This window comes from Leclercia adecarboxylata (assembly GCF_006874705.1).
GTDB lineage: Bacteria > Pseudomonadota > Gammaproteobacteria > Enterobacterales > Enterobacteriaceae > Enterobacter > Enterobacter adecarboxylatus_C.
Window position 1 is genome coordinate 1 of sequence record NZ_CP035381.1, and the last position, 56752, is coordinate 56752.

55 protein-coding genes and 11 pseudogenes (1 of these 66 cut by a window edge) are annotated in these 56752 nt (G+C 52.4%); 43 read left to right on the top strand and 23 right to left on the bottom strand.

Translation table 11 applies throughout. The features are described 5' to 3' along the window. Window positions 1-7: 7 nt before the first annotated feature. A pseudogene (locus ES815_RS24085) lies at window positions 8-430 on the bottom strand (IS6 family transposase); the annotation flags it as partial. Window positions 431-2336: 1906 nt separating this feature from the next. Between ES815_RS24085 and ES815_RS00580 the strand changes: the two are divergent. After that, complete coding sequence (locus tag ES815_RS00580; RefSeq protein WP_004201232.1) at window positions 2337-3023, top strand: NYN domain-containing protein; 687 nt, start codon at window positions 2337-2339, stop codon at window positions 3021-3023. Between the two features lie 137 nt (window positions 3024-3160). Continuing rightward, window positions 3161-3898: a hypothetical protein gene (locus tag ES815_RS00585; protein WP_004201234.1), complete on the top strand. Its 738-nt coding sequence runs from the start codon at window positions 3161-3163 to the stop codon at window positions 3896-3898. Between the two features lie 519 nt (window positions 3899-4417). Here ES815_RS00585 and ES815_RS23910 read toward each other — a convergent pair. The 4 genes from ES815_RS23910 to intI1 form a co-directional block, all read right to left on the bottom strand. Beyond that, the gene (locus tag ES815_RS23910) at window positions 4418-5143 is read right to left on the bottom strand and encodes an HNH endonuclease signature motif containing protein (protein ID WP_260609618.1); all 726 of its coding nucleotides are present in this window, start codon (window positions 5141-5143) and stop codon (window positions 4418-4420) included. Between the two features lie 255 nt (window positions 5144-5398). Next, window positions 5399-5887: a hypothetical protein gene (locus ES815_RS23915; RefSeq protein ID WP_260609619.1), complete on the bottom strand. Its 489-nt coding sequence runs from the start codon at window positions 5885-5887 to the stop codon at window positions 5399-5401. Between the two features lie 756 nt (window positions 5888-6643). Continuing rightward, window positions 6644-7213, bottom strand: coding sequence for a recombinase family protein (locus ES815_RS00600; RefSeq protein ID WP_001749988.1), 570 nt, complete (start codon window positions 7211-7213; stop codon window positions 6644-6646). Window positions 7214-7605: 392 nt separating this feature from the next. Continuing rightward, window positions 7606-8619, bottom strand: coding sequence for a class 1 integron integrase IntI1 (gene intI1 / locus ES815_RS00610; protein ID WP_000845048.1), 1014 nt, complete (start codon window positions 8617-8619; stop codon window positions 7606-7608). 291 nt (window positions 8620-8910) lie between these two features. Here intI1 and ES815_RS00615 point away from each other — a divergent pair, with 291 nt between their 5' ends. The 8 genes from ES815_RS00615 to ES815_RS00650 all read left to right on the top strand — a co-directional run bounded on the left by ES815_RS00615 (window position 8911) and on the right by ES815_RS00650 (window position 16262). After that, window positions 8911-9465: a fluoroquinolone-acetylating aminoglycoside 6'-N-acetyltransferase AAC(6')-Ib-cr5 gene (locus ES815_RS00615; protein WP_063840321.1), complete on the top strand. Its 555-nt coding sequence runs from the start codon at window positions 8911-8913 to the stop codon at window positions 9463-9465. A gap of 96 nt (window positions 9466-9561) precedes the next feature. Continuing rightward, window positions 9562-10014 (top strand): NAD(+)--rifampin ADP-ribosyltransferase Arr-3, encoded by a 453-nt coding sequence (locus tag ES815_RS00620; RefSeq protein ID WP_001749986.1) that lies wholly within the window; start codon window positions 9562-9564, stop codon window positions 10012-10014. A gap of 132 nt (window positions 10015-10146) precedes the next feature. Then, window positions 10147-10620 (top strand): trimethoprim-resistant dihydrofolate reductase DfrA27, encoded by a 474-nt coding sequence (gene dfrA27 / locus ES815_RS00625; RefSeq protein ID WP_001749985.1) that lies wholly within the window; start codon window positions 10147-10149, stop codon window positions 10618-10620. A gap of 180 nt (window positions 10621-10800) precedes the next feature. Continuing rightward, window positions 10801-11646, top strand: coding sequence for an ANT(3'')-Ia family aminoglycoside nucleotidyltransferase AadA16 (locus ES815_RS00630; protein ID WP_001749984.1), 846 nt, complete (start codon window positions 10801-10803; stop codon window positions 11644-11646). A gap of 116 nt (window positions 11647-11762) precedes the next feature. Then, window positions 11763-12110: a quaternary ammonium compound efflux SMR transporter QacE delta 1 gene (locus ES815_RS00635; protein WP_000679427.1), complete on the top strand. Its 348-nt coding sequence runs from the start codon at window positions 11763-11765 to the stop codon at window positions 12108-12110. Continuing rightward, window positions 12104-12943: a sulfonamide-resistant dihydropteroate synthase Sul1 gene (gene sul1 / locus ES815_RS00640; RefSeq protein ID WP_000259031.1), complete on the top strand. Its 840-nt coding sequence runs from the start codon at window positions 12104-12106 to the stop codon at window positions 12941-12943. Before ES815_RS00635 ends, sul1 (ES815_RS00640) begins: the two co-directional genes overlap by 7 nt. Window positions 12944-13347: 404 nt before the next feature. Continuing rightward, window positions 13348-14889: an IS91-like element ISCR1 family transposase gene (locus ES815_RS00645; protein WP_000050481.1), complete on the top strand. Its 1542-nt coding sequence runs from the start codon at window positions 13348-13350 to the stop codon at window positions 14887-14889. A 464-nt stretch (window positions 14890-15353) separates the two neighbouring features. Then, window positions 15354-16262: an SDR family oxidoreductase gene (locus tag ES815_RS00650; RefSeq protein WP_001749993.1), complete on the top strand. Its 909-nt coding sequence runs from the start codon at window positions 15354-15356 to the stop codon at window positions 16260-16262. A gap of 91 nt (window positions 16263-16353) precedes the next feature. Here the strand turns inward: ES815_RS00650 and ES815_RS00655 are convergent, their stop codons facing one another. Both ES815_RS00655 and ES815_RS24045 read right to left on the bottom strand, forming a co-directional pair. Further along, window positions 16354-16998, bottom strand: coding sequence for a quinolone resistance pentapeptide repeat protein QnrB6 (locus ES815_RS00655; RefSeq protein WP_001749994.1), 645 nt, complete (start codon window positions 16996-16998; stop codon window positions 16354-16356). A gap of 94 nt (window positions 16999-17092) precedes the next feature. Continuing rightward, window positions 17093-17188, bottom strand: a pseudogene (locus tag ES815_RS24045) (helix-turn-helix domain-containing protein); the annotation flags it as partial. Window positions 17189-17228: 40 nt separating this feature from the next. Here ES815_RS24045 and ES815_RS00665 point away from each other — a divergent pair. From ES815_RS00665 to ES815_RS00690, 5 genes and pseudogenes are all read left to right on the top strand, one after another. After that, a complete protein-coding gene (locus tag ES815_RS00665; protein ID WP_000679427.1) occupies window positions 17229-17576 on the top strand; it encodes a quaternary ammonium compound efflux SMR transporter QacE delta 1 in 348 nt (115 codons plus the stop codon). Next, a complete protein-coding gene (gene sul1 / locus ES815_RS00670; protein ID WP_000259031.1) occupies window positions 17570-18409 on the top strand; it encodes a sulfonamide-resistant dihydropteroate synthase Sul1 in 840 nt (279 codons plus the stop codon). Before ES815_RS00665 ends, sul1 (ES815_RS00670) begins: the two co-directional genes overlap by 7 nt. Window positions 18410-18536: 127 nt before the next feature. Continuing rightward, on the top strand, window positions 18537-19037 hold the full coding sequence (locus tag ES815_RS00680; RefSeq protein ID WP_000376623.1) for a GNAT family N-acetyltransferase: 501 nt from the start codon (window positions 18537-18539) through the stop codon (window positions 19035-19037). A gap of 320 nt (window positions 19038-19357) precedes the next feature. Continuing rightward, window positions 19358-19426 (top strand): annotated as a pseudogene (locus ES815_RS23700) (EAL domain-containing protein); the annotation flags it as partial. Window positions 19427-19543: 117 nt separating this feature from the next. Then, on the top strand, window positions 19544-20308 hold the full coding sequence (locus ES815_RS00690) for an IS6-like element IS6100 family transposase (RefSeq protein WP_001389365.1): 765 nt from the start codon (window positions 19544-19546) through the stop codon (window positions 20306-20308). Window positions 20309-20447: 139 nt separating this feature from the next. Here the strand turns inward: ES815_RS00690 and ES815_RS23705 are convergent. Then, window positions 20448-20513, bottom strand: a pseudogene (locus ES815_RS23705) (EAL domain-containing protein); the annotation flags it as partial. Window positions 20514-20574: 61 nt separating this feature from the next. On the opposite strand from ES815_RS23705, the gene ES815_RS00705 reads away from it, so the two are divergent. Next, the gene (locus ES815_RS00705) at window positions 20575-21783 is read left to right on the top strand and encodes a type II site-specific deoxyribonuclease (protein ID WP_001749969.1); all 1209 of its coding nucleotides are present in this window, start codon (window positions 20575-20577) and stop codon (window positions 21781-21783) included. A 33-nt stretch (window positions 21784-21816) separates the two neighbouring features. Here ES815_RS00705 and ES815_RS00710 read toward each other — a convergent pair whose 3' ends face one another. Beyond that, on the bottom strand, window positions 21817-23250 hold the full coding sequence (locus ES815_RS00710; RefSeq protein ID WP_001288432.1) for a DNA cytosine methyltransferase: 1434 nt from the start codon (window positions 23248-23250) through the stop codon (window positions 21817-21819). 98 nt (window positions 23251-23348) lie between these two features. Here ES815_RS00710 and ES815_RS00715 point away from each other — a divergent pair. After that, window positions 23349-23621: pseudogene (locus tag ES815_RS00715) on the top strand (IS1 family transposase); the annotation flags it as partial. A 10-nt stretch (window positions 23622-23631) separates the two neighbouring features. On the opposite strand, the gene ES815_RS00720 reads toward ES815_RS00715, so the two are convergent. Next, on the bottom strand, window positions 23632-23838 hold the full coding sequence (locus ES815_RS00720; protein WP_001749967.1) for a hypothetical protein: 207 nt from the start codon (window positions 23836-23838) through the stop codon (window positions 23632-23634). 4 nt (window positions 23839-23842) lie between these two features. Further along, window positions 23843-24403, bottom strand: coding sequence for a restriction endonuclease (locus tag ES815_RS00725; RefSeq protein WP_223275401.1), 561 nt, complete (start codon window positions 24401-24403; stop codon window positions 23843-23845). Here ES815_RS00725 and ES815_RS00730 point away from each other — a divergent pair. The 3 genes from ES815_RS00730 to ES815_RS00745 all read left to right on the top strand — a co-directional run bounded on the left by ES815_RS00730 (window position 24380) and on the right by ES815_RS00745 (window position 26433). After that, window positions 24380-25084 (top strand): IS6-like element IS26 family transposase, encoded by a 705-nt coding sequence (locus ES815_RS00730; RefSeq protein ID WP_001067855.1) that lies wholly within the window; start codon window positions 24380-24382, stop codon window positions 25082-25084. The genes ES815_RS00725 and ES815_RS00730 overlap by 24 nt on opposite strands. Window positions 25085-25846: 762 nt before the next feature. Further along, window positions 25847-26233 carry a plasmid stabilization protein StbA gene (stbA, locus tag ES815_RS00740; protein WP_001039463.1) on the top strand — a complete coding sequence of 129 codons (387 nt, stop codon included), beginning with the start codon at window positions 25847-25849 and terminating at the stop codon, window positions 26231-26233. Between the two features lie 8 nt (window positions 26234-26241). Further along, window positions 26242-26433 carry a hypothetical protein gene (locus ES815_RS00745; RefSeq protein WP_000861580.1) on the top strand — a complete coding sequence of 64 codons (192 nt, stop codon included), beginning with the start codon at window positions 26242-26244 and terminating at the stop codon, window positions 26431-26433. 10 nt (window positions 26434-26443) lie between these two features. Here the strand turns inward: ES815_RS00745 and ES815_RS00750 are convergent. After that, window positions 26444-26911, bottom strand: a pseudogene (locus tag ES815_RS00750) (IS1 family transposase). A gap of 519 nt (window positions 26912-27430) precedes the next feature. Between ES815_RS00750 and repE the strand changes: the two are divergent. Together repE and ES815_RS00765 are read left to right on the top strand one after the other, a co-directional pair. Beyond that, a complete protein-coding gene (repE, locus tag ES815_RS00755; protein ID WP_000807690.1) occupies window positions 27431-28186 on the top strand; it encodes a replication initiation protein RepE in 756 nt (251 codons plus the stop codon). 268 nt (window positions 28187-28454) lie between these two features. Next, window positions 28455-28927: pseudogene (locus ES815_RS00765) on the top strand (IS1 family transposase); the annotation flags it as partial. Window positions 28928-29852: 925 nt separating this feature from the next. On the opposite strand, the gene ES815_RS00780 reads toward ES815_RS00765, so the two are convergent. The 3 genes and pseudogenes from ES815_RS00780 to ES815_RS00790 form a co-directional block, all read right to left on the bottom strand. After that, on the bottom strand, window positions 29853-31034 hold the full coding sequence (locus ES815_RS00780) for a DUF4268 domain-containing protein (protein ID WP_094686392.1): 1182 nt from the start codon (window positions 31032-31034) through the stop codon (window positions 29853-29855). Between the two features lie 281 nt (window positions 31035-31315). After that, window positions 31316-31459: pseudogene (locus tag ES815_RS00785) on the bottom strand (IS110 family transposase); the annotation flags it as partial. A 15-nt stretch (window positions 31460-31474) separates the two neighbouring features. Continuing rightward, window positions 31475-32167 (bottom strand): annotated as a pseudogene (locus tag ES815_RS00790) (IS1 family transposase). Window positions 32168-32350: 183 nt separating this feature from the next. On the opposite strand from ES815_RS00790, the gene ES815_RS00795 reads away from it, so the two are divergent. From ES815_RS00795 to ES815_RS00820, 6 genes and pseudogenes are all read left to right on the top strand, one after another. After that, window positions 32351-33397, top strand: coding sequence for an SIR2 family protein (locus tag ES815_RS00795; RefSeq protein WP_032621004.1), 1047 nt, complete (start codon window positions 32351-32353; stop codon window positions 33395-33397). After that, window positions 33394-35202 carry an ATP-binding protein gene (locus ES815_RS00800; RefSeq protein WP_032413492.1) on the top strand — a complete coding sequence of 603 codons (1809 nt, stop codon included), beginning with the start codon at window positions 33394-33396 and terminating at the stop codon, window positions 35200-35202. The genes ES815_RS00795 and ES815_RS00800 overlap by 4 nt, the downstream gene beginning before the upstream one ends. A gap of 235 nt (window positions 35203-35437) precedes the next feature. After that, window positions 35438-35683, top strand: a pseudogene (locus ES815_RS24050) (hypothetical protein); the annotation flags it as partial. Window positions 35684-35826: 143 nt separating this feature from the next. Continuing rightward, on the top strand, window positions 35827-36177 hold the full coding sequence (locus ES815_RS00810) for a hypothetical protein (protein WP_000493378.1): 351 nt from the start codon (window positions 35827-35829) through the stop codon (window positions 36175-36177). A gap of 50 nt (window positions 36178-36227) precedes the next feature. Next, the gene (locus ES815_RS00815; RefSeq protein ID WP_000129823.1) at window positions 36228-36971 is read left to right on the top strand and encodes a hypothetical protein; all 744 of its coding nucleotides are present in this window, start codon (window positions 36228-36230) and stop codon (window positions 36969-36971) included. Then, window positions 36968-37744, top strand: a complete 777-nt coding sequence (locus ES815_RS00820; protein ID WP_000015958.1) for a site-specific integrase — start codon at window positions 36968-36970, stop codon at window positions 37742-37744. Before ES815_RS00815 ends, ES815_RS00820 begins: the two co-directional genes overlap by 4 nt. A gap of 57 nt (window positions 37745-37801) precedes the next feature. On the opposite strand, the gene ES815_RS00825 is transcribed toward ES815_RS00820, so the two are convergent. Together ES815_RS00825 and ES815_RS23710 are read right to left on the bottom strand one after the other, a co-directional pair. After that, window positions 37802-38059: a hypothetical protein gene (locus tag ES815_RS00825; RefSeq protein ID WP_000764642.1), complete on the bottom strand. Its 258-nt coding sequence runs from the start codon at window positions 38057-38059 to the stop codon at window positions 37802-37804. A 128-nt stretch (window positions 38060-38187) separates the two neighbouring features. Continuing rightward, a complete protein-coding gene (locus ES815_RS23710) occupies window positions 38188-38292 on the bottom strand; it encodes a hypothetical protein (RefSeq protein WP_032409716.1) in 105 nt (34 codons plus the stop codon). Between the two features lie 534 nt (window positions 38293-38826). On the opposite strand from ES815_RS23710, the gene ES815_RS00830 reads away from it, so the two are divergent. Further along, complete coding sequence (locus ES815_RS00830; RefSeq protein WP_004118283.1) at window positions 38827-39693, top strand: replication initiation protein; 867 nt, start codon at window positions 38827-38829, stop codon at window positions 39691-39693. Between the two features lie 356 nt (window positions 39694-40049). Here ES815_RS00830 and ES815_RS00835 read toward each other — a convergent pair whose 3' ends face one another. Next, window positions 40050-40319 carry a hypothetical protein gene (locus ES815_RS00835; protein ID WP_000339857.1) on the bottom strand — a complete coding sequence of 90 codons (270 nt, stop codon included), beginning with the start codon at window positions 40317-40319 and terminating at the stop codon, window positions 40050-40052. 414 nt (window positions 40320-40733) lie between these two features. Between ES815_RS00835 and ES815_RS00840 the strand changes: the two genes are divergently transcribed. Together ES815_RS00840 and ES815_RS00845 are read left to right on the top strand one after the other, a co-directional pair. Beyond that, window positions 40734-41939: an AAA family ATPase gene (locus tag ES815_RS00840; protein WP_000368714.1), complete on the top strand. Its 1206-nt coding sequence runs from the start codon at window positions 40734-40736 to the stop codon at window positions 41937-41939. Continuing rightward, window positions 41939-42913 (top strand): ParB family protein, encoded by a 975-nt coding sequence (locus ES815_RS00845; RefSeq protein WP_000064120.1) that lies wholly within the window; start codon window positions 41939-41941, stop codon window positions 42911-42913. Before ES815_RS00840 ends, ES815_RS00845 begins: the two co-directional genes overlap by 1 nt. A gap of 81 nt (window positions 42914-42994) precedes the next feature. Here ES815_RS00845 and ES815_RS00850 read toward each other — a convergent pair whose 3' ends face one another. Next, window positions 42995-44266 (bottom strand): Y-family DNA polymerase, encoded by a 1272-nt coding sequence (locus ES815_RS00850; RefSeq protein WP_004118291.1) that lies wholly within the window; start codon window positions 44264-44266, stop codon window positions 42995-42997. Next, entirely contained in the window at window positions 44266-44697 is a 432-nt protein-coding gene (gene umuD / locus ES815_RS00855; protein ID WP_000776034.1) for a translesion error-prone DNA polymerase V autoproteolytic subunit, read from the bottom strand. Before umuD ends, ES815_RS00850 begins: the two co-directional genes overlap by 1 nt. A gap of 405 nt (window positions 44698-45102) precedes the next feature. On the opposite strand from umuD, the gene ltrA reads away from it, so the two are divergent. From ltrA to ES815_RS00880, 3 genes are all read left to right on the top strand, one after another. Next, the gene (ltrA, locus tag ES815_RS00865) at window positions 45103-46590 is read left to right on the top strand and encodes a group II intron reverse transcriptase/maturase (protein ID WP_004178082.1); all 1488 of its coding nucleotides are present in this window, start codon (window positions 45103-45105) and stop codon (window positions 46588-46590) included. Window positions 46591-47059: 469 nt separating this feature from the next. Beyond that, window positions 47060-48025 (top strand): ArdC family protein, encoded by a 966-nt coding sequence (locus ES815_RS00875; protein ID WP_001776122.1) that lies wholly within the window; start codon window positions 47060-47062, stop codon window positions 48023-48025. 479 nt (window positions 48026-48504) lie between these two features. After that, window positions 48505-48936, top strand: coding sequence for a hypothetical protein (locus ES815_RS00880; RefSeq protein WP_001776120.1), 432 nt, complete (start codon window positions 48505-48507; stop codon window positions 48934-48936). Window positions 48937-48968: 32 nt separating this feature from the next. On the opposite strand, the gene ES815_RS00885 is transcribed toward ES815_RS00880, so the two are convergent. From ES815_RS00885 to merR, 3 genes and pseudogenes are all read right to left on the bottom strand, one after another. Next, complete coding sequence (locus tag ES815_RS00885) at window positions 48969-49496, bottom strand: phospholipase D family protein (protein ID WP_001776119.1); 528 nt, start codon at window positions 49494-49496, stop codon at window positions 48969-48971. After that, window positions 49489-49722 (bottom strand): annotated as a pseudogene (locus ES815_RS00890) (molybdopterin-guanine dinucleotide biosynthesis protein MobC); the annotation flags it as partial. The pseudogene ES815_RS00890 and the gene ES815_RS00885, both read right to left, overlap by 8 nt. Before the next feature lie 33 nt (window positions 49723-49755). Then, window positions 49756-50211 carry an Hg(II)-responsive transcriptional regulator gene (gene merR / locus ES815_RS00895; protein ID WP_001166628.1) on the bottom strand — a complete coding sequence of 152 codons (456 nt, stop codon included), beginning with the start codon at window positions 50209-50211 and terminating at the stop codon, window positions 49756-49758. 71 nt (window positions 50212-50282) lie between these two features. Between merR and merT the strand changes: the two genes are divergently transcribed. The 9 genes from merT to ES815_RS00945 all read left to right on the top strand — a co-directional run. After that, window positions 50283-50648 (top strand): mercuric ion transporter MerT, encoded by a 366-nt coding sequence (gene merT, locus ES815_RS00900; protein WP_004200999.1) that lies wholly within the window; start codon window positions 50283-50285, stop codon window positions 50646-50648. A 15-nt stretch (window positions 50649-50663) separates the two neighbouring features. Continuing rightward, window positions 50664-50939, top strand: coding sequence for a mercury resistance system periplasmic binding protein MerP (gene merP / locus ES815_RS00905; protein WP_000732275.1), 276 nt, complete (start codon window positions 50664-50666; stop codon window positions 50937-50939). 27 nt (window positions 50940-50966) lie between these two features. Next, a complete protein-coding gene (merC, locus tag ES815_RS00910; protein ID WP_000522996.1) occupies window positions 50967-51392 on the top strand; it encodes an organomercurial transporter MerC in 426 nt (141 codons plus the stop codon). A gap of 38 nt (window positions 51393-51430) precedes the next feature. Next, window positions 51431-53116, top strand: a complete 1686-nt coding sequence (gene merA, locus ES815_RS00915; RefSeq protein WP_000209296.1) for a mercury(II) reductase — start codon at window positions 51431-51433, stop codon at window positions 53114-53116. A 17-nt stretch (window positions 53117-53133) separates the two neighbouring features. After that, complete coding sequence (gene merD / locus ES815_RS00920) at window positions 53134-53499, top strand: mercury resistance co-regulator MerD (protein WP_001277466.1); 366 nt, start codon at window positions 53134-53136, stop codon at window positions 53497-53499. Then, window positions 53496-53732, top strand: a complete 237-nt coding sequence (gene merE / locus ES815_RS00925; RefSeq protein ID WP_001087807.1) for a broad-spectrum mercury transporter MerE — start codon at window positions 53496-53498, stop codon at window positions 53730-53732. Before merD ends, merE begins: the two co-directional genes overlap by 4 nt. Before the next feature lie 65 nt (window positions 53733-53797). After that, entirely contained in the window at window positions 53798-54010 is a 213-nt protein-coding gene (locus ES815_RS00935) for a DUF3330 domain-containing protein (RefSeq protein WP_000993245.1), read from the top strand. Between the two features lie 125 nt (window positions 54011-54135). Continuing rightward, window positions 54136-54696: a recombinase family protein gene (locus tag ES815_RS00940; protein ID WP_000147567.1), complete on the top strand. Its 561-nt coding sequence runs from the start codon at window positions 54136-54138 to the stop codon at window positions 54694-54696. Window positions 54697-54698: 2 nt separating this feature from the next. Next, window positions 54699-56752 carry the 5' portion of a Tn3-like element TnAs3 family transposase gene (locus ES815_RS00945; RefSeq protein ID WP_015344976.1) on the top strand. 898 nt of this gene lie beyond the right edge of the window, so the window shows 2054 of its 2952 coding nt (coding positions 1-2054); its start codon is at window positions 54699-54701; the stop codon falls past the right edge of the window.

The following is a 56752-nucleotide window of genomic DNA, read 5'->3' on the forward strand; positions in this document are numbered from 1 at the left end:
CCATAGGCGGCGCTTTATCCGTGTTGATGAATCGCGGGGATCTGCCACTTCTTCACGTTGTTGAGGATTTAACCCAGAAACCGGTATGCAGCTTTGCTGTTACGACGGGAGGAGATAAAAATCGACAGTGCGGGCCCCGGCTGTCGACGGCCCGGTACAGATACGCCCTGCGGCCATTGACCTTCACGTAGGTTTCATCCATGTGCCACGGGCAAAGATCGGAAGGGTTACGCCAGTACCAGCGCAGCCGTTTTTCCATTTCAGGCGCATAACGCTGAACCCAGCGGTAAATCGTGGAGTGATCGACATTCACTCCGCGTTCAGCCAGCATCTCCTGCAGCTCACGGTAACTGATGCCGTATTTGCAGTACCAGCGTACGGCCCACAGAATGATGTCACGCTGAAAATGCCGGCCTTTGAATGGGTTCATGTGCAGCTCCATCAGCAAAAGGGGATGATAAGTTTATCACCACCGACTATTTGCAACAGTGCCGTTTTTGTTCTCAATACTCGATAAGCAAAATCCCGTCTGACATAAACCAGCACCTTTGAGCCTGTCATTTGACAGGTTTTTTTAATTTCCGTCAGGAAGGTGGGTGCATTCCCACACGGCAGCGGCGCCCGGCAAGGTGGGCCGATTCCCACGTGGCAGCGGCGCCTGGCAAGGTGGGCCGATTCCCACGCGGCAGCGGCGCCCGGCAAGATGGGCGGATTTCCACACGGCAGCGGCGCCCGGCAAGGTGGGCCGATTCCCACGTGGCAGCGGCGCCTGGCAAGGTGGGCCGATTCCCACGCGGCAGCGGCGCCCGGTAAGATGGGCGGATTTCCACACGGCAGCGGCGCCCGGCAAGATGGGCGGATTTCCACACGGCAGCGGCGCCTGGCAAGGTGGGCCGATTCCCACGCGGCAGCGGCGCCTGGCAAGGTGGGCCGATTCCCACGCGGCAGCGGCGCCCGGCAAGATGGGCGGATTTCCACACGGCAGCGGCGCCCGGCAAGGTGGGCCGATTCCCACGTGGCAGCGGCGCCTGGCAAGGTGGGCCGATTCCCACGCGGCAGCGGCGCCCGGCAAGATGGGCGGATTTCCACACGGCAGCGGCGCCCGGCAAGGTGGGCCGATTCCCACGTGGCAGCGGCGCCTGGCAAGGTGGGCCGATTCCCACGCGGCAGCGGCGCCCGGCAAGATGGGCGGATTTCCACACGGCAGCGGCGCCTGGCAAGGTGGGCCGATTCCCACGCGGCAGCGGCGCCTGGCAAGGTGGGCCGATTCCCACGCGGCAGCGGCGCCCGGCAAGATGGGCGGATTTCCACACGGCAGCGGCGCCCGGCAAGGTGGGCCGATTCCCACGCGGCAGCGGCGCCTGGCAAGGTGGGCCGATTCCCACGCGGCAGCGGCGCCCGGCAAGATGGGCGGATTTCCACACGGCAGCGGCGCCCGGCAAGGTGGGCCGATTCCCACGTGGCAGCGGCGCCTGGCAAGGTGGGCCGATTCCCACGCGGCAGCGGCGCCCGGCAAGATGGGCGGATTTCCACACGGCAGCGGCGCCCGGCAAGGTGGGCCGATTCCCACGCGGCAGCAGCGCCCGGCAAGATGGGCCGATTCCCACGTGGCAGCGGCGCCCGGCAAGATGGGCGGATTTCCACACGGCAGCGGCGCCCGGCAAGATGGGCGGATTTCCACACGGCAGCAGCGCCTGGCAAGGTGGGCCGATTCCCACGCGGCAGCGGCGCCCGGTGGGTATTTGCATTCACTTGACTCCCCATTTGCATTTTACTTGACTGCCTGTTTGCACTTCTCTTGGTCATCTCCAACAGAAAATAGAGACAGTTTCCTTCCGAGTTGACCGGCAGCTATGAGCGAAAAGCGGATATAGGCTTAATGTGAGAAATGACATTTTCTAATACCACCTCGCCATTGTGCAATGTGTAAAAAAGCAAGAAGAAAAACTCCGCTGGCGGTAAACCGCATTCGGGCCCCCCCCCGTGCCGGAGTTTTACCGAATGGCGCAGCGGGGCAACCGGCGCGGCCTGCCCCGGCGCTGACCGCCCGATCACTATATCTGGTAGGCCTGCCAGCTGAGACAGGCACAACATGTAGTGTTGCGCGCCGCGGCGGGGCGATTCGGTGTTATGCGGGTTTTACCGAATGTCTACAGATCGTGAGCGGGGATGAAAGGCCGTTATGCAGGATTAGCAGGGATGATTGACGGGGTCGTCAAAATAGCATAGTATTGTTCCTACAACTCAACCCCGAACGCAGCGATTAAGTTCACTGGCAGTTGGGGTGAAGAAACCGGCCAGCGAGCCGGTTTTTTCGTATCTGATGGGAAGCAAACGTGCGCACCGCTTTTTTCATTGATGGATACAATCTCTTTTACGGGCTGCTGGCTGGAACACCCTTCAAGTGGCTCGACCTCCCTGCGCTTCTGACATATATCACGAAAATTCAAAATCCTGCCTCTGAGACTGCCCAGGTAAATTACTTTACCTCTCCCGTTTTACCTCCTCTTGCAACCAGAGGTAAAGAGTCGGCTGAAGCTCAGGATGTTTATATTCGCGCACTCAAGGCGAAGGGCGTTACAGTCCATTTAGGAAGACACAGGCTTAATCGTGGCAGTGCGCCGCGTTATCTGGATGGTATTCCTGCATCCCGATCTGATAAGGTTGATGTATGGGATCTTGAGGAAAAAGAGACCGATGTAAATATTGCTATCAGTATGTACCGACTTCTTTCAAAGCAACAGAACCTTGAAGCAGATGCACGCATTGCACAAATAGTCTTAGTGTCGGCTGATACCGATATGACGCCTGCCTTAAAAGCAATAAAGGAAGATTTTCCAGAAATAACGGTTGGCATTATTTTGCCACATCGCGAAGGTATCGAACGCGGAGTGCCCGGCTCACTTAAAAACCATAGTGATTGGATAAGACGACAAGTGAAGATTGACGAATTGCAATCTCACCAGTTTCCTGAACGTGTCCCTACAAAGAAGAAGCCTGCTATCAAGCCTCATTACTGGTAATTCGGTAATATGGGCGTTTTACCGAATTACCGTGTCCGGGCATCTCATACCCTCAAACAGTAGCGGCCTCGCCGGAACAGTTTAGGATCAGGACATGCTAAGCTGAACTTAATCCGTCATGAATATTCTGAGGTAATATGAAAAAACCGCGCAGGAACAGAACCAAAACCGTGCAGTTCACGTATAAACAGCATTACCTGGGCAGACAGTTCCTGAAACTATTTTCACAGGATGCAAATAAAGTTTATGTAAAGATAGTAGATAAAGAAGGGGTCGTAAAACAAAAGTCTGTCAACGATGAAGTCTTTTATTCAAAAAAAGGATGGGATGAATCCACGGAAAGACTTATGAAAAGCATAGAGGATGCTTTTAAGGAAGAAGTAGATAAAGCAATAAATAATGAAAATAGCTTCAATTTCGGAAGAATAACTGATTACTACCTGATGTGGAATATCAGGGGCAGGTTAGCCAGCGAACGTCCGGAAAGCGTCAATTTCCGCATAATCGGAAGCGAGTTATCTTTTGAAGAGCAGGACACATTAGAGTACAAAGGGGCTTATTTTATGAGGCCGGACGGAACAATGCATGATGATATGTTTCGGGGTTTGACATTCAAAATGGACTTGAATAAATTAAATATTTTATTTAAAAGCAGGAAGTGGGGATTAGTTAAATCGCCGGAGGAAAACTTTATCCTGCCTGATTTCTGGAACGTTAATCTTTGGAAAAACGATCTGACCTGGATAATCCCAATTACAAGAGACATGGCATTTGTTGCTGAGCACGAAAATGGAATCGTAACGCAAGAAAATGCGTGCCGCATGAATCAATTTTCGATGACTCACTGTAATAATTTTTGTGTTACGTATTCATAAAGATAAACCTGAAAAATTAGGCATTTCTCTGTGTAATACATATGTATTACACAGAGAGTTAAGATTATTGTGTATGCTTAATCGCTCTCAGGTATCTCAACAAGTAGGAAGTCATCGGGCGCTTAAAAATCCAAGTAGTCGTCACTTTCCCTGTTACACAGTTCGGTGTTATGGGCGTTTTACCGAATGCCCGGACGGGAACATAAGAAACTGCCTGGCGGCAGCCTTATAATTGCTGGTCAATAACACGGTGCTGGGTGGAGCAATAAGCTTCATTGCAGTAATTTGTTACCTGACAGGTGAATATTATCTGATAAGAAAATCTGCCAGAAAACTGATAGCTTTCGTCCTATAAGCATAAACCTGACCACTAAGATAGTTCACTTTAACGTCCACTTCTGGCACAAAGCGGACCGCCTGAGGCGTCGGGAGGTCTACTATGAGCGAGGAGCTGAAGTTGGCACTTTTTCTCCCACAAAAGTGACTGTAGAAATAGTTGCATTTCACTTTTTCGTGCCTTTAGACATCAAAGCGAAGCCAGCGTTCTAGCAATCCCGATTTGTTCAAAGGAACTGAGTGAGCATTTATTTTTTTACCTTCCAATATACTTTTAGCAAAGTATGTGCAATCAGGTTTGAAATGTACAGTGAGTAAGTCAGGATTAATAGCCATTAAATCAGCATCAAAAAGGCGATGCAAACATGCAAGCATCAATAATCCGTTAGAAGTATTATTATTTCCTGTTCCAACTGGCTCAATGTGGGCGGCCTCTAGTGCTTCTCCGCTATTAGTTATGGCACAACGATAACCAAAGTTAGCGGCCACACGCTCTTTAAAATCGTTCTGATTGGTACGGGTACGAACAATACGATCTGCGAACAACGCTTGCTCAATAGATTCAGATAGAGCGGGAGCGTAAGAAGGAGCATTAGCAACTGAATTTACAAGCGTTTCTACGGGATTTATAATGGTATTCGGTTGTTCAGGAGGAAGAATCACTTCTAAAGGGCGTACAGGTATTCCTGTGAGGTGTTTTGACGGCTTACAGACACTAAGAAATTCATGTGCCTCTTTTACATCCATACCTTGTTTAGTTGCTTCTCGTTTGAAAGCATCAACCATAGCAACGGTGTACCCCTTTTCTGCAAACAATCTGAGCCACTTATCACTAAAGGATTCTGGAGTTTTGGCAACAGGAATAGAAACAACTTCCTCTACTGATTCAGTAGACGATAATACAGGCACCCCGATTAAAAAATCAGCATTGGCAATAGGTTTTTCAATTTCTACAATTAGCTTAGGTGTACTTATGCTTGCATGATGAACATCTCTAGCATGGTCTGCAAATCCTCCAAGCGATTGAAAATCAACCTTGCATTCAATACATGAAATACGGCGACTTATAAGATCCGCCTCTAGCTTTTTTTGTTCGTTTTTAGCTTGAATTATTTCGTCCTGTTTCGTTTTCGCTATGTGCCAAGGATCAGACTTAATCTTTTTCTAATTACGAATAGCTCTATATTTGGATGAAAGTGATACTTTAGCCACAGGTTTACTTTTTTTGTTATTGAGTCGCTCAAGTGTTTCACGCTGAATAATATCTTTTGCTTTCTTCGTCGCTTGCTTTTTTGACAAACCAGATGCAAGAAGTTCAAGCATTATATCTGAATAAAGTAAAGGTTTATTTTTACGTTTTTGATTATTTAACTTGCGTTTTTGGTTGTAAGTTTCCATTTCTTTAGGAGTTAAATAACCTCCTACGCTACGGATAGGTGCAGGCGCAGTTAACGGTTTCTTACCGTTAATATTCTTTTTTACTTGCTCTTTGCTAACTCTAACTTTAGCTGTAGTGGGTTCTACATGGAAATCATGGCTACTATCATTTTGTTGGGTGCTGATCAGAACTTCTCTGACCTCTTCGGGAATTGGCTTACCTTCTCGGCTTGCTCTTCCCCATGCCTTGATAGCTTCTAAGCGTGTCATTTTCATGTGAGTACCTGAAAAATCTGTAGATATGAGGAAGTATACAAATCGTTCTTATCAATCGTCTATACATGGAGGTAAGCACTGCAAAAGCTGACGGAATGAAGGCATTACCGTCATACATGAATCCAATCAAAAAGCCATAGAAACCATGCAGGTATTTGTTTGTATCCCTGCATAACGAACCATTAATTTTTAGAGCGCCTCTGGCACTCCAACTTCCGCTTTTGGCACACAGCAGCCGTTAAGATGTAAGGCCTTACGCCAACTAAATCTAATGGGACAGATTTAGTTGGTGATGGTCAAGTAATCTGCAAACGGTCACCAAGTAAAATGCAAATGGGTAGTCAAGTCCGATGCAATTACGCAGCCCGGCAAGGTGGGCCGATTCCCATATCGACATGTATGTAGCTTGTGTTATCCGTGGATTGTGCAGCTCAGCGGGTCGCTGGTCGTATGGCGTAGTGTCCCCCGTAACCGGCCGCGTGCGGCCGCTAACGCGCAGTACGGCGCCGCGACCCGAAGGCGGGCCGCCGTTCCCGCGCGCAGGCGCGCGGCGCCCACTGCGCACCACCGTGGGGGACGTGCGGCAGCTGCGTGGCGGCGGGCTGGGTTATGGCTTTGCAGGGAGGGGCTGGGCCGGGCGATACGGTCAGCGTTGCGGTTTCCGGCGATTTGCGGCCGGTGCCCGTTTAAGTCCGGCGTGGTCGCCTTCCATGCCCTGACGGGCATAAGAAAATAAAACCGCCATGCTGCGGTCATTCATGATTTTGTGGTGTAGCGATAAATAGTCATGCGAGAAACGTTGAAGCGCTTAGCAACTGCACCAACTGTCATTTCAGGATCAGCAAGTAAGATTCTAATTTGTTTAACATCTTCTTCAGAAAGTGACGGTTTTCTCCCTCCCACACGGCCCCTTGCGCGTGCAGCTGCAAGGCCTGAGCGCGTTCTTTCAATATTGCGGTTGCGTTCAAAGCTAGAGAATATCGCCATCAGATGAGTATAGATTTCCCCTATAACTGGCGCATTTGTGTCTATTCTGTCCTTGATGGCTATGAAAGTTATTCCGCGTTTCTTCAGGTCGTCGAGTAAAGTAATGACTTGACCCAATGAACCGCCGAGCCGATCTAGTGCCCAAACTACTAGGGTATCTCCCTCGCGCAATGCTTTCAGGCAGTTCTCCAGTTCCGGCGCACCTTTTTTGTCGCGCTTGGGGCCGCTACGTGAGGTCTGATCCTGATAGATTTGCTCACATCCAGCTTTTGTTAGTTCGTCAACCTGGTGCGCCACATCCTGAAGATGCGTAGATTTACGTGCATAGCCGATTTTCATTCTTTTCTCGCTAATTAGTTATGGGGTTATTGTTATGTTGATACAGTAACGAGTTTTGTTACATGAGGGGAGTCATTTTTCGGGAGAAGTCAGGACTTTTCAAGACTGTCACAAAAACCATCGTTTTTGATACATTAATTTAACCAATAGGTTGCAGATCAAATCGCCTGTAACAGCCTTTCTGGCTGTTTGTCGTTTTCAGAAGACGGCTGCACTGAACGTCAGAAGCCGACTGCACTATAGCAGCGGAGGGGTTGGATCCATCAGGCAACGACGGGCTGCTGCCGGCCATCAGCGGACGCAGGGAGGACTTTCCGCAACCGGCCGTTCGATGCGGCACCGATGGCCTTCGCGCAGGGGTAGTGAATCCGCCAGGATTGACTTGCGCTGCCCTACCTCTCACTAGTGAGGGGCGGCAGCGCATCAAGCGGTGAGCGCACTCCGGCACCGCCAACTTTCAGCACATGCGTGTAAATCATCGTCGTAGAGACGTCGGAATGGCCGAGCAGATCCTGCACGGTTCGAATGTCGTAACCGCTGCGGAGCAAGGCCGTCGCGAACGAGTGGCGGAGGGTGTGCGGTGTGGCGGGCTTCGTGATGCCTGCTTGTTCTACGGCACGTTTGAAGGCGCGCTGAAAGGTCTGGTCATACATGTGATGGCGACGCACGACACCGCTCCGTGGATCGGTCGAATGCGTGTGCTGCGCAAAAACCCAGAACCACGGCCAGGAATGCCCGGCGCGCGGATACTTCCGCTCAAGGGCGTCGGGAAGCGCAACGCCGCTGCGGCCCTCGGCCTGGTCCTTCAGCCACCATGCCCGTGCACGCGACAGCTGCTCGCGCAGGCTGGGTGCCAAGCTCTCGGGTAACATCAAGGCCCGATCCTTGGAGCCCTTGCCCTCCCGCACGATGATCGTGCCGTGATCGAAATCCAGATCCTTGACCCGCAGTTGCAAACCCTCACTGATCCGCATGCCCGTTCCATACAGAAGCTGGGCGAACAAACGATGCTCGCCTTCCAGAAAACCGAGGATGCGAACCACTTCATCCGGGGTCAGCACCACCGGCAAGCGCCGCGACGGCCGAGGTCTTCCGATCTCCTGAAGCCAGGGCAGATCCGTGCACAGCACCTTGCCGTAGAAGAACAGCAAGGCCGCCAATGCCTGACGATGCGTGGAGACCGAAACCTTGCGCTCGTTCGCCAGCCAGGACAGAAATGCCTCGACTTCGCTGCTGCCCAAGGTTGCCGGGTGACGCACACCGTGGAAACGGATGAAGGCACGAACCCAGTGGACATAAGCCTGTTCGGTTCGTAAGCTGTAATGCAAGTAGCGTATGCGCTCACGCAACTGGTCCAGAACCTTGACCGAACGCAGCGGTGGTAACGGCGCAGTGGCGGTTTTCATGGCTTGTTATGACTGTTTTTTTGTACAGTCTATGCCTCGGGCATCCAAGCAGCAAGCGCGTTACGCCGTGGGTCGATGTTTGATGTTATGGAGCAGCAACGATGTTACGCAGCAGGGCAGTCGCCCTAAAACAAAGTTAGATGCACTAAGCACATAATTGCTCACAGCCAAACTATCAGGTCAAGTCTGCTTTTATTATTTTTAAGCGTGCATAATAAGCCCTACACAAATTGGGAGTTAGACATCATGAGCAACGCAAAAACAAAGTTAGGCATCACAAAGTACAGCATCGTGACCAACAGCAACGATTCCGTCACACTGCGCCTCATGACTGAGCATGACCTTGCGATGCTCTATGAGTGGCTAAATCGATCTCATATCGTCGAGTGGTGGGGCGGAGAAGAAGCACGCCCGACACTTGCTGACGTACAGGAACAGTACTTGCCAAGCGTTTTAGCGCAAGAGTCCGTCACTCCATACATTGCAATGCTGAATGGAGAGCCGATTGGGTATGCCCAGTCGTACGTTGCTCTTGGAAGCGGGGACGGACGGTGGGAAGAAGAAACCGATCCAGGAGTACGCGGAATAGACCAGTTACTGGCGAATGCATCACAACTGGGCAAAGGCTTGGGAACCAAGCTGGTTCGAGCTCTGGTTGAGTTGCTGTTCAATGATCCCGAGGTCACCAAGATCCAAACGGACCCGTCGCCGAGCAACTTGCGAGCGATCCGATGCTACGAGAAAGCGGGGTTTGAGAGGCAAGGTACCGTAACCACCCCATATGGTCCAGCCGTGTACATGGTTCAAACACGCCAGGCATTCGAGCGAACACGCAGTGATGCCTAACCCTTCCATCGAGGGGGACGTCCAAGGGCTGGCGCCCTTGGCCGCCCCTCATGTCAAACGTTATGCAGCCAAATCCCAACAATTAAGGGTCTTAAAATGGTAAAAGATTGGATTCCCATCTCTCATGATAATTACAAGCAGGTGCAAGGACCGTTCTATCATGGAACCAAAGCCAATTTGGCGATTGGTGACTTGCTAACCACAGGGTTCATCTCTCATTTCGAGGACGGTCGTATTCTTAAGCACATCTACTTTTCAGCCTTGATGGAGCCAGCAGTTTGGGGAGCTGAACTTGCTATGTCACTGTCTGGCCTCGAGGGTCGCGGCTACATATACATAGTTGAGCCAACAGGACCGTTCGAAGACGATCCGAATCTTACGAACAAAAGATTTCCCGGTAATCCAACACAGTCCTATAGAACCTGCGAACCCTTGAGAATTGTTGGCGTTGTTGAAGACTGGGAGGGGCATCCTGTTGAATTAATAAGGGGAATGTTGGATTCGTTGGAGGACTTAAAGCGCCGTGGTTTACACGTCATTGAAGACTAGTCCTTTGCATAACAAAGCCATCAAACCGGACGCCAGAGATTCCGCGCCTGTTGCGCATGGCTTCGCCATTTTATGCGCAATAGGCGCGCCACCCTGTCGCCGTTTATGGCGGCGTTAACCCAAAGGAGTATCGTGAAAATATCACTAATGGCTGCAAAAGCAAGAAATGGGGTTATTGGCTGCGGCTCGGATATCCCGTGGAACGCTAAAGGTGAGCAGCTGCTTTTTAAAGCAATAACTTACAATCAATGGCTCTTAGTCGGCCGTAAAACATTTGAGGCAATGGGGGCTCTCCCAAATAGAAAGTATGCAGTTGTCAGCCGCTCAGGATCGGTAGCTACTAACGATGATGTGGTTGTGTTTCCATCTATAGAAGCAGCAATGAGGGAGCTAAAGACTCTTACGAACCATGTTGTTGTTTCTGGTGGTGGAGAGATCTACAAGAGTCTGATCGCCCATGCCGACACGCTACATATCTCGACAATAGATTCCGAGCCAGAGGGCAATGTTTTCTTTCCGGAAATCCCCAAAGAGTTCAATGTGGTGTTCGAGCAGGAATTTCATTCAAATATAAATTATCGCTATCAAATCTGGCAAAGGGGTTAACCATCCAAGCCATCGGACACATTTTGCTTCGCTGCGCTCAAAACGCAAAATGTGCCGCTGCTTAGCGGCGTTAGATGCACTAAGCACATAATTGCTCACAGCCAAACTATCAGGTCAAGTCTGCTTTTATTATTTTTAAGCGTGCATAATAAGCCCTACACAAATTGGGAGTTAGACATCATGAGCAACGCAGTGCCCGCCGAGATTTCGGTACAGCTATCACAGGCACTCAACGTCATCGAGCATCATCTGGGATCGACGTTGCTGGCCGTGCATTTGTACGGCTCTGCACTCGACGGTGGCCTGAAGCCATGCAGTGATATTGATTTGCTGGTTACTGTGACTGCACAGCTCGATGAGACTGTGCGGCAGGCTCTGTTCGTAGATTTCCTGGAAGTTTCCGCTTCTCCCGGCCAAAGTGAAGCTCTCCGTGCCTTGGAAGTTACCATCGTCGTGTACGGCGATGTTGTTCCTTGGCGTTATCCAGCCAGACGGGAACTGCAATTCGGGGAGTGGCAGCGCAAGGACATTCTTGCGGGCATCTTCGAGCCCGCGACAACCGATGTTGATCTGGCTATTCTGCTAACTAAAGCAAGGCAACACAGCCTTGCCTTGGCAGGTTCGGCCGCGGAAGATTTCTTCAACTCAGTCCCGGAAAGCGATCTATTCAAAGCACTGGCCGACACCTTGAAACTATGGAACTCACAACCGGATTGGGCAGGCGACGAGCGGAATGTAGTGCTTACTTTGTCTCGCATTTGGTACAGCGCAGCAACCGGCAAGATCGCGCCGAAGGATGTAGCTGCCAACTGGGTAATGGAACGCCTGCCCGTCCAACATCAGCCCGTGCTGCTTGAAGCCCAGCAGGCTTACCTTGGACAAGGGATGGATTGCTTGGCCTCACGCGCTGATCAGTTGACTGCGTTCATTTACTTTGTGAAGCACGAAGCCGCCAGTCTGCTCGGCTCCACGCCAATGATGTCTAACAGTTCATTCAAGCCGACGCCGCTTCGCGGCGCAGCTTAATTCAGGCGTTAGATGCACTAAGCACATAATTGCTCACAGCCAAACTATCAGGTCAAGTCTGCTTTTATTATTTTTAAGCGTGCATAATAAGCCCTACACAAATTGGGAGATATATCATGAAAGGCTGGCTTTTTCTTGTTATCGCAATAGTTGGCGAAGTAATCGCAACATCCGCATTAAAATCTAGCGAGGGCTTTACTAAGCTTGCCCCTTCCGCCGTTGTCATAATCGGTTATGGCATCGCATTTTATTTTCTTTCTCTGGTTCTGAAATCCATCCCTGTCGGTGTTGCTTATGCAGTCTGGTCGGGACTCGGCGTCGTCATAATTACAGCCATTGCCTGGTTGCTTCATGGGCAAAAGCTTGATGCGTGGGGCTTTGTAGGTATGGGGCTCATAATTGCTGCCTTTTTGCTCGCCCGATCCCCATCGTGGAAGTCGCTGCGGAGGCCGACGCCATGGTGACGGTGTTCGGCATTCTGAATCTCACCGAGGACTCCTTCTTCGATGAGAGCCGGCGGCTAGACCCCGCCGGCGCTGTCACCGCGGCGATCGAAATGCTGCGAGTCGGATCAGACGTCGTGGATGTCGGACCGGCCGCCAGCCATCCGGACGCGAGGCCTGTATCGCCGGCCGATGAGATCAGACGTATTGCGCCGCTCTTAGACGCCCTGTCCGATCAGATGCACCGTGTTTCAATCGACAGCTTCCAACCGGAAACCCAGCGCTATGCGCTCAAGCGCGGCGTGGGCTACCTGAACGATATCCAAGGATTTCCTGACCCTGCGCTCTATCCCGATATTGCTGAGGCGGACTGCAGGCTGGTGGTTATGCACTCAGCGCAGCGGGATGGCATCGCCACCCGCACCGGTCACCTTCGACCCGAAGACGCGCTCGACGAGATTGTGCGGTTCTTCGAGGCGCGGGTTTCCGCCTTGCGACGGAGCGGGGTCGCTGCCGACCGGCTCATCCTCGATCCGGGGATGGGATTTTTCTTGAGCCCCGCACCGGAAACATCGCTGCACGTGCTGTCGAACCTTCAAAAGCTGAAGTCGGCGTTGGGGCTTCCGCTATTGGTCTCGGTGTCGCGGAAATCCTTCTTGGGCGCCACCGTTGGCCTTCCTGTAAAGGATCTGGGTCCAGCGAGCCTTGCGGCGGAACTTCACGCGATCGGCAATGGCGCTGACTACGTCCGCACCCACGCGCCTGGAGATCTGCGAAGCGCAATCACCTTCTCGGAAACCCTCGCGAAATTTCGCAGTCGCGACGCCAGAGACCGAGGGTTAGATCATGCCTAGCATTCACCTTCCGGCCGCCCGCTAAATATCTCCTTTTGGGTTGTTAATAAAACATCCAATAAGTTGACTGTGCGTGAAAAAGAAAGTTTTGTGTGATGGCGTTGAAGATCGCACCGTTAAGCTCTTATGTGGGATGGTGCAGAGCTCGACGACTACCGATAAAACGCAACCGCCGCAAACAGACAAGAAAAAGCCCCAACTGATAACAGTTGGGGCTTCAGTATTGTGATTGGTGGAGCAATAGCACCCTGAACCCAAAACCTTCTCGCTCAACCGGTAGTGGCTGATAACAACTCGTGAGGGCTATTGCGGGTTAAGCATTTAGCGATGTCTAGGGCCAGACTGGACGTCTGAACGCAAGCCGCTGATACTGTACATAACCACAGTATCAGCGGAGGATACCCATGTCGCTGGCAAGGAACGCCACGGCGAGTCAATCGCCCACTCAAACAAACGGTTACGAACGCCACCAACCCGACCAGACGCTGCTCTACCAGCTGGTTGAGCAGCACTACCCAGCCTTCAAAGCCTCACTCGAAGCCCAAGGTCAACACCTGCCTCGCTACATCCAACAAGAATTCAACGACCTCCTCCAATGTGGCCGTCTGGAGTATGGTTTCATGCGGGTTCGCTGCGAGGATTGTCATCACGAGCGTCTGGTCGCCTTCAGCTGTAAACGACGCGGCTTTTGCCCTAGCTGCGGTGCCCGCCGGATGGCCGAGAGTGCGGCGCTGCTGATAGACGAAGTCTTCCCCAAGGAGCCCATTCGCCAGTGGGTGCTCAGCTTTCCTTTCCAGCTACGCTTTTTGCTGGCTCGCCATCCCCAGCTGATGGGCCAGGTCTTGAGTATCGTCTATCGTACACTCTCAACTCATCTGATCAAAAAAGCCGGTTACACCAAAGCCTCTGCACAAACTGGCTCAGTGACTCTTATCCAACGCTTTGGCTCCGCGCTAAATCTCAATGTCCACTACCACATGCTGTTTCTCGATGGTGTCTATGCCGAAGATGACTATGGCAAGCAACGCTTCCATCGTGTCAAGGCACCCACTTACGATGAGCTGAATACGCTCGCTCACACCCTCAGCCATCGCATCGCTCGCTGCATGGAAAAGCGTGGGATTTTGGAGCGTGATGCCGAGAATACGTGGTTGACACTGGAAGAGGGCGAAGACGATACGCTGACTCAATTACATGGTGCTTCGGTTACGTATCGCATTGCCGTCGGCCCCCAGCAAGGGCGCAAAGTCTTCACCCTGCAAACCTTGCCAGGGCGTGAGGATAAAGCCGACTCAAGCAGTCGAGTAGCCAACCATGCTGGTTTCTCGCTACACGCCGGTGTGATGGCCGAAGCGCATCAGCGGGATAAGCTTGAGCGCTTGTGTCGCTACATTAGTCGGCCAGCGGTTTCAGAAAAACGTCTGGCATTAACCGCCAATGGGCAGGTGCGTTACGAGCTCAAAACTCCGTACCGCAATGGCACCACCCATGTGATCTTCGAGCCGCTGGACTTCATCGCCAAACTCGCTGCGTTGGTACCTAAGCCGCGAGTCAACCTCACACGCTTCCACGGCGTCTTTGCACCGAACAGCAAACACCGAGTTCAAGTAACACCCGCCAAGCGGGGCAAGAAGCCCGACAAATCGGAAGGTCTCGATACTAACTGGCGTGACAAGAGTCCTGCAGAGCGCCACCGCGCCATGACCTGGATGCAACGCCTCAAGCGAGTCTTCAATATTGATATTGAAGTCTGCGAACACTGCGGCGGTCACGTCAAAGTGATTGCCAGCATCGAAGATCCGAAGGTCATTGAGCAGATTCTCAAGCATCTGAAACAGAAAACAGCCAAGGCGAATGCCGCCAAGCAGCGTGAGCTGCCACCAGAACGAGCGCCGCCACTGACTCCCAGCCTGTTCGATCCATCACAGAGTCGTCTCTTTGACTGACGACCCCAAATCCAACACTGCTCAACACTGCCAACTTTTAAACGGGGCGGTGGGGCAGTTTGTATCTCTCGAGCTATCAGGCTAGAGATTTTACCGCCAAATCGAACCTTATTAGAGCGGTTTAGGCTGGACCGGCAGTTAAAATTGGGGCTTGAGCGGTAAACGAGTGAGGGAATTTCAGGTAAGATACTTCGGATGAGGAGCAAAAAGGTGGTTTATACTTCCTATACCCCAGATTGAGATGTTAAGTGTGGTTGCTATTTATTAACACTGCGAACTGGATAAGTCTCAAATAATATTTTTTAAATTAAATCTAACGTTGGTGGGGATATAAGCGCAACGGTAGAGGAAAGTAGGGAGGGTAATATTCCGAGAAAATTAAGTGTAGCTGGATAATATAGGTCATACCATTCATTTTGGTCTACGATTATTAGTCTTTGTGATAAATAATGAGAGGTAATTGAATGGCTGGCTTAAACAAGGAAAAAAAGACCATCAATAAAACCAATTCTGCGCGTTTTCCGGCGCCGCCTTTTCAACAGCAGCAGCAGCCCTTTCCCGGGCTGGCGGGGAAAATGCAACCGCGCCCCGATCATGGAGAAGACAGCTATCAGGGAAGCGGTCGCCTGAATGGGCGCAAGGTATTAATTACCGGTGGGGATTCAGGGATTGGTCGTGCTGTTGCTATTGCCTATGCTCGTGAAGGCGCTGATGTTGCGATTAACTATTTACCTGAAGAAGAAGACGATGCGCGTGAAGTGGTCGATCTGATAAAAAAAGCAGGCAGAAATGTTTTGGCCATCCCCGGCGATATCCGTGATGAGGCTTTTTGCGGTCATCTGGTAACACAGGCGGTAAAAGGACTGGGAGGGTTGGATATCCTCGTCAATAATGCGGGTCGTCAGCAATTTTGTGAGTCAATTGAGGAACTCACCACAGAAGACTTCGACGCAACATTCAAAACCAATGTTTACGCTATGTTTTGGATCACCAAAGCGGCCATACCCCATCTTTCACCAGACAGCGTGATAATTAATACCTCCTCCGTACAGGCTTATGAGCCAAGTGAAATCTTGCTTGATTATGCTCAGACTAAAGCAGCTATCGTGGCATTTACTAAATCGCTGGCGAAACAGCTGGCCCCGAAAGGGATCCGTGTCAATGCCGTCGCGCCGGGTCCATACTGGACTGTACTGCAGTGCTGTGGTGGTCAACCGCAGGAAAAGGTGGAGAAATTTGGGGCAAATGCGCCGCTGGGACGCCCTGGTCAACCGGTGGAAATCGCGCCGCTTTATGTCACCCTGGCCGCTCGGGAGAACAGCTATACGTCTGGTCAGGTCTGGTGTTCTGATGGGGGGACCGGAACCCTCTAACGTTTACGCTCTGTGCGTCGAAAGTGACTTTTAAGGCAAGGGCGGACACTATTGTATAAGGGCGGGAGCGGTACTTACCGCTCCGTGAATGCTAACCAATCACCGCGATGCCAAGCCGCTCCATGAGCAACGACGCCTGGTAGTTGTCCAGCTTAACGCCTTGTAAATCAACGCCCCGAATATCTAAGTCACCCAACTCCGAATTGGTCAGATCGCAATGTGTGAAGTTCGCTGCTCGCCAGTCGAAAGTCGAAAACTCGCCGCCGGAGAGATCTGAACCACTGAACGTCGCGCCCAGTACCTGGGCACCCATCCAACGGTTTTCCCACAGCTCACACTTTTCCAACACGACTTTCGAAAAATTGGCGTAGCTTAGATTGGTATTCGTGATATATGCGCTACAAAACCAGGTGCGCGTGGTGATCATATTCATAAAGCTTGCGCCGCGGAAATCTGCGCCTTGTGCGCGGCAGTGGCGAATTTCAATGCCCAGCGCACTGGCATTGCGAAAATCCGCCATGGATAAATCACAGCTTTTAAAAATGGCATCTTTCAGCATCGCACGACTAAAATTGCACCCTTTCTGGCTTTCACGATCATAGAACTGACAGCCGATAAATTCAGTGCCGCTCAGGTCGGCACCTGAAAAATCACAGTTAAAAAATGTACTATTTTCAATTTTCTCACCGGTGAAACGGTTTCTGTCAATTTTTTCGCCAACGAGTGCCAGAGCCATATTTGTACCTGTTTTTTTATACAGTAATGGCGTCATGGTAAACCCTGATGGGGTTATGCGTCAAATCCGCCAATATGACATCTGCAAATGTGCGTTAAATCTGGTGTTTTTTCAGCAAAGCGCGAAGCTGATGGTAAGTCAGCCCCAGTAATTCAGCGGCTTTTTTCTGGTTAAATTTTGCCTGCTGTAAGCCGTGCATAATAAGCCCTACACAAATTGGGAGATATATCATGAAAGGCTGGCTTTTTCTTGTTATCGCAATAGTTGGCGAAGTAATCGCAACATCCGCATTAAAATCTAGCGAGGGCTTTACTAAGCTTGCCCCTTCCGCCGTTGTCATAATCGGTTATGGCATCGCATTTTATTTTCTTTCTCTGGTTCTGAAATCCATCCCTGTCGGTGTTGCTTATGCAGTCTGGTCGGGACTCGGCGTCGTCATAATTACAGCCATTGCCTGGTTGCTTCATGGGCAAAAGCTTGATGCGTGGGGCTTTGTAGGTATGGGGCTCATAATTGCTGCCTTTTTGCTCGCCCGATCCCCATCGTGGAAGTCGCTGCGGAGGCCGACGCCATGGTGACGGTGTTCGGCATTCTGAATCTCACCGAGGACTCCTTCTTCGATGAGAGCCGGCGGCTAGACCCCGCCGGCGCTGTCACCGCGGCGATCGAAATGCTGCGAGTCGGATCAGACGTCGTGGATGTCGGACCGGCCGCCAGCCATCCGGACGCGAGGCCTGTATCGCCGGCCGATGAGATCAGACGTATTGCGCCGCTCTTAGACGCCCTGTCCGATCAGATGCACCGTGTTTCAATCGACAGCTTCCAACCGGAAACCCAGCGCTATGCGCTCAAGCGCGGCGTGGGCTACCTGAACGATATCCAAGGATTTCCTGACCCTGCGCTCTATCCCGATATTGCTGAGGCGGACTGCAGGCTGGTGGTTATGCACTCAGCGCAGCGGGATGGCATCGCCACCCGCACCGGTCACCTTCGACCCGAAGACGCGCTCGACGAGATTGTGCGGTTCTTCGAGGCGCGGGTTTCCGCCTTGCGACGGAGCGGGGTCGCTGCCGACCGGCTCATCCTCGATCCGGGGATGGGATTTTTCTTGAGCCCCGCACCGGAAACATCGCTGCACGTGCTGTCGAACCTTCAAAAGCTGAAGTCGGCGTTGGGGCTTCCGCTATTGGTCTCGGTGTCGCGGAAATCCTTCTTGGGCGCCACCGTTGGCCTTCCTGTAAAGGATCTGGGTCCAGCGAGCCTTGCGGCGGAACTTCACGCGATCGGCAATGGCGCTGACTACGTCCGCACCCACGCGCCTGGAGATCTGCGAAGCGCAATCACCTTCTCGGAAACCCTCGCGAAATTTCGCAGTCGCGACGCCAGAGACCGAGGGTTAGATCATGCCTAGCATTCACCTTCCGGCCGCCCGCTAGCGGACCCTGGTCAGGTTCCGCGAAGGTGGGCGCAGACATGCTGGGCTCGTCAGGATCAAACTGCACTATGAGGCGGCGGTTCATACCGCGCCAGGGGAGCGAATGGACAGCGAGGAGCCTCCGAACGTTCGGGTCGCCTGCTCGGGTGATATCGACGAGGTTGTGCGGCTGATGCACGACGCTGCGGCGTGGATGTCCGCCAAGGGAACGCCCGCCTGGGACGTCGCGCGGATCGACCGGACATTCGCGGAGACCTTCGTCCTGAGATCCGAGCTCCTAGTCGCGAGTTGCAGCGACGGCATCGTCGGCTGTTGCACCTTGTCGGCCGAGGATCCCGAGTTCTGGCCCGACGCCCTCAAGGGGGAGGCCGCATATCTGCACAAGCTCGCGGTGCGACGGACACATGCGGGCCGGGGTGTCAGCTCCGCGCTGATCGAGGCTTGCCGCCATGCCGCGCGAACGCAGGGGTGCGCCAAGCTGCGGCTCGACTGCCACCCGAACCTGCGTGGCCTATACGAGCGGCTCGGATTCACCCACGTCGACACTTTCAATCCCGGCTGGGATCCAACCTTCATCGCAGAACGCCTAGAACTCGAAATCTAACGTCCGTTCGGGCATCGAGGTCCATGTCGGGGTGGGACGGGCCCGTGGCTTCAAGATCACTTGCAGTCCGACCGCGATGTCTTGGTTGCGCGAGAGGTTGTCGATATCCTCCACTTCCATCATCAACCCTGGATAATGCCGCCGCCGTCATCGCCGCCGACGCCCGTGCCGGGCTTTTCGGGCCTGTCAGGCTTGCTCGGCCTTCAGCCTGCCTGGGCGAGATCTCCGGCGGACGGATTAACGGCGGAGCTTCGCCGCCTTTCGTGCGTGTGAAGGCCGAAGATAGTTCTCTCAAAAACATCCGTTTATGAGAGATACCAAATGTCATTTTCAGAAGACGACTGCACCAGTTGATTGGGCGTAATGGCTGTTGTGCAGCCAGCTCCTGACAGTTCAATATCAGAAGTGATCTGCACCAATCTCGACTATGCTCAATACTCGTGTGGGCTCTGTTGCAAAAATCGTGAAGCTTGAGCATGCTTGGCGGAGATTGGACGGACGGAACGATGACGGATTTCAAGTGGCGCCATTTCCAGGGTGATGTGATCCTGTGGGCGGTGCGCTGGTATTGTCGCTATCCGATCAGCTATCGCGACCTTGAGGAAATGCTGGCGGAACGCGGCATTTCGGTCGACCATACGACGATCTATCGCTGGGTCCAGTGCTACGCCCCGGAGATGGAGAAGCGGCTGCGCTGGTTCTGGCGGCGTGGCTTTGATCCGAGCTGGCGCCTGGATGAAACCTACGTCAAGGTGCGGGGCAAGTGGACCTACCTGTACCGGGCAGTCGACAAGCGGGGCGACACGATCGATTTCTACCTGTCGCCGACCCGCAGCGCCAAGGCAGCGAAGCGGTTCCTGGGCAAGGCCCTGCGAGGCCTGAAGCACTGGGAAAAGCCTGCCACGCTCAATACCGACAAAGCGCCGAGCTATGGTGCAGCGATCACCGAATTGAAGCGCGAAGGAAAGCTGGACCGGGAGACGGCCCACCGGCAGGTGAAGTATCTCAATAACGTGATCGAGGCCGATCACGGAAAGCTCAAGATACTGATCAAGCCGGTGCGCGGTTTCAAATCGATCCCCACGGCCTATGCCACGATCAAGGGATTCGAAGTCATGCGAGCCCTGCGCAAAGGACAGGCTCGCCCCTGGTGCCTGCAGCCCGGCATCAGGGGCGAGGTGCGCCTTGTGGAGAGAGCTTTTGGCATTGGGCCCTCGGCGCTGACGGAGGCCATGGGCATGCTCAACCACCATTTCGCAGCAGCCGCCTGATCGGCGCAGAGCGACAGCCTACCTCTGACTGCCGCCAATCTTTGCAACAGAGCCTCCGTCGCCATGCTCACCTCGCTTTGGTGCACACGAGTATTGAGCATAGTCGAGATTGGTGCAGATCACTTCTGATATTGAACTGTCAGGAGCTGGCTGCACAACAGCCATTACGCCCAATCAACTGGTGCAGTCGTCTTCTGAAAATGACACTGTTTGTATATAATCATGAAAAAATGGTGAGTAGAGTTTCAGGGTAACAGGGGATGCTTATGTCGGTTTTCCACAACTGGCTACTTGAGATCGCATGTGAGAATTACTTCGTCTACATCAAACGCCTTTCCGCCAACGATACCGGCGCAACAGGTGGTCACCAGGTAGGGCTTTATATCCCTTCAGGTATCGTTGAAAAACTCTTTCCGTCTATCAACCATACCCGTGAACTGAACCCTTCGGTTTTTCTCACCGCACATGTGTCATCGCATGATTGCCCTGACAGCGAAGCCAGGGCAATTTATTATAACAGCCGTCATTTTGGTAAAACCCGGAATGAAAAAAGGATTACCCGCTGGGGTAGAGGCAGCCCACTTCAGGATCCTGAAAATACAGGGGCTCTGACGCTCCTGGCTTTCAAGCTTGATGAGCAAGGGGGGGACTGTAAGGAAGTAAATATTTGGGTATGCGCCAGCACTGATGAAGAGGACGTCATTGAGACCGCTATTGGTGAAGTTATACCCGGAGCGCTTATATCCGGCCCCGCAGGACAGATTCTAGGCGGACTATCTCTACAGCAAGCGCCAGTAAATCATAAATATATTCTACCTGAAGACTGGCACCTGCGCTTTCCGTCGGGAAGTGAAATTATTCAGTATGCAGCCAGCCATTATGTGAAAAATTCCCTTGATCCGGATGAGCAACTTCTTGACCGCCGGCGCGTGGAGTACGACATATTTCTATTGGTTGAGGAACTGCATGTTCTGGATATCATCCGGAAAGGATTTGGCTCTGTGGATGAATTTATTGCGCTGGCCAATTCTGTCAGCAATCGCCGTAAATCCAGAGCCGGGAAGTCGCTGGAACTGCACCTGGAGCATCTATTCATTGAGCACGGCCTGCGACACTTTGCGACGCAGGCCATCACAGAAGGTAATAAAAAACCCGATTTCCTTTTCCCTTCCGCAGGGGCTTACCACGATACTGAGTTTCCCGTAGAAAATCTGCGCATGCTGGCAGTCAAGACTACCTGTAAGGATCGCTGGCGTCAGATACTGAATGAGGCCGATAAAATTCATCAGGTGCATCTGTTTACACTCCAGGAGGGAGTTTCTCTGGCTCAATATCGGGAGATGCGGGAGTCGGGTGTCAGATTGGTCGTGCCATCATCTCTGCACAAAAAATACCCGGAGGCGGTGAGAGCTGAGCTAATGACGCTAGGTGCGTTTATTGCTGAGCTGACAGGGCTTTACGCAGATATTCCATAGATTATCTCCCGGCATAAATACCGGGAGGAGCGATCAGATTCGTTCAACCTTGCACGAATCGGCATTAACCGCTTTCAGGATATAAGGTTCAAGCAGTTTGGCTACGGCTTCAAACACGGGCACCACTACGGAGTTACCGAACTGCCTGTACGACTGAGTGTCTGACACAGGAATGCGAAAAGGCCTGCCATCTACTTTTTCAAAACCCATAAGGCGCGCGCACTCTCGCGGAGTCAGCCTGCGGGGCCGATGCGCCTGATTTTCTTCGTTCGCGAAGTCTGTTTCACCTGTGGCCATATCCCAGCCACGGTCTATCAGAATTTCAGACCCGTCTTTGTGATAGCGAGCAGAAAGCGTACGGGCAATGCTTTCTTTATTTTCAGGATTAACGAGGCCAAAACCGAATCCGTTACCCTTAGCTGCGTGCTTTTTGGCGTAGTTATAGAGATACTCCCAGAGTTTCGGCGTCAGTATATATTTGCTGTCAACCACGGGTTCCAGCAGTTCGCCAAATGACGGACGCTGTTCCGGATAAAAACGACTAATATCGCGCAGGGTAAAGCCCTGGTGAATGTTCAGATCACGGCGGAAACCGACCAAAACGATACGTTCTCGGTGCTGAGGTAAAAAGTGTTTTCCGTCGATAACTTTAGGATCGTTTTTGCCCATCTCAGCTGCATCCGCAACTTCATAGCCAAGTTCGTCGAGGGTATCCATGATGACTTTAAAGGTTTTACCCTTGTCATGGCTCTTCAGGTTTTTAACGTTTTCAAGAACAAAGATGGCAGGTTTTTTTGCGCGGATAATACGCGCCACATCGAAGAAAAGCGTTCCCTGAGCCTCACATTCGAAACCATGCGCGCGCCCGAGCGAGTTTTTCTTGCTTACGCCCGCAAGGCTGAACGGTTGACAGGGGAAACCTGCTAGAAGTACATCATGATCCGGCACATGCTCATTAATGTAAGCATAGGCATCGTTTTCAGGTACTTCAGGTTTATCACTGAGCGTGACTTCCCGAATATCTAGATTGAAAGTGTGTTCCTGAGCATCGTTAAACCAGTTAGCTTTATATGTGCGCACAGCCTCTTTATTCCATTCACTGGTAAAAACGCACTGGCCACCGATGGTTTCGAAGCCCTTCCGTATACCTCCAATCCCAGCAAACAGGTCAATAAACCGGAAGGCATAGTCAGGGTGATGTGCAGGCGCTTCCGGAAGCATTTTTCGTAGAAGTTCCTCTTCGGCTAACGTCAGCGTCTTAGGTGAGCACTTACCATTAATCCAGCGATTAAGAGTCTCGCGACTCCACTCATTTTTACCAACTTTTCTAAGCAGTTCAGCCACGTACTTCTGGTCATAGATTTCCAGCACCTGCCCGAGCAGCTTTTTATCATTTTCCTGTCGCAGTTGTTCTTCCGCTTCTGCTTTCTCAAGCAGATCCTGCGCCAGTAATTCAAATTCAGACATATTGCCTCCATTGGGTCTTATGGGTGAAACTGTATCACTCATTTGACCCAGATTGAATGTTTTTATCTGGATATTTAAACAGGTTTATTGTTAGGTAACGCACGTTGGCCACGCTGGAGCGTCTTCTGGGCCTGCTGTCGGCCTTTGAGGTCGTGGTATGGATGACGGATGGCTGGCCGCTGTATGAATCCCGCCTGAAGGGAAAGCTGCACGTTATCAGCAAGCGTTACACTCAGCGCATTGAGCGACATAACCTGAATCTGAGACAACATCTGGCAAGGCTGGGACGGAAGTCACTGTCGTTCTCAAAATCGGTGGAGCTGCATGACAAGGTCATCGGGCATTATCTGAACATAAAACACTATCAGTAAGTTGGAGTCATTACCGGTTCTCTTTGTCTTTTAGTGATTCTATAAACCTCATTACGTCTGAATATAAAAATCTATTATTTGATTTATGTGGCTCATGAGGTTGTGGGATGGTCTTGTTTTTGAATGTGCCAGTTTTCTTAATGGCAAAGATTAACTCACCTTCTGTTATTCCTAACATTTCAGCAAATGTTTTTGCTTCTATAGTTACTGACTTCATTTAATTAACTCTCATGGTATCGATTTTCTTTACCGGCATCTTTAACAATGGTGCTCGTTTCTAGTGTTGCTGCGGTACGCTTCATCATCGTCTGCGGGGCGGTTGCGATAGTGAAGGAGCTGCCGGGCGTGAGCAAATCTATCAGGCGCTGGCCGCTGATAATCTCCATCCGTTCACTGGCAATACTGACAGATTTTGAACCTGCGCCGGTTTTCCCGGTATGGCAAAACAGACCGCGACAGTTATGACGTTTAAGCAACTTCTCGAACTCCTGTACGTGCTGTAAAGCAATATGGCCGCGATAGCGTTTAGCCTGAATAAGATAGCGATATTTTCCTATTATTACCTGGCCGTCAATGCCTCCATCGCCGGTATAGCGTTTGTTTCTGATGGTTCTGAAGCCATGCGCTTCAAATCCTTCCAGCAACAGTTCTTCAAACACAAAAGGATCAATTTTCCTCAGGTAGTTAATTTTTTGGGCACTGTTGCAAATAGTCGGTGGTGATAAACTTATCATCCCCTTTTGCTGATGGAGCTGCACATGAACCCATTCAAAGGCCGGCATTTTCAGCGTGACATCATTCTGTGGGCCGTACGCTGGTACTGCAAATACGGCATCAGTTACCGTGAGCTGCAGGAGATGCTGGCTGAACGCGGAGTGAATGTCGATCACTCCACGATTTACCGCTGGGTTCAGCGTTATGCGCCTGAAATGGAAAAACGGCTGCGCTGGTACTGGCGTAACCCTTCCGATCTTTGCCCGTGGCACATGGATGAAACCTACGTGAAGGTCAATGGCCGCTGGGCGTATCTGTACCGGGCCGTCGACAGCCGGGGCCGCACTGTCGATTTTTATCTCTCCTCCCGTCGTAACAGCAAAGCTGCATACCGGTTTCTGGGTAAAATCCTCAACAACGTGAAGAAGTGGCAGATCCCGCGATTCATCAACACGGATAAAGCGCCCGCCTATGGTCGCGCGCTTGCTCTGCTCAAACGCGAAGGCCGGTGCCCGTCTGACGTTGAACACCGACAGATTAAGTACCGGAACAACGTGATTGAATGCGATCATGGCAAACTGAAACGGATAATCGGCGCCACGCTGGGATTTAAATCCATGAAGACGGCTTACGCCACCATCAAAGGTATTGAGGTGATGCGTGCACTACGCAAAGGCCAGGCCTCAGCATTTTATTATGGTGATCCCCTGGGCGAAATGCGCCTGGTAAGCAGAGTTTTTGAAATGTAAGGCCTTTGAATAAGACAAAACGCTGCCTCATCGCTAACTTTGCAACAGTGCCCGCTCAGCTGGTTGGTAACTATTTTCAACCCGGACTCCAGATCACCTGGGCCAGCTTCAAGGCAGCGCCGCAGATACTCTGACCGATTACCACCTGAAACCAGGTCTATATAGGCCAAAAGTTCATCTGATACTTTTGCGGTTATTGTTGGCATTCAGTCCTCACTTTGTGCATTTTTTAAACGAAAAAAGGGTGTCTAATACGGTGAAATCATAGTATTACCAAAGTAATAAATAAAAAATGTTTTAAATCAGTAAGTTAGATTAGATTTGTAATACCTGGGTAATACCGCAGCATGGTTAAATTTGGTTTTTTTTCTTTTAAATCAGTGAGATAGCGTGATTTATCACGCTGCGTTAGGTGTATAGCAGGTTAAGGGATAAAAAATCATCTTTTTTTGGTAGGGCGATCTCCGTAGGTTAAGGGTCATTTGGCTAAAAAGCGTCCTATTCTTTGATGGTCATACTTGCATGACCATCTGAGCAACCAAAAACTACAGATAAACTACAGATAAACTACAGATAAACTACAAAAAACGTTTTGCCTTAGTGTTGGAAGACTACAAATAGACTACAATAAAACTACAAAGAAACTACAAAAAACGTGACAGACTACAAATAGACTACAAGAAAACTACAGATAAACTACAAAACTCGATTGACCCCTTCTTACGAGTGTTGTAGAGTCATTTTCATACAACGGAGGGGGTTATGAATAAACCAGCAGATCTGAAACCCCGCAACTTATCGGCTGCTGTCAGATTGCGCCTAAATGAAATCGAGAACTGGCTGGACAGAGGGCTAACGCGGCATGAAATTGCTGAAATCCTCGACAGCGAATACAGCTTTTCGGTAACAGCCAAAGGGCTTGAGATGGCACTGTATAGAACGCGGCAAAACCGAAAAAATGTATTGCACAATACACATGATAAGAGTAGCGCGAAGGGTGCAGCGGAAAGTGTATTGCACAATACACAACCGTCTGAGCCTGAAGCGCAGGAAAGTGAAAAAGCAGAGAGTCCCGGCATTATTGATAAAGAATTCTTCAATAAAATCGGTGAGAATTTCGACCCTAAGAAGTTCAACAAAAAATTCTGAGGTGATTTATGAAAGTAGCGGTAATTAATTACAGTGGCAGTGTTCGTAAAACCTTAATTTCATCTTACCTGTTAGCCCCGCGGCTGACTGGTGCAAAGTTCTATGCGGTAGAGACTATCAACCAGTCTGCTTCCGATCTGGGTATTGAAAATGTGACCAGTTTTAAAGGTGACGACTTCTCACGTTTGATTGAGGGGTAATGACTCCAACTTACTGGTAGTGTTTTATGTTCAGATAATGTCCAATGACTTTGTCATGCAGTTCTCCCTTCAGGCGTGATTCATAAAGCGGCCAGTCATCCGTCATCCATACCACGACCTCAAAGGCCGACAGCAGGCCCGGAAGACGCTCCAGCGTGGCCAGAGTGCGTTCACCGAAGACGTGCGCCACAACCGTCCTCCGTATCCTGTCATACGCGTAAAACAACCAGCGCTGGCGTGATTTAGCGCCGACGAACCCCACTGTTCGTCTATTTCCGCGCAAACAATGACGTCACTGCCCGGTTGTATGCGTGAGTTTACCGACTGCGGCCTGAGAGGCGGTGTAAGTGAACTGTAGCTGCCATGTTTTACGGCAGTGAGAGCAGAGATAGCGCTGATGTCCGGCAGTACTTTTACCGTTACGCACCACGCCTTCAGTAGCTGAGCAGGAGGGACAAGTGATGGAGATGGAAGCCACTGGAGCACCTCAAAACCACCATCATACACTAAATCAGCAAGTTGGTAGCATTACCCAGAACTGGACAGAATAGGCTGTATGTCTAACTTCTGGCAGCCAGCAGTGCTCGCCGCAGCCGAGCGACAGGGCGAAGCCCCGAGTGAGCGAGGAAGCACCATGGAACAGTACTCATAAATTCTGCATACGCTCAATGCCTGCAAAATCACCTCCCATAGGGGTTATCCACTTATCCACGGGGATATTTTTATAAGATCTTTTTAAATAGTTGTTAGATTTTTATTTTTAGAATGCCCACAGGCCTTTATCCATGCGGGTTCCAGAGAGGGATCTGTGACAAAACGCCCTTTCAGTGTGACAAATCACCCTCAAATAGCCGCCATTTCTGTGACAAGTTGCCCTTAACCCTGTGACAAATTGCCCTCAGGAAGCGTTGCTTTTCACAAAGTTATCCATCCCTGTTGACTCTGTTTTATGAAGTGTGACAATCTTAAAGTCTGTCACACTTCGCATGGACCTGTCATGGCGGAAATAGCGGTTATAAACCATAAAAAACGTAAAAATAGCCCGCGGATTGTCCAGTCTAACGAGCTGACTGAGGCGGCATATAGTCTCTCCAGGGATCAAAAGCGTATGCTGTATCTGTTCGTTGACCAGATCAGAAAATCCGACGGCTCCCTGCAGGAACATGACGGCATCTGCGAAATTCACGTTGCTAAATACGCTGAAACATTCGGGCTGACCTCCGCTGAAGCCAGTAAGGATATACGACAGGCTTTAAAAGGTTTTGCGGGTAAGGAAGTGGTTTTCTATCGCCCTGAAGAGGATGCCGGCGATGAAAAAGGGTATGAATCCTTTCCCTGGTTTATTAAACGTGCGCACAGCCCATCCAGAGGGCTTTACAGCGTACATATCAACCCATATCTGATTCCCTTCTTCATCGGGTTACAGAACCGGTTTACGCAGTTCCGGCTCAGTGAAACAAAAGAGATTACCAATCCGTACGCCATGCGTTTATACGAATCTCTGTGCCAGTACCGTAAACCTGATGGCTCAGGTGTCGTGTCCCTGAAAATCGACTGGATCATGGAACGCTACCAGCTACCTCAAAGTTACCAGCGTATGCCGGACTTTCGCCGCCGTTTCCTGCAGGCAAGTGTTGACGAGATCAACAGCCGGACACCAATGCGCCTTTCTTACATCGAGAAAAAGAAAGGCCGCCAGACGACGCATATCGTATTTTCCTTCCGTGATATAACCTCCATGACGATTGAATAGTTGAGGGCTATCTGTCACAGATTTAAGGGTGGTTCGTCACATTTGATCTGGAAAGTTGAGGGTGATTTGTCACAGTTTTGCTGTTCCCTCCCTGGCATCCTGCGCTTACTCATAGTTTTTTTGGCTGTAACCGGTAGTGGAGCCAGAATTGAGGGCAATTTGTCACTCTATCCTGAGGGTAGTTTGTCACACTAGATTTTCTCCCTCTTCCCGGGTAATGGTGCCAACTTACTGATTTAGTGTATGATGGTGTTTTTGAGGTGCTCCCGTGGCTTCCATCTCCATCACTTGTCCCTCCTGCTCAGCTACTGAAGGCGTGGTGCGTAACGGTAAAAGTACTGCCGGACATCAGCGCTATCTCTGCTCTCACTGCCGTAAAACATGGCAGCTACAGTTCACTTACACCGCCTCTCAGCCCGGTACACACCAGAAAATTATTGATATGGCCATGAATGGCGTCGGATGTCGCGCCAGTGCACGCATTATGGGCGTTGGCCTCAACACGATTTTACGACACTTAAAAAACTCAGGCCGCAGTCGGTAAACTCACGCATACAACCGGGCAGTGATGTGATTGTCTGCTCTGAAATGGATGAACAGTGTGGTTACGTCGGCGCTAAATCACGCCAGCGCTGGTTGTTTTACGCGTATGACAGGATACGGAGGACGGTTGTTGCACACGTCTTCGGTGAACGTACTATGGCCACGCTGGAGCATCTTCTGAGCCTGCCGTCGGACTTTCAGGGCGCGTGGTTCCTTTTAAACACCAGCTCTGTATCTCTTTTAAAGATCCTTTAATAAATTCTGTAAATCCATAACCTGTTCATCGCCTGCATTGTGGACCGGCTCGGGAGAATGCCCGCCCTTGCAGCGACCAGACGGTCGCGCCGGTTCGGCAACGTCAGTGAGAGCTCCCTTCGCTACGCGACGGGCCCCGGCCGGAGAAGCAAATTAGTTACAGCATTCAAAAGGAAATCCATCATAAAACCGGCGCCGGTTTGCCGGCCAGGTGCCCCTCCCCACCACTGAAAAGCGCCGCCGCCCCGGCCGAAGGCCGGGAGTAGTGTCGCTTTTAATGATGGGTGTTGTAACTACTCTTCTTCATCGCTGTCGGTGGAGCTGCGGGCAGTTCTTTGGTACACGCTCGTAAGCGGCCCTCCGGCCCGCTAACGCGGAGATACGCCCCGGCTGCGGCTGTCGCCACTCCGACCGCGTACAGAGGCATCTGAGACGTTTTTAGCGGGTATAGCTTTGCAGCTACCGCGTTAAGTTCCCTGGTGTCGCTGAGATAGTTGATGAACATCCCCCTAAGCGTCAGCAGCAAGCTGCCGCCGCTAAGGCCCCGGAAATCACGCCCTTTACGTCGTAAACGCCGTAAAGCCCGCTCACCGGGGTTAAAAGGGATTACTTTGACTTCTTCATTGCTGTTAGCGGGTTAAGGCTAATCAGGGCAGGGGGTAGGGTGGCAGAATTTATAGCCCGGCAACCGGCTACGCCGGGCTTTCGGCGCCATTTGACTCCACAGACACATGTAACCTCATCTGGCGCCTCCATGCCGCTGACGCGGCATCAGGAAGTGTAGACTTTAACGTCTGCTTTGTGCCAGGAGCGGAAGTTGTTAATTACAGTTTGCGTGGATCACGGGTCAGGGTCACTCTACTTAATACTACTCGTCCCCACCTTCGGTGATCAGACCTGACTTTTTCAGCTCAACCGCCAGCTCCTGTAAGCTCGGGCGAATTGCTTTTTCCAGACGGGTCATACCATCAATCATCCAGCTAATGATGTCAGGCCAAAGTTCTTTGTTTCCGCCGTCAAATGCTTTTGCACAAACAACCTGGCAGCTTTTTCTCTCAGGCAGTAGTCGCCAATTGAGCATCCCACCAAACTGCGACTCAATATGCGTTTTGCGCTCTGACAGACGCTCAAACAGCCATGTATTTTCTACCGCATCTGAACGTGAAATATTGAGCTGAATGCGAGCATCTTTTTGCGAGAAGATCACTTCAAAAGGCACGCCACTAACCCCCGAACCCGCTGCCAGCCAATGGTCTGTCGTAGGTGCTCGGTTGTTAAATAATGAACATGTGCTGGTACGGAATTTTTCCAGTGCTAACGACCAGAACTCACGGCGTAAATAATGTCGTTGTTGCAGTTCGCTACTGCTTGAGGTGGACTGCTCTTCTGCCTCTTTCTGCGCCATTCCAATCATGTAGGATTCCGCTTCAGGAGTCGGAATGACCTGCCGTATATCGACAAAAACATCCTCGGCAAAGAGGTACGGCGTCGCTTTGAAGCATTGCACTCGGATGCCAAACTGCATTAGCCATAGTGCAGTATTGGTAACTTCTTTGCGGAAATTCGCCGCTACCATGATAACGCGCTGTGTCCCTTTTCGATTGAGCACACCTTCTTTCAAACTTTCCCAGCCCATAAATTCTGCAATAACTTCTGCCGCAGGGCGGATTTCCGAGGGTTCATGTTGTGTAATATAAAGCTGAAAAATTTCGACAACGCTTTCCTGACGAAGGTTGGCGCAGTAACCCGCATACTTCAGCGCCTGCCAGACCACGTCACGCCCTGAATCATCAAGTTTATTCTCGATAATGACCAAGTTGCCTTTTTTGTCGATAGCCAGCAGATCGAGACGTTCGTTAGTCTCATCAAAACCAGCAAACTCTTTCTGAATAATTAAAAGTTCGTCCTCTTTATCATCTTTCTTAGTCAACGCTTGAGGATTGTTTGCCAGCCACTCTTGCAAATGATCGCGTTCGCGAAAACCAAGACTGCTAAAAGAGACTTCCATGAGCGACTTGAGGCTATTGTTTTGCCGATCAATCTTATACATTTTCTATCTCACATCCTGATTGTTTTGCTTCTGGCAGAATTATCTTATTTGGGTTTGAGGGTAATGGAACGGAAACGTACGCTAAGAAGATAATTGTTTGTTTATATTGAAATTTAAATTTCTCAATTCCCCATTTATCATATCCTCCGGTAGCGTGAGCTGACAAGCTCCCTGTTGACTCACACCTAATGCTGCTAGCAATGTCCGTAGATCGCTCATAGCGGACTGCGCTCACTTACTGCTGTGAGCGTTACATTGAGTTTAATGCCAGCCAGGTATAGTCAGGTTGACAGTACTTGTTTCAGACCTTCGTCATTAAAAACGGTTCCGGTCTTCAGGACGCCATAACACCAGTGCACCAGTTTCCGCATCAGCGCGCCAATGGCCACCATTTTAGGTTTACCCCGCAGGCACATCTCATCGTAGGTAATGACTCCAAATTATTGATAGTGTTTTATGTTCAGATAATGCCCGATGACTTTGTCATGCAACTCCACCGATTTTGAGAACGACAGCGACTTCCGTCCCAGCCTTGCCAGATGCTGCCTCAGATTCAGGTTATGCCGCTCATTTCGCTGCGTATATCGCTTGCTGATAACGTGCAGTTTTCCCTTCAGGCGGGATTCATACAGTGGCCAGCCATCCGTCATCCATATCACCCAAAGGGTGACAGCAGGCTCATAAGACGCTCCAGCGTCGCTATAGTGCGTTCACCAAATACGTGCACAACAACCGTCTTCCGGAGCCTGTCATACGCGTAAAACAGCCAGCGCTGCCGCGATTTAGCCCCGACGTAGCCCCACTGTTCGTCCATTTCCGCGCAGACGATGACGTCACTGCCCGGCTGTATGCGCGAGAATACCGACTACGGCCTGAGTTTTTTAAGTGCCGTAAAATCGTGTTGAAGCCAACGCCCATAATGCGGGCGGTTGCCCGGCATCCAACGCCATTCATGGCCATATCAATGATTTTCTGGTGCGTACCGGGTTGAGAGGCGGTGTAAGTAAACTGTAGCTGCCATGTTTTACGGCAGTGAGAGCAGAAATAGCGCTGATGTTCGGCAGTGCTTTTGCCGTTCGCACCACCTCGTCAGTAGCTGAACAGGAGGGACAGCTGATAAAAACAGAAGCCACTGGAGCACCTCAAAAACACCATCATACGCTTAATCAGTAAGTTGGCAGCATCACCGAAACTGCCTACCTGATTCGTTTAGCTACGTTCGTATATGAGTCAGAGAATGAAATTTAAACAGGATGCATCACTTGTTGAAACATGTAAGATAAATCTTATCTACGATATTTAAGGAAAGGCACAGCGTGGCGACTTATCGGGCTTACTACGGGCAGGACAGAGATCGTGAATACTTTGAACGCATATTTCAGTCAGCAAACATCAATTTCATCATTGGCTCAGGAGCATCACTGCCTGCAATCAGCGTGTTAGGTGATATTGAAAGCGAGCTTGAGGCTCTGGTCCGCGCCGGAAATGATGATGAATACTTCAGTAAATCTGAGTCTTTTCTGGACAATGTATGGAAGGCAAACAACGTCCTCCTGAAGCGAAGCAGGCCCGCAGAGGTAATCCTTCCTACTTTAATAGATGATGTCGTATCGACACAAAACAACTACGCGAAGCTCATGCGGGCATTAGAAATGCTTCTAACGAGGCGGCGGACTGGATTGCTACCGCGGCGCATCAACCTTTTTACGACTAACTATGATTTGTTCATTGAGGATGCGGCGGTTAAAAATAACAACGTCATTCTGAATGATGGATTCCGTCAGCGCGCTGATATTTACAACCGGACAGTATTCGATGCCAAATGTTTTTATCAGACCATACACGCAACCGGAAACCTTTATAATTACAGCGTGGAACTACCTACGGTGAATCTCATCAAGCTGCATGGTTCCCTTTCCTGGCATAGCTATGATAAGGAAATCTATTATTCCATTAAGGATATGAAGCCAGTTGCGTTCAATACACCAAAGGAGAAGCAGGACTGGGTTATGTCACATCAACTGGTTCTGCCGCGAAAGGATAAATTTCGTGAAACCTTACTTGAAAACGTGTATTACGATCTACTACGGACTTATTCAAATGAGCTGGATAAAGAAGGCTCTTTGCTTATAGTTTTCGGATTTTCTTTTGCGGATGAGCATATTGAAACCCTTACCAAAAAAGCGCTACGAAACGCCACGCTCAAAATTGTTATATTCGCTTACAACGAGGCGGCTAAAGACCTATTTCTTGGTAAATTCCGAGATTATTCCAACGTTGATGTGGTTTTTACTCCTGGAGCTCCGTTGGACTTCAAAAAGATGAATGAAATTATAACCAGCTTTCTTGGAGGTATGAAATGACCTCCGCTTTTGTTAACGAAGAAGCAGTATTAAGGATCGGTGAGGTTCGTGAAGTATCGGGCAGAACACTCAGCGTGCTTGTCGATAAAAATAAAAATCTGAGTGACCTTTTCTATCACGGTAAGGTGCTCAAAAATGTTTCAGTAGGTAGTTTCATCGAAGTCAAAAAAGGCTTCATGAGTCTGATTGCAAAGGTAGAAACCGAGAAGATTGTCGAGGAAAAATCACCTGTTGGTAGCGGAAGCGATTCGCTTCGCTTCCGACGCTATCTTACAGCCTCACTGGCAGGCTACATTGACCGGAACGGGCGCTTTACTGGCGGAACACGCGAGTTACCCCTTATCGGCAATGAAGTTTTTCTGATGTCTGAGGAACAACTTCATCTTATCCACTCGATCGCGCCAGCGGGCGAGTCTGGGCTGAATTTTTCGCGCACCGATCTCGAAGATATTGATATCACTCTCCCGATAAGCGGCCTTCTCAACTCACACATCGCCATCTTCGGTAATACTGGCAGCGGCAAGTCCAATACTCTGGCCGCGCTTTACCAGCATGGCTATGAGGCCCTGAAAAACCTACTAGGCGAAGGATTCAGAAGTCGGTCACGGTTTCTTTTATTTGATTTCAATGGTGAATATGGTGGGAGAAGTTGCATTACGCGCGACAAGGTTGTTTACAATCTTAGCACGCATGATGAAGAGGGTGATCGCATTCCGATGCCTGCTGAGATACTGCTTGAGCATGAGATTCTCTCTGTCCTGACGGATGCCACCGACAAAACGCAGAAACCTTTCCTGAAGCGAGTACTTGAATTCAAAAAGCGAGTGGAGTCGAAGCTGAACCCTCAGTCATATTTTCGTGAAATTCTGAAACGGCGGGTCACCGAAACTCTGTTTGGTTGCGAAAAGAAAAAAAGTGACGACCTGATTGATTTATTCCGTCCCGTACTTAAGGACGAAGACCTGATAGCAGATATTGAATTTTTTTATAACAACGGCGGCGTATGGCGAACTAAGACAGGTGTTTACTTTTCTAATGAAGAAAATACTCATCAGTGCAATATGTACCAGAGGGCTCAGAATTATGAATTTCCCGAAGATATAATGGAAGAGTTGCTGGACTATATGTATGTTCAGCTAATTATTGAATATCTTTCAAGTCGCTCAAATCCTGAACATCTTTCTCCTGTCATCAACCGAATGAGCGGACTGAAAAAAGATATTCGTAAAATTTTCAATACTGCATCCGGCGGAACCATCTGGGCAGAAACGAACTTTGTTGTCCTGAACCTTAATATGGTCAATCTGACCATGAAAAAAACGCTACCACTTTTAATGGCCAAATGGGCCTATTCAGCAAAAAAAATGGATAAGGTACCGTCCACTCTCCATCTCATCATAGACGAAGCACACAATATCCTTTCGAACACCTCGTTCAGGGAATCAGAAAGCTGGAAGGATTATCGGCTCGAAACGTTTGAAGAGATAATTAAGGAGGGCAGAAAATTTGGCGTCTTTGTGACGATATCCAGTCAGCGACCAAATGATATCTCCCCGACTATCATTTCTCAGGCACATAACTATTTCATTCACCGGTTGATAAATCAGAACGATCTGTATGCTATTGAAAAATCCGTTTCCTACATAGACCGCATGACTGAAGAATCTATTCCAACGCTTGCAACCGGCACCTGCATATTCAGTGGCGTGATCTGCCCTATGCCACTTAAGCTTCGTATAAACGAGCTGTCTTTCCGCAAAAAGCCGCACAGCCATACGCTGAATTTTGAAGACCTAATGCTTTAGCCACGGCTGCCGCTTCTCTGAGCAGAACGGCAGCCTGTCTCCCCGTTCAGTGTGAGCAGATCAGCTAATGCTGGAATCGCGTCCGGCTCGGTCACCTTCATAAACGCCGCCTCAAACTAAAGATTCTTCTTGTAGTACTAGCAGTAATTACAAAAAGTGCTTTTATGCTTTTTAAGCATTGCTTTTATATTTTTAATAATGTCAGTTTTTATCCCTCACTCCTTTCTTTTCTTGAGATCCGAAAACTCCAAGTTCCGGATCTGCTTCAGCCCCGCCGGCGCGCAGCGGCCAGGCAACACAAGATGTAGAGGTGTTTCCAGCTGTCAGTGACCCTATATGTTGTGTCCCTCCCCTCCCCCGTGACCGGCCGCTCACCACCCTGAAAGGGCGCTGTGGTTATTCCGTGTGCGTGGTACACTTCCGGAAACTGTGGAATAACATAAAAGTCGGATCCGGCCAGAGCGGCCGTCAGGTAATTTAATTACGTTGTTATATGGCTGCTTATTATTTTAGTATGTGAAAATCACTCTCGTGAAAGTCACTGTCGCGACAGAGTGGCACTCATCTGACGATGATTGAGGTGTGGTAAAATTGCACGGCTAACTATTCAACTGAGGAAAGGACATGTTTACTGCATTCAATGAGAGAAATGATTTCAGTTATGCTTTTGAAAAAATCCGTAATGCGATTTCCGCGCCAGGAGAAAATAATCTTTATGCTGCAACAGAATTAGGTCTTGGCATTCTGCTCCGTAAATACGAGCAGTTTCGCCAGGAACTGGATGCGGCCGGTGAGCTGGGAAACTGGGAATATGATCTCGATACCTACAATCACTGTATTGCGGTGCTGCAACGTTACTTCACCGGCAATCCATCCGGACTGACAGAACGTGATGCCCGGATTTACAGCCATTACCTGCAGACTGAGCACAAAAGGTTTGTGAAACTGGCTGAAGAGCTGGCTGCCGGCCGCTGACTACGGACAGAGGGCGGGATTTCTCAGGAATATAAAGGGGTAAATGATCAATGACTGATATACAGGCCGCAACTGAGAGTATAGTTGCTGCGACATCCCATCCGGTTTCCGTACAGCTGATTAATCAAGGGGCGGGGATCTGGGGAAACGTGGCAACCGGGCTTATCACTGGCCTGCTTACTGGGGGTATAACACTCACTGGCATCTGGCTGACACATTATTTCACGCTTAAGCGTGAGAGACAGGCGTCAGAAGATAAAATGAAAAAGGAACTGCATTACATTGCCACCGAGTTGGTATTCATGCTTGAACGGTATGCTGAGGGTTGTTTCCGGGTTGTGACGGATGACGGCCAGGATGATGATGCCCCCCAGCCTGAGAGAAAAGCTGTCACGAATTACCCTGAACTGAATCTGATCGATGTCTCCGGTGACTGGCGGACTTTAGAGCCACGTCTTATGTATCGCATCCGTGAACTGCCGGTGCTCCAGGATGAGGCCCACAGGGCAATTGCATATGCCGCCGAATACTCCGACCCTCCTTGGCATAAGGACTATTTCAGGGAACGGCAGTATCAGTTCACGCGCTTGGGCATCAACGCTGTCATTCTTGCCGTCCGTCTGCGCAAGGCAACCGGGATGCCCGAAACACGTCTTACAGGTCATGATGAATGGTCTGCAGTTTCCGTGTTTCGTAAAGTCTGGAGGCGCGAAAGAGCCCTGCGCGCTGCTGAAGCTACCCGCAACAGGGAGTGGAATCAATTAGTGATACCTGATGGAATGTCAAACCAATGAGCGGCCTCTTATCATATTCTCACCCGCAGCAGCCGGCGCAAATGCCGGTGGCCATTGACTATCCCGCCGCGCTGGCCCTGCGCCAGATGGCGCTCGTTCAAGATGAACTACCGAAATACCTGCTGGCACCGGAAGTCAGCGCCCTGCTCCATTATGTGCCCGATTTGCACCGCAAGATGCTGCTGGCAACCCTCTGGAACACCGGCGCACGTATCAACGAGGCGCTGGCGCTGACCCGGGGGGATTTTTCGCTGGTGCCACCGTATCCGTTCGTGCAGCTGGCCACGCTTAAGCAGCGCACCGAAAAAGCGGCCAGGACAGCCGGCCGAGCTCCCGCCGGTAGCCAGGCTCATCGTCTGGTTCCGCTTTCCGATCACCACTACGTCAGCCAGCTGCAGATGATGGTGGCCACCCTGAAAATTCCGCTGGAAAGACGCAACAAGCGTACCGGCAGAACAGAGAAAGCCCGCATCTGGGACATCACCGACCGGACAGTACGGACCTGGATTGGCGAAGCGGTTGAAGCGGCCGCCGTCGACGGGGTGACATTCTCGGTGCCGGTCACCCCGCATACGTTCCGCCACTCCTACGCGATGCATATGCTGTATGCCGGCATACCACTGAAGGTTTTGCAGAGCCTGATGGGCCACAAATCGATTAGCTCGACGGAAGTCTATACGAAGGTGTTCGCACTTGATGTTGCTGCGCGGCATCGAGTTCAGTTTCAGATGCCCGAAGCGGATGCGGTAGCCATGCTGAAAGGGAATATTTAAGTACTTAGGAGAATGATGCTGGCGAACGTCCTGCTCGCCGGGGAGGTCTGTCAGACGTTATCTGGACCAGCTGACGGGAATATCTGCTCTGTATTCCTCATACTGCTCATAGATCGCATGCTGAAGCATCGTAATACGTTCTGACAACCTGTTGGCGTCCGACATATGCCGCCATTCCCCCTCAATAGTGGTTTTCTGTCCATCCGGGAGATTGAGCGTGATCAATACCTTTGTATCACGAATAATCACCCCGTCAGTGAAAGAATTAAGACCACTCCTTACGGTATTATCTATCTGTATAGTTTCAAGTTTCATCTTGTTACCTCCTGTTGACCGGATCCCAAGCATAGATATCTGAATTCAAATTGCCTAGTGAAATGTCTGGATATGCCGCATTTTTCCCCTTATACAGCGAAGCTGGCCAAAGGCCAGCCCGCTTGGATTTATCGCTTTTGCCAGTAGATCAGCATGGCAAGGAACAGGATTGTTGCCCCCTGAGAAGCGGTCAGGAAAGTTTCCAGCAATGACATTATCGTAAAACTCCGCATTATTAATTTCAGGTGTGTGATTCAGGGGCCTTAGTCCCCCTTTTACAGGACGTAGTGTTCTGTCACGACGGAAGCCAGGGTTAATAAAAACGATTCGAATATGTCTGCAGGGACGATAGAAATCTTCGTGCGGGTTGTCTCGCTGTAGCCGGCTCTGGAGAGCGACTCGGGGGAGGAGTAGTATCTTCCGGCCACGGATATGATCGAGCCAGCAGTGCTCGCCGCAGTCGAGCGACAGGGCGAAGCCCCGAGTGAGCGAGGAAGCACCAGGGAACAAAACTTATAAATTCTGCTTACGCTCAATGCCTGAAAAATCACCTCTCCTCGGGGTTATCCACTTATCCACGGGCATATTTTTATAAAGTACTTTTTTATTCTTTTTCTTTATTTTACATCTTTTAGGGAGCCTGAAAGCCGCGTACAGTGCGGCCTGAGAGGGGGCCTGTATGGGCAACTGGTAAACATAATATGGGAAATTAATCACGTATCAGTGGGTTTTGTGTCAACAAGCTATGGGATACGCATCAACAAGCTATGGGAAAGAGGTCAAGTTCAGTTCTCAATTATCCACTTGTGGATAAAGTGCAGATTTTTCCGGTGGATAAGTATCGCGATAGCTTGCAATTTCTGTTTTCACTGTCATTATGGGTGGGTAAAAATTTACCCATAGGCATTGAAATGGATACTCAAGCACTCTTGCCAGCTACTAAAACGTTTAAAAAACGCGCCAGTATAAAGCAATCTAACGAATTGACCGAAGCTGCATATTACCTGCCTCTTCAGGCAAAACGTGTGCTGTGGTTATGCCTCATGCAGGCCTATTTTAATGACAGCCAGGAAGATGACTCTGACGTATTGCCGCTCTTCAAAATCAGCGTTTCCGATTACGTCAAATACTTCAATGTCGCTACGTCTGTCGCCAGTCGTGATGTGAAGGCTGGGGTAAATGCTCTGGGCGAATCAACGGTTACCTTTTATCCAAAAGAAGGTGAGTTTGAAGAAGTTAAACGTCCGTGGCTGGCTGAAGCAGGAATGAAGCGAGGCCGGGGTTCCTGGCAGATTGAATTTAACTACAAGGTCATGCCATTCCTGGTCGGCTTAACCTCCCAGTTCACTACCTATTCTCTCTATGACTGTGGCCAGCTTAATAGTGTTCGTGTCATCCGGCTTTATGAAAGCCTGTGTCAGTTCCGGAGCACTGGTGTCTGGATCACCACACATGACTGGTTATGTGAAAGGTTTATGCTCCCTGCCTCGCAGAAAAACAATATTGCTGAAATGAAGCGTACCTTCCTGGAACCTGCTCTGAAGAAAATTAATGAGAAGACGCCATTAAAGGTAACATATACCACTGAAGAAGATGGTCGCTTGCTGTTTAATTTTCTTGATAAAAAACAATAGTCTGTAATTTTTATTTCCTCCCCCCTTAGTTTGTTGCTGACATATGGGGGGATACTGAACTTGCTGTGTTTCCCATAGTGCTTGCCTAACTTGACCTGTTTCCCGCAATCGCGGCTGTCTGCGTAGTTGACCTGTTTCCCACAGTCCGGGCCGTCTGCGGAGTTGACCTGTTTCCCACAGTCCCGGTCGTCTGCAAAGTTGACCTGTTTCCCACAGTCCCGGTCGTCTGCAAAGTTGACCTGTTTCCCACAGTCCGGGCCGTACGCGGAGTTGACCTGTTTCCCACACTCCCGACCGTCCGAGAAGTTGACCTGTTTCCCATAGTCCGGGCCGTCCGAGAAGCTGACCTGTTTCCCTTAGTCCGGGCCGTCCGCGAAGTTGACCTGTTCCCCACACTCCCGGCCGCCCGCGAAGTTGACCTGTTTCCCACAGTCCGGGCCGTCTGCAAAGTTGACCTGTTTCCCACAGTCCCGGCCGCCCGCGAAGTTGACCTGTTTCCCATAATCCGGGCCGTCCGCGAAGTTGACCTGTTCCCCACACTCCCGGCCGCCCGTGAAGTTGACCTGTTTCCCATAGTCCGGGCCGTCCGCGAAGTTGACCTGTTTCCCATAGTCCGGAGCGTCCATTAAAGTTGACCTGTTTCCCACAGAGGATGGAAAACTCTTCTTGTGCTGAGCGTAAGAGCTATCTGCCGGAACGGTTCCTCTTCGCTTCCTCGCCAGTTCGCTCGCTACGCTCGGTTACATGGCTGCGGCGAGCGCTGATACATAAGGCTCAGCATTGCACTGGTCGTAACTAAAATCAGAATCCTTCTGAATGACTCTCCTGTCTTGCAAGTTGAATACCTTTCTCAAAGCCCTTTTGTATGAGTTGCTGTTGATGGTCAAAAGTGCGTCTGCGTGTTGCTGCAGTGTGATTTAGTAGCACGCCCGTCGAGCTTCATCCCCCTTCTGTTGAGAGCGAAATCAAAACAATATGATTTTTTTCTTGCAACATGACACTTTTTGTTCAAAATGACAAAAAACGTCATGAGGTGATAAATGGACAATATTGAGCAGTTACGGAAAGTCGCTACACGTGCAGGTAAGCTTCTGACATCTTTGAGCGAAAGTATCCGACAGCAAAAAGAGGAATTGAAGCTTACCGAGTTCTATCAGGAATACAGCAAAGCCGCTCTGTATAAGCTGCCTAAGCTCAGTAAAGGCAGTGTTGAGTATGCTGTGTCCGAAATGGAAGCCGGTGGCTACATTTTTAAAAAGAAACCTTCTGGTAATACGATGAAATACGCGATGACGATTCAGAATGTCATCGATCTGTATAACCATCGTAAAGTACCGAAGTACAGGGATCGCTTCGATAAAGCCTTTACGATTTTTGTATGTAATCTTAAAGGTGGTGGTTCCAAGACAGTTTCTACCGCTTCATTATCACATGCTTTTCGAGCTCATCCTCAGCTTCTGTTCGAAGACCTGCGTATTCTGGCCATCGATTTCGATCCGCAGGCATCTCTGACAATGTTCCTGAGCCATGAGAATTCAGTGGGCTTGGTTGAAAATACGGCTGCTCAGGCCATGCTCCAGAACGTGTCTCGTGAAGAATTACTTTCCGATTTTATAGTACCGTCTATTATCCCTGGTGTTGATGTAATCCCCGCTTCCATTGACGATGCATTCCTTGCTGAAGGCTGGAAGGGATTGTGTGAAGAACATCTGCCAGGGAAAAATATTCATGCGGTGCTTAAAGAGAACATTATCGACAAGCTCCAGCATGACTACGACTTTATTTTCCTTGATAGTGGTCCTCACCTTGATGCGTTCCTGAAAAACTGCATTGGGGCGGCAGACCTGATGTTGACCCCTCTTCCACCGGCGACGGTTGATTTTCATTCTTCCCTGAAGTTTGTGGCCAGCCTCCCTGCCCTCATAGATTCCATCGAAATGGATGGGCACACCTGCAATCTCATCGGTAATGTCGGCTTCATGTCCAAGATCCTGAACAAGTCTGATCACAAAATTTGCCATAGTCAGGCCAAAGAGGTTTTCGGTGCCGATATGCTAGACATGGTTCTGCCAAGACTGGATGGTTTCGAACGTTGTGGGGAGACTTTTGACACAGTTATTTCAGCAAATCCAGCAACCTATGATGGAAGTACAGAGGCACTAAAAAGCGCAAAATCAGCAGCGGAAGACTTTGCGAAGGCAGTCTTTGATCGCATCGAGTTCATTCGTACTAACGGAGGTATGTGATGTCGAATGAGAAAAGAAAAACCATCGGCAGACAGTTAAATACTCAGGCGTCAATGCTCGAAATGGCTGACACCGGTAGAAGTCAGGTATTTACCTTAAAAACCGGCAGGAAGGTAACGTTCAGGTTTGTTCGGGTGCCTGCATCTGAAGTTGAAAGTAAGACCTTCGTAAACCAGGAAAACAATGGAAGAGATCAACTTGCACTGACCAGGGAGTCTCTGAAATCCATTATCCAGACGATTAAGTTTCAGCAGTTCTTTCCCTGTATTGGTATTAAGCAAAGTGAAAGGATTGAGATACTGGATGGTTCAAGACGGCGAGCCTCAGCAATTTTTGTCCGTACAGGCCTTGATGTAATGGTTACCGAAGAACATTTATCAGCTGATGAAGCTCGCCAACTGGCTAAAGATATCCAGACAGCTAAAGAACATAATCTTCGGGAGATTGGTCTGAGATTGATCGCTCTTAAAGAGTCCGGATTTAATCAAAAGGAAATTGCTGAACTGGAGGGATTATCTCAGGCTAAAGTTACCAGGGCGCTGCAGGCGGCGGCCGTACCGCAAGACTTAATTTCTCTGTTCCCGGTTCAGTCGGAGCTATCGTTTAGTGATTATAAACTTCTTTTAGAAGTTAATGAAAAACTCGGTGAAAAGGGATTAACGCCTGAAGAACTCATTCAGTCTGTATCAGCTCAGCTCGATGCAATTTTGAGTGATGGCGAGCGACCAGAAGACGAACAGAAAGCCAGTATTCTGAAGCTGATTTCTCAGGCATCTCAGGCATTGATAGATCCATCTCCCAAGGAAAAGTCAGTGGTTTCCCCACTCTGGTCTTTTGAAGAAAAGGACAAGTTCGCGCGTAAGCGTGTGAAAGGGCGCACGCTGACTTATGAGTTTAGCCGTATGTCAAAAGTGATTCAGGATGAACTGGACAAGGCTATCAACGAAGTCCTTGACAGAAATTTGAGTCAATAATTTCGCCATGGCGATTTCACATCTAACTTATTGTAATTAGGCAGTTTAGGTTGAGAATTTCACGGTGAAATCGCCATGGTTTCACGCCAGTTTCGCTGCAGGAATATCTGACCATCGTGTCGTATAAGCAGGAGAAAGCATCTCCCGTTTCATCTGCCATTCCGGGGCCATACCCCGCCCCGCAAACCATACTTTACCCAGCCCTGAGTTGTTGATCCCGTCCAGAACCCTCATCAGCTCAGCACTGTGAGGGCGTGGCGGGCGTTCGTCGAACAGTTGCAGCTGCGAAACTCCGGAGCCGGTGAAGTCATTCAGCATAACTCCGGCTTTGGCATACCGGTGCCCATCCCTCCAGATACGCTCCAGAGCCGTTGTAGCGGCTGCAATGATGTCCCTGGTGTCCTGAGTGGGTGTAAGAAGTTTTTCCGTAGCCACGTTGCCGTAGTAAGGCTCTTTAATGGCGAACGGAGACGTTTTGATGAAAACGGAAATATGCCGGCAATACTGGTGCTCTTTACGCAGTTTTTCAGAGGCCCGCTCTGCGTGCTGACAGATAGCCTGACGGAGTGACTCGTACTCCGTGATCTTCACGCCAAAACTGCGGCTGCAGACAATTTGCTGTTTCGTCGGAGGGGCTTCCTCAAGCGAAAGGCAGCTTTCCCCGTTCAGTTCCCGTACCGTTCGCTCAAGGACGACAGAAAAATTTTTGCGGATGAAGGCCGGGTTCGTCAGAGCCAGATCGAGCGCGGTTTTTATGCCCAGCACATTTAGCTTGCGTGCAATACGGTTACCCACCCCCCAGATTTCTTCAACCGGCTGCAGTGAAAGCAGTTTCCGCGTCCTTTGCGGATTTCCCCTGGTCAGAGCGAGTACGCCATGAAACTGTTTCCACTCTTTTGAGGCCCACTGGGCTGATTTTGCGAGGGTTTTCGTTGGTCCGGCGCCCACGCCAATGGTCAGGCGGGTACAGTCATACACCTGCTGACGCAGCTGCCGGGCGAAGTCCTCAAGCCCCATACAGTGCTCCACGCCGGTCAGGTCGAGGAACATCTCATCAATTGAATACTGTTCCACCCTGGGGGCCAGTTCCTCCAGGCAGTTCATCACGCGCGCCGATATCGAGGCGTAAAGTTCATAATTACTTGAAAACGCATATATTTTTTCCGGGTATCTTTCGTTTTTTATCTGAAACCACGGAGTTCCCATTTTGATCCAGGGCTTCGCCTCGGCACTGCGAGCGATTACATTCCCGTCGTTGTTGCTCAGGACGACTATCGGCTTTCCTTTCAAATCCGGGCGGAAAACACGTTCACAGCTGGCATAGAAGCTGTTCACATCGGCCAGGGCAAACATCAGTACATCTCCCTCGGGCGGTGGATGATATGCGTGACGACGCCAAAGATATCCAGCTCGTCGGGATCAGGATAAATCGGCGACCAGGAGGCATTCATGGGCTGCAGCGTCAGTCGCGGCGTCAGCAGAAGCCGTTTCACCGTAAACTCCCCCTGCATGCTGGCGACAACGATATCGCCGTGCCGCGGCTTTTCAGCACTGTCCACAACCAGCAGATCGCCATTGTACAGACTGCCGTCGGCCATGCTGTCTCCGCTGGCACGCAGGTAGTACGTCGCGCTCGGATGCCGTATGCAGTAATCATGGAGATCCAGATCGGACTCGACATAGTCAGCAGCAGGGCTGGGAAAACCGCAGCTGGCCAGATCGGCAAACAATGGATGGGCCTGTGGCGGGAGTTCTTTCCCGGTGCTGAAAAGTTGTAGTTTCATCTTTCCTCCTGACACTCTAATTTTACTGGTTATACATACAGTGTGCGCCGGGAGACCGGTAGAGATCAAGGGGTGAAAGTCCCCGACCATTGAAGGACCAGCAATCCACAAGGTCCCCGAGTCATGCGTTGCATACCGCGAGGTATGGGGCGAAGCGTTGACAGGGGTGTTGACAGGCCAGCCATTGAGCCACGAAATGTATATTAAATTACCGGGTGCCGACGTTGTACTGTTAACGGAAGGCAACATCATAGGGTGCGATACTGCGAGTGCCACATGGACCCGGCGGGGTCTGAGACCCTGGCATGTCAATACGATCTCTACGCGGGAACCGGGAGATCTCCCCTCTGACCATCTGCCAGTGTCGGAGATGGCCCGCACCGGGAAGACGAGGAGTCATAGCCGGTGATGTACGGAGAGGAGAAGTCGGACTCGCTCATAGTAGCGGCGAAGCAGGCGAACAACCCGAAAGGAGCGGAGTCAGTGGAGCGAAGGAGCGGGGCCAAGGGGAACGCGGAACAGCCACACATGCGCCGGACACAGAGCCGGGAAAGCATGTCACAGAGGCTGTCACGCGTGCGGGAAGCTGCGAAGCAGCGGAAGAAAGAACGGTTTACAGCATTGTTCCACCTGCTGACAGTCGAAGCACTGGAAGCCGCATTCCTCTCCCTGAGCAGGAAAGCGGCCGCCGGAGTGGATGGCATCAGGTGGATGGACTACGCCGGAAACATGAAGAACAACATAACAGATCTGCACCGGAGGCTACATCAGGGCAGCTACAGGGCGCAGCCCGGCAGGCGTCACTACATCCCAAAAGCGGATGGAAAACAACGCCCGCTCGGCATCGCCTCGCTGGAGGACAAGATCGTCCAGTATGCGCTGGTGAAAATCCTGAACGCAGTCTATGAAAACGACTTTATGGGGTTCTCATACGGGTTCAGACCCGGGCGAAGCCAGCACGATGCACTGGACGCACTGGCCACAGGGCTGGTACGCACTAACGTAAACTGGGTACTGGATGCCGACATCAGTCAGTTCTTTGACAGGGTGAGCCACGAATGGCTGATCAGGTTCACAGAGCATCGGATCGGCGACCGGAGGGTAATCAGGCTCATACGTAAGTGGCTCACAGCCGGGACGTCGGAGGAGGGTCAATGGCGAGCAACGGAGGAAGGCACCCCACAGGGTGCGGTCATCTCACCGCTGCTGGCAAACATATACCTCCACTACGTCTTCGATCTGTGGGCGCATCAGTGGCGACGTCGCTATGCCACAGGCAATGTGGTAATGGTCAGATACGCCGATGACATCGTCATCGGGTTCGACAAACGATACGATGCCCGGCGCTTCCGTATAGCCATGCAGCGCAGACTGAGGGAGTTCGGACTCACGGTTCACCCGGAGAAAACCCGTCTGATGGAGTTCGGCCGCTTCGCTGCCGAAAACCGTGCCATCAGGGGAAAAGGCAAACCAGAAACGTTCAACTTCCTCGGGTTCACGCACATCAGCGGGAAAGATCGCAACGGCAGGTTCATGCTGATACGAAAGACCCGCCGGGATCGGATGACGGCAACTCTGAAAGCCATCAAAGACGGTCTGCGAAGGCGCTGGCATTACTCAATCCCCGAACAGGGAAAATGGCTCAGGAGAGTGGTTCAGGGATACCTGAACTATCACTCGGTACCGGGCAACTTCCCCACCATGCAGAAGTTCAGGACACACGTAACAAACCTCTGGCGCCGGGCGCTCAGGCGCAGGAGCCAGAAGGATGATACGACCTGGACGAAAGCAAACAAACTGGCAGCCGCATGGCTACCAAGGGTTCGGGTTCTTCATCCATGGCCTGTGGAGCGGTTCACCGCCAGACACCCGAGGCAGGAGCCCGGTGCGTAAATCGCGCACGCCGGGATCTGTGCGGGGGGTATCCGGTAACGGGTATCCCTACCGCGACATAAAGGGCGGTGAAATTTCTGCAAGTGATGGGGGAGTGCCGGTCAGAACGTCCCCGAAAACAAACCGCCCCCGGATTCAGGAAGGGCGAACTGACCGGCTGCGGCAGTGTAACACCGCACACCACAAAGGCAGCACTGACGTCGTCAGTGCTTTTTTTACCTGTCCTCCGGACGCTGAAGGGCGATTTCACCCGTGCAGCTAAAGGGGCGGTAAGTCCGGGTGTGCACATCGTCATTTTCTCCTGTGATGCCTTTCTCCTGCGTATCAGCTTCCGGTAATCGTCCCCCGTCACAACCTGGTCAGCAAGGGTAAATGGCACGCTGCGCGCCCTTGCAGACCAGAACGACTCCGGGCAGGCCGAACCGTCAGGCGATACGAAGACGAAATTCACACTGACGGAGAAACAGCCATGACGATGAACCTGCACACTCAGACAACCGCCCCTAAAGCTTCACAGGCGACCAGCGTATCCCCGCTGGAGCAGTCAGGCTCCTCAAAAACGAAATTTTCCAGGGGCAAAAGCAAAGCCCGTGCTGGCGCAGTCAAAACAGACCTTTACCAGACCGTAACGGACAGCATCATTGCAGCCCTGGAAAGCGGCGTTAAACCGTGGGTGTGCCCGTGGGTTCGCAACGGCGCAGCGGCGGGATTACCGGCCAACTTCAGCACCGGCACGGCATACAGCGGAATTAATATCATGCTGCTGTGGTGTAGTGCGGCAAAACAGGGTTTTCAGGACGAGCGCTGGCTGACCTACAAACAGGCGCAGGAGCTGGGCGGCCAGGTTCGTAAAGGTGAACACGGCACGACGGCCATCTTTTACAAGACTCTGGAGAAAGAGGACGAGGACGGGGAAATCGAAAAAATCCCGATGCTGAAAGCCTTTACCGTGTTTAACGTGGAGCAAATCGACGGCCTGAGCATCGAGAGCGTGCCGCAGCCGGTTGCCGGTTTCGATCCGCTGCCGCAGGCGGAAGCACTCATGACCCGGAGCGGGGCAAAAATCACCGAGCAGGGCGTAAAGGCGTTCTATCGTCCGGCCACCGATGAAATCGTCCTGCCAGAGCGGTTCCGCTTCGCGGACGCGGCGAACTTCTACGCCACCGGCCTGCATGAGCTGGTTCACTGGACGGGGGCAGCGTCCCGCCTCAATCGTGAAAAAGGCAATAAGTTTGGCTCTGAGGCGTATGCGTTTGAGGAACTGATCGCCGAGCTGGGCAGCGCGTTTCTGATGGCGGATTTGGGAATTACGGGAGAGGTGCAGCATGAAAGCTATATCGCGTCCTGGCTGAAAGCCCTGAAGGGAGACAAGCGCTACATCTTTAAAGCGGCGGCAGCGGCCTCAAAAGCGCACCGCTGGCTGATGGACTGCTGACAGCTGGAGCCCTGCGGTGCAGGGCTTCAGAATTTTTGAAAGAGAGAGAATCAGGGAGGGAATTATATAAGTCACTGTTTTTTATAATTCTGTAACGCGGCCGGCATCAGCTGCAGGACGTCCTGCAGCTGATGCCGGCACGGGAAAAAAAACAGGACAGATTCAAAAAAAATGAACCCTTTTTCAGGCGGCAGCCGTTACGTATCTGGGATACGTAACGGCGCGATGTCTTACGTAAAAAATGACGTAACGGCTTTCGCCGCCGCAGCTAAAGGGGCGGTAAGTCCGGGTGTGCACATCGTCATTTTCTCCTGTGATGCCTTTCTCCTGCGTATCAGCTTCCGGTAATCGTCCCCCGTCACAACCTGGTCAGCAAGGGTAAATGGCACGCTGCGCGCCCTTGCTGACCAGAACGACTCCGGGCAGGCCGAACCGTCAGGCGATACGAAGACGAAATTCACACTGACGGAGAAACGACCATGACGATGAACCTGCACACCCCGACAACCGCCCCTAAAGCTGCACCGGCGACCAGCGTATCCCCGCTGGAGCAGTCAGGCTCCCCAAAAACGAAATTTCCTGAAATCAAAACCGTCAAAACGGCGGTGGTTAAACTGATCAGCGACATCGAGGGCAACCTCGATCAGCGTCTGGCATATCGCGAGGCCGTAGAGGGATTGTGCCAGGAGGCGGCCAACCGGATAACCCAGTGCATGCATTCACGCAGTACAGGGCAGACGCTACGTGATCTCCGCGAGCTGCTGTCGGTGACGCTGGACACCATTATCGTGGTGGAGTTTGAAGGGGAGCAGACCCGTCTCAACTATGGCGGACGTTCAGCAGAAGACGTGATCGCCATGCTGAAAGCGCTGCATCTTGAAGGGCGCAAAGCCTGGCTGGAAGTGGAGTAAAAAAAAAAGCCCCGTCCGCAGACGGGGCTGATTCAGTACAGGGCATTCAGCGGGGTGCCCTCATCCCACAGGCGGTTAAATTCTCGCTGGTACGTCTCCGCCAGCTGCGGCGCATCCTCGATCAGCAGCACGTTTTCCGCGTTGCGTGAAACGGCGCTTGCCGTGTAGTTAAACGACCCGGTCTGGACGTTTTTGCCGTCGATCACCATAAACTTGTTGTGCATGATGGCGTAACGGCCGTTAAGGTGCACCGGCACGCCCTGGTTTATCAGATACGTCACGGCGGTGTAGCGGTCGCTGTTCGCCTTTTCGTCGGCCACCACGCGCACGGCCACGCCGCGCCGGTTAGCACCGGCGAGCGCCGTCGCGACCGGCTTACTGGTGAAGCTGTAGGCCGCGACGTCAATGCTCTGCCTGGCGTTGTTTATGGCGCCGAGCACGATTTCAAGAGCAGGGCGCCCGTCAGACGGCGAAAAACCCGCCGTCAGGACGGGCGCGGCGGTGGCGAACGCGGGCACGCAGAGGGCGGCGGCCAGCACCAGAAGGGTGGTTTTACGCATAGTTGTCCAGCTCCAGGTTTTTCAGTTCATCGAGGGTGTAAAAGCGGAAGACGTCGCGGTGTTTTGCCTCCAGTTGCACATGCTGGTTTTTCACGATCACGCTGGCGATGCTGTCGAAAATAATCTTCAGGGCGCGCTTTTTCGCCTCGTCCGGGGCGACGTAAAACGCGTACCGCCATTTTTTATCGCTGATAGCCAGCAGGTGGCTCGCCATGATGGACTGATAGGGGTCGTCTCAGAATTCGGAAAATAAAGCACGCTAAGGCGTAGTCACCCCGTGACTCCCCCGCGCCGATGCAGCGAGCTTCGTTCCGTCTTGCAGTGACGCAATCAGCGGGCAGGAAACGTTCCCTTTCCGCGCATGGCAGGCGCACACCAGTTCAGACAGCACGGCCTCCATGCGTGCCAAGTCGGCCATCTTCTCGCGCACATCCTTGAGCTTGTGCTCGGCCAGGCCGCTGGCTTCCTCGCAATGGGTGCCATCCTCCAGCCGCAGTAGCTCGGCGATTTCGTCCAGGCTAAAGCCCAGCCGCTGGGCCGATTTCACGAACCGCACTCGTGTTACATCCGCCTCGCCATAGCGGCGAATGCTGCCATAGGGCTTGTCTGGCTCCGGCAGCAGGCCCTTGCGCTGGTAGAACCGGATGGTCTCCACATTGACCCCGGCCGCCTTGGCAAAAACGCCAATGGTCAGATTCTCAAAATTAATTTGCATATCGCTTGACTCCGTACATAACTACGGAAGTAAGCTTAAGCTATCCAAACCAAATTTGAAAGGACAAGCGTATGTCTGAACCACAAAAGTCTGAACCACAAAACGGGCGCGGCGCGCTCTTCGCCGGTGGGCTGGCCGCCATTCTTGCGTCGGCCTGCTGCCTGGGGCCGCTGGTTTTGATCGCCTTGGGGTTCAGCGGGGCATGGATCGGCAACCTGACGGTGCTGGAACCCTATCGCCCGTTCTTCATCGGCGCAGCGCTGGTCGCGCTGTTTTTCGCCTGGCGGCGCATCTACCGCCCGGCGCAAGCCTGTAAACCGGGTGAGGTCTGCGCGATTCCCCAAGTGCGAGCTACTTACAAGCTCATTTTCTGGATCGTGGCCGCGCTGGTCCTGGTCTCGCTCGGATTTCCCTACGTCATGCCATTTTTCTATTAATCACAGGAGTTCATCATGAAAAAACTGTTTGCCGCCCTCGCCCTCGCTGCCGTTGTTGCCCCCGTGTGGGCCGCCACCCAGACCGTCACGCTGTCCGTGCCTGGCATGACCTGCGCCTCTTGCCCGATCACTGTCAAGCACGCGCTTTCCAAGGTTGAGGGCGTGAGCAAGACCGACGTAAGTTTCGACAAGCGCCAGGCCGTCGTCACCTTCGACGATGCCAAGACCAACGTCCAGAAGTTGACCAAGGCGACCGAGGACGCGGGCTATCCGTCCAGCCTCAAACGCTGATCCGTTAACCGAACTCGGGAGCGACACATGGGACTCATCACGCGCATCGCTGGCAAAACCGGCGCGCTCGGCAGCGTCGTTTCCGCGATGGGCTGCGCCGCCTGTTTTCCTGCCATCGCCAGCTTTGGCGCGGCCATCGGACTGGGCTTCTTGAGCCAGTACGAGGGGCTATTCATTGGCATCCTGCTGCCGATGTTCGCCGGCATCGCGTTACTCGCCAATGCTATCGCTTGGCTCAATCATCGACAGTGGCGACGCACGGCGCTCGGCACGATAGGCCCGATCTTGGTGCTGGCAGCGGTGTTTTTAATGCGGGCTTACGGCTGGCAGAGCGGTGGACTGCTCTATGTCGGCCTGGCCTTGATGGTTGGGGTGTCGGTCTGGGATTTCATCTCGCCAGCACATCGCCGCTGCGGGCCGGACAGCTGTGAATTGCCAGAACAACGTGGCTGACGGCAACAGCCGTAGCCACCACAGAAAAGGAAAAATACATGACCACCCTGAAAATCACCGGGATGACCTGCGACTCGTGCGCGGCTCACGTCAAGGAAGCCTTGGAGAAAGTGCCCGGCGTGCAATCGGCGCTGGTGTCCTATCCGAAGGGCACAGCGCAACTCGCCATTGAGGCGGGCACGTCATCGGATGCGCTGACTACCGCCGTGGCCGGACTGGGCTACGAGGCAACGCTTGCCGATGCGCCACCGACGGACAACCGCGCCGGCCTGCTCGACAAGATGCGCGGCTGGATAGGGGCCGCTGATAAGCCCAGTGGCAACGAACGCCCGTTGCAGGTCGTCGTCATTGGTAGCGGTGGAGCCGCGATGGCGGCAGCACTGAAGGCCGTCGAGCAAGGCGCGCAGGTCACGCTGATTGAGCGCGGCACCATCGGCGGCACCTGCGTCAACGTCGGTTGTGTGCCGTCCAAGATCATGATCCGCGCCGCCCACATCGCCCATCTGCGCCGGGAAAGCCCATTCGACGGCGGCATGCCACCCACACCGCCGACGATCTTGCGCGAGCGGCTGCTGGCCCAGCAGCAGGCCCGTGTCGAAGAACTCCGTCATGCCAAGTACGAAGGCATCCTGGACGGCAATTCAGCCATCACCGTTCTGCACGGTGAAGCGCGTTTCAAGGACGACCAGAGCCTTATCGTTAGTTTGAACGAGGGTGGCGAGCGCGTCGTGATGTTCGACCGCTGCCTGGTCGCCACGGGTGCCAGCCCGGCGGTCCCGCCGATTCCGGGCTTGAAAGAGTCACCCTACTGGACTTCCACCGAGGCCCTGGCGAGCGACACCATTCCCGAACGCCTTGCCGTAATCGGCTCGTCGGTGGTGGCGCTGGAGCTGGCGCAAGCCTTTGCCCGGCTGGGCAGCAAGGTCACGGCCCTGGCGCGCAATACCTTGTTCTTCCGTGAAGACCCGGCCATCGGCGAGGCGGTGACAGCCGCTTTCCGTGCCGAGGGCATCGAGGTGCTGGAGCACACGCAAGCCAGCCAGGTCGCCCATATGGACGGTGAATTCGTGCTGACCACCACGCACGGTGAATTGCGCGCCGACAAGCTGCTGGTCGCCACCGGCCGGACACCGAACACGCGCAGCCTGGCATTGGAAGCGGCGGGGGTAGCCGTCAATGCGCAGGGGGCCATCGTCATCGACAAGGGCATGCGCACCAGTAGCCCGAACATCTACGCGGCCGGCGACTGCACCGACCAGCCGCAGTTCGTCTATGTGGCGGCAGCGGCCGGCACTCGTGCGGCGATCAACATGACTGGCGGCGATGCGGCCCTGGACCTGACCGCAATGCCGGCCGTGGTGTTCACCGACCCGCAGGTCGCCACCGTGGGCTACAGCGAGGCGGAAGCACATCACGACGGGATCGAGACCGACAGTCGCCTGCTAACACTGGATAACGTGCCGCGTGCGCTTGCCAACTTCGACACACGCGGCTTCATCAAGCTGGTCATCGAGGAAGGTAGCGGACGGCTCATCGGCGTGCAAGCGGTGGCCCCGGAAGCGGGTGAACTGATCCAGACGGCGGTGCTCGCCATTCGCAACCGTATGACCGTGCAGGAACTGGCCGACCAATTGTTCCCCTACCTGACCATGGTCGAAGGGCTGAAGCTCGCGGCGCAGACCTTCAGCAAGGACGTGAAGCAGCTTTCGTGCTGCGCCGGATGAGGAAAAGGAGGTGTTCAATGAGCGCCTACACAGTGTCCCGGCTGGCCCTTGATGCCGGGGTGAGCGTGCATATCGTGCGCGACTACCTGCTGCGCGGATTGCTACGGCCGGTCGCGTACACCACGGGCGGCTACGGCTTGTTCGATGACACCGCGTTGCAACGGCTGCGCTTTGTACGGGCTGCCTTCGAAGCGGGTATCGGCCTGGACGCACTGGCGCGGCTGTGCCGGGCGCTGGATGCTGCGGACGGTGACGGTGCGTCTGCGCAGCTTGCCGTGTTGCGGCAACTCGTCGAGCGTCGGCGCGAGGCCCTGGCCAGCCTCGAAATGCAACTGGCCGCCATGCCAACCGAACCGGCACAGCACGCGGAGAGTCTGCCATGAACAGCCCAGAGCACTTGCCGTCTGAGACGCACAAACCGATCACCGGCTACTTGTGGGGCGCGCTGGCCGTGCTCACCTGTCCCTGCCATTTGCCGATTCTCGCCATTGTGCTAGCCGGCACGACGGCCGGCGCGTTCATCGGGGAGCACTGGGGTATTGCAGCCCTCACGCTGACCGGCTTGTTTGTCCTGTCTGTGACGCGGCTGCTGCGGGCCTTCAAGGGAAGATCATGACCGCTTCCCAGCCAGCCGAGAGTGGGCAGCTTTGAGCTTCGCTACCAATCTGGAGGAGTACCACCATGAACGCAAACGCCCCGAACACTGCCAGTTGCACCACCTGCTGCGTATGCTGCAAAGAAATTCCGCTCGATGCCGCCTTCACCCCGGAAGGCGCGGAATACGTCGAACATTTCTGCGGGCTGGATTGCTATGAACGCTTCCAGGCACGCGCCAAGGCCGCGACAGAATCTGACATTGCGCCTGTCCCTGGCGGTTCGCAGCCGTCAGATTGAGGCATACCCTAACCTGATGTCAGATGCCATGTGTAAATTGCGTCAGGATAGGATTGAATTTTGAATTTATTGACATATCTCGTTGAAGGTCATAGAGTCTTCCCTGACATTTTGCAGGGAATTCCATGACTGGACAGCGCATTGGGTATATCAGGGTCAGCACCTTCGACCAGAACCCGGAACGGCAACTGGAAGGCGTCAAGGTTGATCGCGCTTTTAGCGACAAGGCATCCGGCAAGGATGTCAAGCGTCCGCAACTGGAAGCGCTGATAAGCTTCGCCCGCACCGGCGACACCGTGGTGGTGCATAGCATGGATCGCCTGGCGCGCAATCTCGATGATTTGCGCCGGATCGTGCAAACGCTGACACAACGCGGCGTGCATATCGAATTCGTCAAGGAACACCTCAGTTTTACTGGCGAAGACTCTCCGATGGCGAACCTGATGCTCTCGGTGATGGGCGCGTTCGCCGAGTTCGAGCGCGCCCTGATCCGCGAGCGTCAGCGCGAGGGTATTGCGCTCGCCAAGCAACGCGGGGCTTACCGTGGCAGGAAGAAATCCCTGTCGTCTGAGCGTATTGCCGAACTGCGCCAACGTGTCGAGGCTGGCGAGCAAAAGACCAAGCTTGCTCGTGAATTCGGAATCAGTCGCGAAACCCTGTATCAATACTTGAGAACGGATCAGTAAATATGCCACGTCGTTCCATCCTGTCCGCCGCCGAGCGGGAAAGCCTGCTGGCGTTGCCGGACTCCAAGGACGACCTGATCCGACATTACACATTCAACGATACCGACCTCTCGATCATCCGACAGCGGCGCGGGCCAGCCAATCGGCTGGGCTTCGCGGTGCAGCTCTGTTACCTGCGCTTTCCCGGCGTCATCCTGGGCGTCGATGAACTACCGTTCCCGCCCTTGTTGAAGCTGGTCGCCGACCAGCTCAAGGTCGGCGTCGAAAGCTGGAACGAGTACGGCCAGCGGGAGCAGACCCGGCGCGAGCACCTGAGCGAGCTGCAAACCGTGTTCGGTTTCCGGCCCTTCACCATGAGCCATTACCGGCAGGCCGTCCAGATGCTGACCGAGCTGGCGATGCAAACCGACAAAGGCATCGTGCTGGCCAGCGCCTTGATCGGGCACCTGCGGCGGCAGTCGGTCATTCTGCCCGCCCTCAACGCCGTCGAGCGGGCGAGTGCCGAGGCGATCACCCGTGCTAACCGGCGCATCTACGACGCCTTGGCCGAACCACTGGCGGACGCGCATCGCCGCCGCCTCGACGATCTGCTCAAGCGCCGGGACAACGGCAAGACGACCTGGTTGGCTTGGTTGCGCCAGTCTCCGGCCAAGCCAAATTCGCGGCATATGCTGGAACACATCGAACGCCTCAAGGCATGGCAGGCACTCGATCTGCCTACCGGCATCGAGCGGCTGGTTCACCAGAACCGCCTGCTCAAGATTGCCCGCGAGGGCGGCCAGATGACACCCGCCGACCTGGCCAAATTCGAGCCGCAACGGCGCTACGCCACTCTCGTGGCGCTGGCCACCGTCACCGACGAAATCATCGACCTGCACGACCGCATCCTGGGTAAGCTGTTTAACGCTGCCAAGAATAAGCATCAGCAGCAGTTCCAGGCGTCAGGCAAGGCCATCAACGCCAAGGTACGTCTGTACGGGCGCATCGGTCAGGCGCTGATCGACGCCAAGCAATCAGGCCGCGATGCGTTTGCCGCCATCGAGGCCGTCATGTCCTGGGATTCCTTTGCCGAGAGCGTCACCGAGGCGCAGAAGCTCGCGCAACCCGATGACTTCGATTTCCTGCATCGCATCGGCGAGAGCTACGCCACCCTGCGCCGCTATGCACCGGAATTCCTTGCCGTGCTCAAGCTGCGGGCCGCGCCCGCCGCCAAAAACGTGCTTGATGCCATTGAGGTGCTGCGCGGCATGAACACCGACAACGCCCGCAAGCTGCCAGCCGATGCACCGACCGGCTTCATCAAGCCGCGCTGGCAGAAACTGGTGATGACCGACGCCGGCATCGACCGGCGCTACTACGAACTGTGCGCGCTGTCCGAGTTGAAGAACTCCCTGCGCTCGGGCGACATCTGGGTGCAGGGTTCACGCCAGTTCAAGGACTTCGAGGACTACCTGGTACCGCCCGAGAAGTTCACCAGCCTCAAGCAGTCCAGCGAATTGCCGCTGGCCGTGGCCACCGACTGCGAACAATATCTGCATGAGCGGCTGACGCTGCTGGAAGCACAACTTGCCACCGTCAACCGCATGGCGGCAGCCAACGACCTGCCGGATGCCATCATCACCGAGTCGGGCTTGAAGATCACGCCGCTGGATGCGGCGGTGCCCGACACCGCGCAGGCGCTGATAGACCAGACAGCCATGGTCCTGCCGCACGTCAAGATCACCGAACTGCTGCTCGAAGTCGATGAGTGGACGGGCTTCACCCGGCACTTCACGCACTTGAAATCGGGCGATCTGGCCAAGGACAAGAACCTGTTGTTGACCACGATCCTGGCCGACGCGATCAACCTGGGCCTGACCAAGATGGCCGAGTCCTGCCCCGGCACGACCTACGCGAAGCTCGCTTGGCTGCAAGCCTGGCATACCCGCGACGAAACGTACTCGACAGCGTTGGCTGAACTGGTCAACGCTCAGTTTCGGCATCCCTTTGCCGGGCACTGGGGCGATGGCACCACATCATCATCGGACGGACAGAATTTCCGAACCGCTAGCAAGGC

Coding starts and splice junctions, on each gene's coding strand:
- merP (WP_000732275.1), top strand. CDS start 50,664: ATGAAAAAACTGTTTGCCGCCCTCGCCCTCGCTGCCGTTGTTGCCCCC.
- ES815_RS00935 (WP_000993245.1), top strand. CDS start 53,798: ATGAACGCAAACGCCCCGAACACTGCCAGTTGCACCACCTGCTGCGTA.
- ES815_RS00690 (WP_001389365.1), top strand. CDS start 19,544: ATGACGGATTTCAAGTGGCGCCATTTCCAGGGTGATGTGATCCTGTGG.
- merA (WP_000209296.1), top strand. CDS start 51,431: ATGACCACCCTGAAAATCACCGGGATGACCTGCGACTCGTGCGCGGCT.
- merE (WP_001087807.1), top strand. CDS start 53,496: ATGAACAGCCCAGAGCACTTGCCGTCTGAGACGCACAAACCGATCACC.
- merC (WP_000522996.1), top strand. CDS start 50,967: ATGGGACTCATCACGCGCATCGCTGGCAAAACCGGCGCGCTCGGCAGC.
- ES815_RS00850 (WP_004118291.1), bottom strand. CDS start 44,266: ATGTTTGCCCTGGCCGATGTGAACAGCTTCTATGCCAGCTGTGAACGT.
- ES815_RS00825 (WP_000764642.1), bottom strand. CDS start 38,059: ATGAAACTTGAAACTATACAGATAGATAATACCGTAAGGAGTGGTCTT.
- ES815_RS00840 (WP_000368714.1), top strand. CDS start 40,734: ATGGACAATATTGAGCAGTTACGGAAAGTCGCTACACGTGCAGGTAAG.
- ES815_RS00630 (WP_001749984.1), top strand. CDS start 10,801: ATGAGCAACGCAGTGCCCGCCGAGATTTCGGTACAGCTATCACAGGCA.
- merD (WP_001277466.1), top strand. CDS start 53,134: ATGAGCGCCTACACAGTGTCCCGGCTGGCCCTTGATGCCGGGGTGAGC.
- umuD (WP_000776034.1), bottom strand. CDS start 44,697: ATGAAACTACAACTTTTCAGCACCGGGAAAGAACTCCCGCCACAGGCC.
- ES815_RS00830 (WP_004118283.1), top strand. CDS start 38,827: ATGGGAAAGAGGTCAAGTTCAGTTCTCAATTATCCACTTGTGGATAAA.
- ES815_RS00720 (WP_001749967.1), bottom strand. CDS start 23,838: ATGAAGTCAGTAACTATAGAAGCAAAAACATTTGCTGAAATGTTAGGA.
- ES815_RS00655 (WP_001749994.1), bottom strand. CDS start 16,998: ATGGCTCTGGCACTCGTTGGCGAAAAAATTGACAGAAACCGTTTCACC.
- ES815_RS00885 (WP_001776119.1), bottom strand. CDS start 49,496: ATGCGTAAAACCACCCTTCTGGTGCTGGCCGCCGCCCTCTGCGTGCCC.
- repE (WP_000807690.1), top strand. CDS start 27,431: ATGGCGGAAATAGCGGTTATAAACCATAAAAAACGTAAAAATAGCCCG.
- ES815_RS00745 (WP_000861580.1), top strand. CDS start 26,242: ATGAAAGTAGCGGTAATTAATTACAGTGGCAGTGTTCGTAAAACCTTA.
- ES815_RS00835 (WP_000339857.1), bottom strand. CDS start 40,319: ATGGACGCTCCGGACTATGGGAAACAGGTCAACTTCGCGGACGGCCCG.
- ES815_RS00620 (WP_001749986.1), top strand. CDS start 9,562: ATGGTAAAAGATTGGATTCCCATCTCTCATGATAATTACAAGCAGGTG.
- ES815_RS00875 (WP_001776122.1), top strand. CDS start 47,060: ATGACGATGAACCTGCACACTCAGACAACCGCCCCTAAAGCTTCACAG.
- ES815_RS00810 (WP_000493378.1), top strand. CDS start 35,827: ATGTTTACTGCATTCAATGAGAGAAATGATTTCAGTTATGCTTTTGAA.
- intI1 (WP_000845048.1), bottom strand. CDS start 8,619: ATGAAAACCGCCACTGCGCCGTTACCACCGCTGCGTTCGGTCAAGGTT.
- sul1 (WP_000259031.1), top strand. CDS start 12,104: ATGGTGACGGTGTTCGGCATTCTGAATCTCACCGAGGACTCCTTCTTC.
- merT (WP_004200999.1), top strand. CDS start 50,283: ATGTCTGAACCACAAAAGTCTGAACCACAAAACGGGCGCGGCGCGCTC.
- ES815_RS00725 (WP_223275401.1), bottom strand. CDS start 24,403: ATGCCGGCCTTTGAATGGGTTCATGTGCAGCTCCATCAGCAAAAGGGG.
- ES815_RS00710 (WP_001288432.1), bottom strand. CDS start 23,250: ATGTCTGAATTTGAATTACTGGCGCAGGATCTGCTTGAGAAAGCAGAA.
- ES815_RS00880 (WP_001776120.1), top strand. CDS start 48,505: ATGACGATGAACCTGCACACCCCGACAACCGCCCCTAAAGCTGCACCG.
- merR (WP_001166628.1), bottom strand. CDS start 50,211: ATGCAAATTAATTTTGAGAATCTGACCATTGGCGTTTTTGCCAAGGCG.
- ES815_RS00635 (WP_000679427.1), top strand. CDS start 11,763: ATGAAAGGCTGGCTTTTTCTTGTTATCGCAATAGTTGGCGAAGTAATC.
- ES815_RS00815 (WP_000129823.1), top strand. CDS start 36,228: ATGACTGATATACAGGCCGCAACTGAGAGTATAGTTGCTGCGACATCC.
- ES815_RS00845 (WP_000064120.1), top strand. CDS start 41,939: ATGTCGAATGAGAAAAGAAAAACCATCGGCAGACAGTTAAATACTCAG.
- ES815_RS00585 (WP_004201234.1), top strand. CDS start 3,161: ATGAAAAAACCGCGCAGGAACAGAACCAAAACCGTGCAGTTCACGTAT.
- ES815_RS00650 (WP_001749993.1), top strand. CDS start 15,354: ATGGCTGGCTTAAACAAGGAAAAAAAGACCATCAATAAAACCAATTCT.
- ES815_RS00730 (WP_001067855.1), top strand. CDS start 24,380: ATGAACCCATTCAAAGGCCGGCATTTTCAGCGTGACATCATTCTGTGG.
- ES815_RS00665 (WP_000679427.1), top strand. CDS start 17,229: ATGAAAGGCTGGCTTTTTCTTGTTATCGCAATAGTTGGCGAAGTAATC.
- ES815_RS00680 (WP_000376623.1), top strand. CDS start 18,537: ATGGACAGCGAGGAGCCTCCGAACGTTCGGGTCGCCTGCTCGGGTGAT.
- ES815_RS23710 (WP_032409716.1), bottom strand. CDS start 38,292: ATGCGGAGTTTTACGATAATGTCATTGCTGGAAACTTTCCTGACCGCT.
- ES815_RS00705 (WP_001749969.1), top strand. CDS start 20,575: ATGTCGGTTTTCCACAACTGGCTACTTGAGATCGCATGTGAGAATTAC.
- ES815_RS00940 (WP_000147567.1), top strand. CDS start 54,136: ATGACTGGACAGCGCATTGGGTATATCAGGGTCAGCACCTTCGACCAG.
- ES815_RS00780 (WP_094686392.1), bottom strand. CDS start 31,034: ATGTATAAGATTGATCGGCAAAACAATAGCCTCAAGTCGCTCATGGAA.
- ES815_RS00800 (WP_032413492.1), top strand. CDS start 33,394: ATGACCTCCGCTTTTGTTAACGAAGAAGCAGTATTAAGGATCGGTGAG.
- ES815_RS00645 (WP_000050481.1), top strand. CDS start 13,348: ATGTCGCTGGCAAGGAACGCCACGGCGAGTCAATCGCCCACTCAAACA.
- sul1 (WP_000259031.1), top strand. CDS start 17,570: ATGGTGACGGTGTTCGGCATTCTGAATCTCACCGAGGACTCCTTCTTC.
- ES815_RS00600 (WP_001749988.1), bottom strand. CDS start 7,213: ATGAAAATCGGCTATGCACGTAAATCTACGCATCTTCAGGATGTGGCG.
- ES815_RS00820 (WP_000015958.1), top strand. CDS start 36,968: ATGAGCGGCCTCTTATCATATTCTCACCCGCAGCAGCCGGCGCAAATG.
- stbA (WP_001039463.1), top strand. CDS start 25,847: ATGAATAAACCAGCAGATCTGAAACCCCGCAACTTATCGGCTGCTGTC.
- ES815_RS23915 (WP_260609619.1), bottom strand. CDS start 5,887: ATGAAAATGACACGCTTAGAAGCTATCAAGGCATGGGGAAGAGCAAGC.